The organism is Micromonospora sp. NPDC005161, from assembly GCF_053599855.1.
Map to the genome: position 1 here is coordinate 1 of NZ_JBSFYQ010000039.1, position 57,671 is coordinate 57,671.

42 protein-coding genes and 5 pseudogenes are annotated in these 57,671 nt (G+C 69.4%); 30 read left to right on the plus strand and 17 right to left on the minus strand.

From position 1 onward, the window contains the following. Positions 1–258: 258 nt before the first annotated feature. From ACWD5O_RS28955 to ACWD5O_RS28965, 3 genes and pseudogenes are all read right to left on the minus strand, one after another. Positions 259–944 (minus strand): annotated as a pseudogene (locus tag ACWD5O_RS28955) (ATP-binding protein). Between the two features lie 61 nt (positions 945–1,005). Then, positions 1,006–2,447, minus strand: a pseudogene (istA, locus tag ACWD5O_RS28960) (IS21 family transposase); the annotation flags it as partial. Between the two features lie 390 nt (positions 2,448–2,837). Then, the gene (locus ACWD5O_RS28965) at positions 2,838–3,530 is read right to left on the minus strand and encodes a FadR/GntR family transcriptional regulator (protein ID WP_450087212.1); all 693 of its coding nucleotides are present in this window, start codon (positions 3,528–3,530) and stop codon (positions 2,838–2,840) included. A gap of 172 nt (positions 3,531–3,702) precedes the next feature. Between ACWD5O_RS28965 and ACWD5O_RS28970 the strand changes: the two genes are divergently transcribed. The 10 genes and pseudogenes from ACWD5O_RS28970 to ACWD5O_RS29015 all read left to right on the plus strand — a co-directional run. Continuing rightward, complete coding sequence (locus ACWD5O_RS28970) at positions 3,703–4,890, plus strand: CaiB/BaiF CoA transferase family protein (RefSeq protein ID WP_450087213.1); 1,188 nt, start codon at positions 3,703–3,705, stop codon at positions 4,888–4,890. Beyond that, positions 4,887–5,648 carry an enoyl-CoA hydratase/isomerase family protein gene (locus tag ACWD5O_RS28975; protein ID WP_450087214.1) on the plus strand — a complete coding sequence of 254 codons (762 nt, stop codon included), beginning with the start codon at positions 4,887–4,889 and terminating at the stop codon, positions 5,646–5,648. The genes ACWD5O_RS28970 and ACWD5O_RS28975 overlap by 4 nt, the downstream gene beginning before the upstream one ends. A 157-nt stretch (positions 5,649–5,805) precedes the next feature. Next, on the plus strand, positions 5,806–6,207 hold the full coding sequence (locus ACWD5O_RS28980; protein WP_450087215.1) for a gamma carbonic anhydrase family protein: 402 nt from the start codon (positions 5,806–5,808) through the stop codon (positions 6,205–6,207). A 508-nt stretch (positions 6,208–6,715) separates the two neighbouring features. Then, the gene (locus ACWD5O_RS28985; protein WP_450087216.1) at positions 6,716–7,798 is read left to right on the plus strand and encodes a tripartite tricarboxylate transporter substrate binding protein; all 1,083 of its coding nucleotides are present in this window, start codon (positions 6,716–6,718) and stop codon (positions 7,796–7,798) included. A gap of 3 nt (positions 7,799–7,801) precedes the next feature. Next, entirely contained in the window at positions 7,802–9,235 is a 1,434-nt protein-coding gene (locus tag ACWD5O_RS28990) for an NAD(P)/FAD-dependent oxidoreductase (protein ID WP_450087217.1), read from the plus strand. Between the two features lie 20 nt (positions 9,236–9,255). Next, the gene (locus ACWD5O_RS28995; RefSeq protein WP_450087218.1) at positions 9,256–10,248 is read left to right on the plus strand and encodes an aminopeptidase; all 993 of its coding nucleotides are present in this window, start codon (positions 9,256–9,258) and stop codon (positions 10,246–10,248) included. Continuing rightward, complete coding sequence (locus tag ACWD5O_RS29000; protein ID WP_450087219.1) at positions 10,245–10,787, plus strand: tripartite tricarboxylate transporter TctB family protein; 543 nt, start codon at positions 10,245–10,247, stop codon at positions 10,785–10,787. The genes ACWD5O_RS28995 and ACWD5O_RS29000 overlap by 4 nt, the downstream gene beginning before the upstream one ends. Before the next feature lie 27 nt (positions 10,788–10,814). Further along, positions 10,815–12,332, plus strand: a complete 1,518-nt coding sequence (locus ACWD5O_RS29005) for a tripartite tricarboxylate transporter permease (protein WP_450087220.1) — start codon at positions 10,815–10,817, stop codon at positions 12,330–12,332. A 165-nt stretch (positions 12,333–12,497) separates the two neighbouring features. Then, complete coding sequence (gene nhaA / locus ACWD5O_RS29010; protein WP_450087255.1) at positions 12,498–13,883, plus strand: Na+/H+ antiporter NhaA; 1,386 nt, start codon at positions 12,498–12,500, stop codon at positions 13,881–13,883. A 135-nt stretch (positions 13,884–14,018) separates the two neighbouring features. Then, positions 14,019–14,186 (plus strand): annotated as a pseudogene (locus tag ACWD5O_RS29015) (ISL3 family transposase); the annotation flags it as partial. A 448-nt stretch (positions 14,187–14,634) separates the two neighbouring features. On the opposite strand, the gene ACWD5O_RS29020 reads toward ACWD5O_RS29015, so the two are convergent. Genes ACWD5O_RS29020 through ACWD5O_RS29030 form a run of 3 tightly spaced genes read right to left on the minus strand, consistent with a single transcriptional unit; the run spans position 14,635 to position 18,551 of the window. Beyond that, positions 14,635–15,933 carry an aspartate aminotransferase family protein gene (locus ACWD5O_RS29020; protein WP_450087221.1) on the minus strand — a complete coding sequence of 433 codons (1,299 nt, stop codon included), beginning with the start codon at positions 15,931–15,933 and terminating at the stop codon, positions 14,635–14,637. Positions 15,934–15,984: 51 nt separating this feature from the next. Continuing rightward, positions 15,985–16,968 (minus strand): aminopeptidase, encoded by a 984-nt coding sequence (locus tag ACWD5O_RS29025; RefSeq protein ID WP_450087222.1) that lies wholly within the window; start codon positions 16,966–16,968, stop codon positions 15,985–15,987. 56 nt (positions 16,969–17,024) lie between these two features. After that, positions 17,025–18,551 (minus strand): aldehyde dehydrogenase family protein, encoded by a 1,527-nt coding sequence (locus ACWD5O_RS29030; protein ID WP_450087223.1) that lies wholly within the window; start codon positions 18,549–18,551, stop codon positions 17,025–17,027. 434 nt (positions 18,552–18,985) lie between these two features. On the opposite strand from ACWD5O_RS29030, the gene ACWD5O_RS29035 reads away from it, so the two are divergent. The 5 genes from ACWD5O_RS29035 (at position 18,986) to ACWD5O_RS29055 (ending at position 25,970) form a co-directional block, all read left to right on the plus strand. Further along, positions 18,986–21,979 carry an FAD-binding and (Fe-S)-binding domain-containing protein gene (locus ACWD5O_RS29035; RefSeq protein WP_450087224.1) on the plus strand — a complete coding sequence of 998 codons (2,994 nt, stop codon included), beginning with the start codon at positions 18,986–18,988 and terminating at the stop codon, positions 21,977–21,979. Next, positions 21,960–23,195, plus strand: a complete 1,236-nt coding sequence (locus tag ACWD5O_RS29040; protein WP_450087225.1) for a CaiB/BaiF CoA transferase family protein — start codon at positions 21,960–21,962, stop codon at positions 23,193–23,195. The genes ACWD5O_RS29035 and ACWD5O_RS29040 overlap by 20 nt, the downstream gene beginning before the upstream one ends. 44 nt (positions 23,196–23,239) lie before the next feature. Further along, positions 23,240–23,992 carry a FadR/GntR family transcriptional regulator gene (locus ACWD5O_RS29045; protein WP_450087226.1) on the plus strand — a complete coding sequence of 251 codons (753 nt, stop codon included), beginning with the start codon at positions 23,240–23,242 and terminating at the stop codon, positions 23,990–23,992. Positions 23,993–24,234: 242 nt separating this feature from the next. Beyond that, entirely contained in the window at positions 24,235–24,474 is a 240-nt protein-coding gene (locus ACWD5O_RS29050; protein WP_450087227.1) for a hypothetical protein, read from the plus strand. Between the two features lie 188 nt (positions 24,475–24,662). Next, positions 24,663–25,970 (plus strand): MFS transporter, encoded by a 1,308-nt coding sequence (locus ACWD5O_RS29055; RefSeq protein WP_450087228.1) that lies wholly within the window; start codon positions 24,663–24,665, stop codon positions 25,968–25,970. 352 nt (positions 25,971–26,322) lie between these two features. On the opposite strand, the gene ACWD5O_RS29060 is transcribed toward ACWD5O_RS29055, so the two are convergent. Then, entirely contained in the window at positions 26,323–26,772 is a 450-nt protein-coding gene (locus ACWD5O_RS29060) for an ATP-dependent DNA helicase (protein WP_450087229.1), read from the minus strand. Then, entirely contained in the window at positions 26,769–27,866 is a 1,098-nt protein-coding gene (locus tag ACWD5O_RS29065; protein WP_450087230.1) for an integrase core domain-containing protein, read from the minus strand. Before ACWD5O_RS29065 ends, ACWD5O_RS29060 begins: the two co-directional genes overlap by 4 nt. A 140-nt stretch (positions 27,867–28,006) precedes the next feature. Here ACWD5O_RS29065 and ACWD5O_RS29070 point away from each other — a divergent pair, with 140 nt between their 5' ends. Further along, entirely contained in the window at positions 28,007–28,480 is a 474-nt protein-coding gene (locus ACWD5O_RS29070) for a hypothetical protein (RefSeq protein WP_450087231.1), read from the plus strand. 434 nt (positions 28,481–28,914) lie between these two features. Here the strand turns inward: ACWD5O_RS29070 and ACWD5O_RS29075 are convergent, their stop codons facing one another. From ACWD5O_RS29075 to ACWD5O_RS29085, 3 genes are all read right to left on the minus strand, one after another. Further along, positions 28,915–30,270 carry an IS4 family transposase gene (locus tag ACWD5O_RS29075; RefSeq protein ID WP_450087256.1) on the minus strand — a complete coding sequence of 452 codons (1,356 nt, stop codon included), beginning with the start codon at positions 30,268–30,270 and terminating at the stop codon, positions 28,915–28,917. Between the two features lie 496 nt (positions 30,271–30,766). After that, entirely contained in the window at positions 30,767–30,961 is a 195-nt protein-coding gene (locus ACWD5O_RS29080; protein ID WP_450087232.1) for a hypothetical protein, read from the minus strand. Beyond that, positions 30,961–31,158: a PadR family transcriptional regulator gene (locus tag ACWD5O_RS29085; RefSeq protein WP_450087233.1), complete on the minus strand. Its 198-nt coding sequence runs from the start codon at positions 31,156–31,158 to the stop codon at positions 30,961–30,963. Before ACWD5O_RS29085 ends, ACWD5O_RS29080 begins: the two co-directional genes overlap by 1 nt. A gap of 48 nt (positions 31,159–31,206) precedes the next feature. Here ACWD5O_RS29085 and ACWD5O_RS29090 point away from each other — a divergent pair. Together ACWD5O_RS29090 and ACWD5O_RS29095 are read left to right on the plus strand one after the other, a co-directional pair. Continuing rightward, a pseudogene (locus ACWD5O_RS29090) lies at positions 31,207–31,657 on the plus strand (IS701 family transposase); the annotation flags it as partial. A 147-nt stretch (positions 31,658–31,804) separates the two neighbouring features. Continuing rightward, a complete protein-coding gene (locus ACWD5O_RS29095; protein WP_450087234.1) occupies positions 31,805–32,908 on the plus strand; it encodes a winged helix DNA-binding domain-containing protein in 1,104 nt (367 codons plus the stop codon). A 559-nt stretch (positions 32,909–33,467) separates the two neighbouring features. Here ACWD5O_RS29095 and ACWD5O_RS29100 read toward each other — a convergent pair. Continuing rightward, positions 33,468–34,244, minus strand: a pseudogene (locus tag ACWD5O_RS29100) (transposase family protein). Positions 34,245–34,594: 350 nt separating this feature from the next. Between ACWD5O_RS29100 and ACWD5O_RS29105 the strand changes: the two are divergent. The 8 genes from ACWD5O_RS29105 (at position 34,595) to ACWD5O_RS29140 (ending at position 42,157) form a co-directional block, all read left to right on the plus strand. Further along, positions 34,595–35,287 carry an ABC transporter ATP-binding protein gene (locus tag ACWD5O_RS29105; protein WP_450087235.1) on the plus strand — a complete coding sequence of 231 codons (693 nt, stop codon included), beginning with the start codon at positions 34,595–34,597 and terminating at the stop codon, positions 35,285–35,287. 101 nt (positions 35,288–35,388) lie between these two features. Then, a complete protein-coding gene (locus ACWD5O_RS29110; RefSeq protein ID WP_450087236.1) occupies positions 35,389–35,598 on the plus strand; it encodes a hypothetical protein in 210 nt (69 codons plus the stop codon). Positions 35,599–35,689: 91 nt separating this feature from the next. Then, the gene (locus ACWD5O_RS29115; RefSeq protein ID WP_450087237.1) at positions 35,690–36,151 is read left to right on the plus strand and encodes a hypothetical protein; all 462 of its coding nucleotides are present in this window, start codon (positions 35,690–35,692) and stop codon (positions 36,149–36,151) included. Beyond that, positions 36,152–38,530 carry an FtsX-like permease family protein gene (locus tag ACWD5O_RS29120; protein ID WP_450087238.1) on the plus strand — a complete coding sequence of 793 codons (2,379 nt, stop codon included), beginning with the start codon at positions 36,152–36,154 and terminating at the stop codon, positions 38,528–38,530. A 55-nt stretch (positions 38,531–38,585) separates the two neighbouring features. Continuing rightward, on the plus strand, positions 38,586–39,155 hold the full coding sequence (locus ACWD5O_RS29125; protein ID WP_450087239.1) for a TlpA disulfide reductase family protein: 570 nt from the start codon (positions 38,586–38,588) through the stop codon (positions 39,153–39,155). Between the two features lie 73 nt (positions 39,156–39,228). Beyond that, the gene (locus tag ACWD5O_RS29130) at positions 39,229–41,049 is read left to right on the plus strand and encodes an ABC transporter ATP-binding protein (RefSeq protein WP_450087240.1); all 1,821 of its coding nucleotides are present in this window, start codon (positions 39,229–39,231) and stop codon (positions 41,047–41,049) included. Between the two features lie 23 nt (positions 41,050–41,072). Next, positions 41,073–41,540: a signal peptidase I gene (lepB, locus tag ACWD5O_RS29135; protein ID WP_450087241.1), complete on the plus strand. Its 468-nt coding sequence runs from the start codon at positions 41,073–41,075 to the stop codon at positions 41,538–41,540. Positions 41,541–41,551: 11 nt separating this feature from the next. After that, positions 41,552–42,157, plus strand: a complete 606-nt coding sequence (locus ACWD5O_RS29140) for a MauE/DoxX family redox-associated membrane protein (protein WP_450087242.1) — start codon at positions 41,552–41,554, stop codon at positions 42,155–42,157. Positions 42,158–42,537: 380 nt separating this feature from the next. Here ACWD5O_RS29140 and ACWD5O_RS29145 read toward each other — a convergent pair whose 3' ends face one another. After that, complete coding sequence (locus tag ACWD5O_RS29145) at positions 42,538–42,732, minus strand: imine reductase family protein (RefSeq protein WP_450087243.1); 195 nt, start codon at positions 42,730–42,732, stop codon at positions 42,538–42,540. Between the two features lie 843 nt (positions 42,733–43,575). Here ACWD5O_RS29145 and ACWD5O_RS29150 point away from each other — a divergent pair. From ACWD5O_RS29150 to ACWD5O_RS29165, 4 genes are read left to right on the plus strand one after another with little or no spacing between them, the layout of a single operon-like run. Next, the gene (locus tag ACWD5O_RS29150) at positions 43,576–45,144 is read left to right on the plus strand and encodes a TIGR02677 family protein (protein ID WP_354967741.1); all 1,569 of its coding nucleotides are present in this window, start codon (positions 43,576–43,578) and stop codon (positions 45,142–45,144) included. Next, positions 45,141–46,535, plus strand: coding sequence for a TIGR02678 family protein (locus tag ACWD5O_RS29155; RefSeq protein ID WP_354967740.1), 1,395 nt, complete (start codon positions 45,141–45,143; stop codon positions 46,533–46,535). Before ACWD5O_RS29150 ends, ACWD5O_RS29155 begins: the two co-directional genes overlap by 4 nt. Before the next feature lie 16 nt (positions 46,536–46,551). Continuing rightward, on the plus strand, positions 46,552–50,706 hold the full coding sequence (locus tag ACWD5O_RS29160; protein WP_450087244.1) for a TIGR02680 family protein: 4,155 nt from the start codon (positions 46,552–46,554) through the stop codon (positions 50,704–50,706). Next, a complete protein-coding gene (locus ACWD5O_RS29165) occupies positions 50,703–51,953 on the plus strand; it encodes a TIGR02679 family protein (protein ID WP_450087245.1) in 1,251 nt (416 codons plus the stop codon). Before ACWD5O_RS29160 ends, ACWD5O_RS29165 begins: the two co-directional genes overlap by 4 nt. 614 nt (positions 51,954–52,567) lie before the next feature. Here ACWD5O_RS29165 and ACWD5O_RS29170 read toward each other — a convergent pair. From ACWD5O_RS29170 to ACWD5O_RS29185, 4 genes are all read right to left on the minus strand, one after another. Further along, positions 52,568–53,281, minus strand: coding sequence for a hypothetical protein (locus ACWD5O_RS29170; RefSeq protein ID WP_450087246.1), 714 nt, complete (start codon positions 53,279–53,281; stop codon positions 52,568–52,570). A 7-nt stretch (positions 53,282–53,288) separates the two neighbouring features. Next, positions 53,289–53,891, minus strand: coding sequence for a hypothetical protein (locus tag ACWD5O_RS29175; protein ID WP_450087247.1), 603 nt, complete (start codon positions 53,889–53,891; stop codon positions 53,289–53,291). Positions 53,892–54,477: 586 nt separating this feature from the next. Beyond that, positions 54,478–54,747 (minus strand): hypothetical protein, encoded by a 270-nt coding sequence (locus ACWD5O_RS29180; protein ID WP_157743602.1) that lies wholly within the window; start codon positions 54,745–54,747, stop codon positions 54,478–54,480. A 17-nt stretch (positions 54,748–54,764) separates the two neighbouring features. Continuing rightward, entirely contained in the window at positions 54,765–56,573 is a 1,809-nt protein-coding gene (locus tag ACWD5O_RS29185) for an IS481 family transposase (protein WP_450087257.1), read from the minus strand. Positions 56,574–57,671 lie beyond the last annotated feature (1,098 nt).

Consider the following 57,671-nt stretch of genomic DNA (forward strand, 5'->3'; position numbering starts at 1 on the left):
ACTCCGGGCTAACTGCCGTGATCACCTGCACCCCCGGCATCCTGCCCGATCGTCCTCAACAGACAGACGCCAGGGTTACGAGACATCCCTTAGGCTGGTCCCGTGCTGACACCATAGAGACTCTTATTGCACTCCGGCCGGGCCAGTGTCAACGGCCAGTTGGATATCCCCGTAGGCGGCCAGTAGATCTCCCCGCTGGCGGCCATGGTTTCTCCCCGTCGGCGGCCAGATGATTCCCCGCCGTGGGGTGGTGCTGGGTCAGTGCAAGGCTTTGACTCCTTGTCCGGTGGTGGCTTGGTTGAGCCGGAAACTGTCACCCTGGGTGACGACGACGTGGGCGTGGTGCAGAAGCCGGTCGACGGTGGCGGTGGCGAGGGTCTTGGGCATGATCTCGTCGAAGCCGGACGGGTGCAGGTTGGAGCTGACGGCGAGGCTGCGTCGTTCGTAGGCGGCGTCGACGAGGCGGTAGAAGCCTTCGGCGGCGTCCGGGGACACGGGGAGCAGGCCGATGTCGACGATGATCAGGTCGGTGCGGATCAGTCTGGCCATCGCGCGGGCGACGGAGTCGTCGGGGCGGTGCCGACGGACCATGACGCCGAGGTCTTCGATGGTGAACCAGGCGACGGTCATGCCGGCCTCGACGGCGGCTTGACCGAGGGCTTCGCAGAAGTGACTCTTGCCGGTGCCCGACGTCCGCAGATAAACAGGTTCTCCTTGCGGTGCACCCATTCGAGGGTGCGCAGCGCGTCCTGAGTCGGGCGTGGGATCGAGGACGCGGCTTCGTCCCAGTCGCCGAAGGTCTTGCCGGCGGGAAGCGCGGCGCGTTTGCGGCGGGTGCGGAGGTTGGCTTGGTCGCGGCCGGCGGCTTCCTCGGCGAGTAGCACCCGAACGACCTCGGCCGAGTCCCATCTCTGGGCTTTCGCGGTGGGGATGAGGTCGGCCATGGCTCGGCGGATGTGTGGCAGTTTCAGGCGCCTGGTCAGCTCGATCGCTTCGGTCAAGGGGTCACCGGCCGGCCCGGTGACGGCGCGCAGTGGGGTGAGGGTCACGGCTGGTCTCCTCGAACGAGGACCAGGCGGAGGTGCCCGGTTGCAGGCTGTGGGTTTCGCTGGCGCGGATGGGTTCGCTGTCCTCGCGCTGGTGGGCGAGCAGGCGGATGACGTCGTTGTCGGCGAACCGGCCCGCGAGGGCGGCGACGCCGAGAGCGCGGTCGACGTCGGCGGCGTCGTGCAGCTTGGCCAGGGCGACCGCCTCGGCCATCTTGCGGCGGACCCGGCGCACCCCCGTGGCGCCGGCCTCGACCAGCCAGGCCGCGGCTCCGGGGCCGAGAGCGAGGAACGCGGCCTCGTCGGCGGTGTGGGCCCGCGGGGTCCGCTCAGCCGTGTCGGCTTGCCGGGCCCGCGGCGGGTAGTGCTCGTCGATGATCGACGGACTGCCGGGCTGGGCGCGTTGGTGGCGGGCGACCTCGGCCGGCCCGGTGTCGCCGACGGCGGTGACGATCAGTTCGTCGCCGTGGAACCGGGCCCAGACCCTGGTGTCGACGAGGTCGTGGGGCACCGAGTAACGGACCCCGTCGACGGAGATGGTGCAGTCCCAATTCACCCGGCGGGTCGTGCCGAAAGCGACGGTGAACGGCTGCTGCGGCAGCGGGTGCAGCCGCATCCGTTCCTCGGTCAGAGCCTCGACGGGGCGGCGGCGGGTTTCGCGGTGCGGGCGGGCATTGACCTCGTCGGTGAAGTCACGGCAGGCCGCCTCCAGCTCGGCGAAGGTGCGGTACTGCTCGAGCAGGTTCGCCGCAGTCGGCACCAGATCCGCCTTGGCGATCTTCACCGTGTTCTCCGAACCGCCCTTGGACTGCGGGTCCGCCGGCACGCAGGTGCGGATCGTCATCCCGTAATGCCGAGCCACCTGCACGATCTCCGGATTGCGGACCGCGACGTCCGCGACGTGCTCCACCGTGATCGTCTTCTCGTTGTCGGTCAGCACGTAGGCCGGCACCCCGCCGAGGCGGCGCAATGTGGCGTCCAGGCAGGCCACGATCGTCGGTAGCGTCTTGTCGAACACCGGGATCACCACCCGAACCGGGACCAGGCCAGCCAGGCGCACCACAACGACGTGCGCCGGCTGCCGATGCGAGGGCCTTCGCCCCAGTCGAACTGCATCCACAACCCGGGCTCCGGGATCCACGGGCGGAACACCCGCCGCCGGCCCGTCTGCCAGGACTGCTTCACCGCCGCGACCGCCCGCCGGGTCGTGCGCTCACCCCCGACGAAGCCCATCGCGGTGATCCGCCGATGCACCACGTCCGCGCGGACACGGCCACCCGAGCGCGCCACCAACTCCTCGATCTTGTCCATGAACTCATCGATCGGCCGGGCCCGATGCAGCCGCTCTTCCGGACTGCGGCCCTCGTTCCGCAACTTCACATACTGGGCCAGATGGCGGTGGAGATGATCACGAGCTTGCCAGCTGGGGTCCGCGGCCCGCGGTGCTGGCAGCCGACGGCGGTTACGGCGACAACGCGCATTTCCGCGCTGCTCTGGATGAGCGTCAGATCGGCTATGGCCGCTGCTTTACGAGCTCGCCCAAGCGATTTGCCCACGGACCCGACGCAGGTTCAACGCGTCCGTCGATCCGGCAAGGCAACGGCCCCGACGTCCGCACCTGCACGTCATGGTGCGCGGCTTGCTAATCCAAAGTAGTCGGTCGCCGCCGTCGACCGGACGGCGGCGACGAGGGTAGACGTCTATCGCCAGACGTTGGTGGCTCACTTCCACGATCGGGGGACTCGGCGCGTGCTCAGCCGCCGTTTCTGAACGCTTCGGCCTTCAAGGCGGTTACCGCCGGTCCCGTTCCGAAACCGTCTCGTCGCGCAGGGCCTTGGCGTAGAACTCCGCGACGTGGGCATCCATGATGCGGGCGGCGGTGTCTGCGTCACCGGAGGCCACCGCGTCGAGGATCGCCTGGTGCTCGTCGTGCAGCTGGGCCGCGAGTGTCGGCCAGTCGGACCTGCGGAACGCCTGCAACATCTGCCGCTGGATGGCCTCGCGCAGGGCGTGCATGAGGTGGGCGACGAGGGTATTTCCGCCCGCTTCTGCCAGCCCGACGTGGAACTCGGTGTCGCGCGCGTGGAACTCCTCACGGGACAGGTTCGAGTCGTTCATCGAGTCGACGATGTCCTGCAGGTGTTGACGGTGCTCGTCGGTCATGGCGGCCGTGGCGCACCTCGCCGAGGATCGCTCAAGCAGCGCGCGGAGCTCGACTACGTCGGTCATCGTGAAGTGGCCCAGGGCCACCTCGAAGCTTAAGAGTGTCGAGAGGGCCTTCCCGGGCTCGGCATTGACAACGAGGCCGGCGCCGGTCCCCGCGCCGCGCTGGACCACGATGACCTCGAGCGCCTCAAGCACGCGCAGCGCCTCGCGCACGGACGCGCGGGAGACACCTAGGGCCTCGCTAAGCTGCCGCTCACCAGGCAGACGCTCCCCGGCGACCAGTCGGCCGGCCAGGATCTCCTCCTTCAGCTGCTGCACGATCGCCTCGTGCGCCCGGACCTGCACAACTGGTGTGAGCTGGACCGAGGTCCTAGTTTCCATGCTCCTTGCGCCTCTCCTTCGAAGCCCTCGACGAGGACTGCCTCCAGATGATAGCAATAGGTTAGGCCGATCATCGGTCTGACCAACCGACCAATCTGAAGGGGGTTCCGTGGCTGCCCTGACCGGAGTGCGGATCGTCGACCTTAGCCAGGTCCTGGCGGGACCGTTTGCCACGATGCTGCTCGCCGACCTGGGTGCGGACGTGATCAAGGTTGAGACGCCGGGCCGCGGTGACATCAGTAGGGGAATGGACCCCGCCCTGGATGAGGTCACCAGCGGCGCGTTCCTCACCGTCAACCGGAACAAGCGATCGATAAGCGTCGACCTCAAGTCTCGTGAGGGACTTGAACTGGTGTTGGACCTGATCGACACCGCCGATGTGCTCGTCGAAAACTTCCGCCCCGGGGTGGCCGCGCGTCTCGGCCTCGACTTCCAGTCTCTGTCTGCGCGCAACGACAAGCTCGTCTACTGCTCGATCTCAGGCTTCGGGCAGACCGGGCCCTACGCGTCCCGGGGCGGGTTCGACCTCATCGCCCAAGGTATGGCCGGGCTCATGAGCGTCACTGGCACGCCGGGGGGCAATCCGGTGAAATGTGGAATCCCCGTCACCGACCTCGGCGCTGGACTGTTCGCCGTCTACGGGATCCTCGGCGCGCTGGCCGCGCGGGAGCGCACAGGCCGGGGCCAGCGGGTCGAGACGTCGCTGTTCGAGACCGGGCTGGGACTCTCCGTTTGGGAGGCGACCGAGTTCTTCTACACAGGTCGCACTCCCCAGCCGACCGGCTCGGCACACCGGCTATCAGCGCCATACCAGGCATTCCGCTGCCAGGACGGCTACATCACCGTGGGGGCCGACGGCGACCGGCATTGGCCGGTGTTCTGCCGGATCATTGGCCGCTCGGACCTCGCCACGGACAGCCGGTTCGCCACTAATGCCGACAGGCTGCGCAACCTTGCCGAACTCGAGGCACTGGTCGAGCAGAAGCTCCTCGCCCACGACCGGGAACACTGGCTCACCCTGTTCGAGGCCGAGGGCATCCCCGCAGGCCCGATCTACACCGTGCCAGAGGCGCTGTCGGACGAGCACGCCCTCGCCCGCGGCATGGTCGTTGAGATCGATCACCCGCGGTTCGGGACCACCCGTACCCTCGGCCCGGTTGTCAAGTTCTCCGACACCCCCGCCCAGATTCGTCACCGCGCGCCCGACCTCGGCGAGCACTCCGACGAAATCGCGGCCGAGTTGGGCCGCTCGGAGGAGCAGATCGCGAAGCTGCGCGCGTGTGGGGTGATCGCGTGACCGCCCGGCTGGAGACCTCCGACGGCGTTGCTGTCGTCACGATCGACAACCCGCCGCTGAACATCATCACCGAAGAGACCCGCCGGAGCCTGCACACCGTGCTGGGCCAGCTGCGAGCGGATCGGAGCCTGCGTTGTGTGGTCCTCACCGGCGCCGGTGAGCGAGCCTTCTGCGCGGGCGCGAACCTCCGCGAGGAGGCCGACCTCACGCCGGAGACCGTGCGGGCGTTCCTGGCCGACGACAACGGCGTGTACGACGACTTCGAGCGGCTCCCTGTCCCAGTCATCGCAGCGGTCAACGGCCACTGCATGGGGGGTGGCTTCGAACTCGCGCTCGCCTGCGACCTCCGGGTCGGGGCGGAGGACGCGAAGTTCTGCGCAGCCGGGGTGAAGGTTGGTCTGGTCGTGAGCACCACGCGGCTCGTCCGTCTCGTCGGCCTCGCCGCAGCCAAGGACATCGTGCTGACCGGCCGGACCTTCACCGGCGCCGAGGCGCACCAGCTAGGTGTCGTCACGAGGGTGGTGCCACGTGCCGACGTGCGTGCCGCGGCCATGGAAGTGGCGCGGGAGATCGCCTCCCGGGCACCCCTGGCGGTCCATCGCGCCAAGCAGGCATTGGAGGAGGCGGCAGAACTGGGTTACGTGGAGGCGATGAGCCGCGAGCTCGACCATTTCGCGGCCCTCTCGGACACCCGTGACCACAAGCACGCCATCGAGGCGTTCTTCAACAAACAGCAGCCTTCTTTCCAGGGGCGATGATGCAGGCAGGAAAGCAATGAACGAGATCCCGAGTCCGGTCGTCCTAGCCCTGACCGGGGCCACCCCGTCCATCCACCCCACGGCCTGGATCGCCCCCGGTGCCGTTGTCCTCGGGGACGCGGCGGTCGGGACCGAGAGCAGCATCTGGTACGGCTGCGTGGTCCGCGCCGACGACGAAAAGGTGCACATCGGTTCGCGCAGCAACCTGCAGGACGGCGTCCTGGTCCACGCCGACCCGGGGTTCCCCGTGCACGTCGATGACCGGGTCACGATCGGTCATGGCGCGGTCATTCACGGTGCAGTTGTGGAACTGGACTGCATCATCGGCATGCGCGCGGTCCTGCTCAACGGCGTGCGGATCGGGCGCGGCTCCATCGTCGCGGCCGGAGCGGTCGTGCGGGAGGGCAGCGTGATCCCCGCCGGATCGCTCGTGGTGGGGGTGCCCGCGCAGGTGCGCCGAGAGGTCACCGATGAGGAGCGGGACCTCATCACCGAATCCGCCACCGAGTACGTCGCGAAGGCCACTCGCCACCGACGACAGGCCCGCCCGGCCGGGTGAGTGATTCAGCGGGCGCACGGATCGACCCGTCTCACCCGGCCGGGCGCACGCTGAATCACGGGCTCGTCAGGAGCCTCGGCCTGCTCGACCTGATGCCTTTTTCGAGCAGGCTCCCGTCTCCGGTGCGCCCGTTCTGAAGGTCCTACGCGCGCCATGACGGACCCCCTACATCGGGCGCACTGACCGTCGCGGCGATGGCTCCTGGTCGGGCTGGAGGTCCTTAAACGTGAGCGTTACGCCAGAACTTGGCGTAACGCTCAGTGGCGGACCTGTCGTGAACCCCGTTCGGATCCTTTCTGTCGGCCGGTCGTCCCGTGTCCACCGCTGCCGGCCGGCTCCCCACCCGTGAACTCACGAGGCGTGGCCCCTCATGGCCGGCAAATCAGCCTCGGTTAGACCCTTGCGCGGGCGCAGGCCCTGTGAGTAAATTCCCAGGCACTTGGTCAGACCATCCAATACGCAGGCCATAGGGCCAGCCGTCTTCTGTTCCGCTGATGAGCCTCATCGGATGCTTCGCCAGCAAGAGCGACACCTAAAACAGGGAGGAACAGTGTCAAAGGCCATTGTCATTCTTTCGGCACCGGTTGGATCACGCGGATGGGCACGCGCTCGCCGCCGAGTCGCCGGGCTCGTCGCGGCGGCCTGCGCGTTCGCGCTCGTCGGGTGTGGGGGAGCGGGAGCGGGGGTAGGAGCGAAGGCCGGGCAGGCCAACTTCCCGACGCGGCCAGTGGAGCTGGTCAATCCATGGGCGGCGGGCGGTTCGCACGACGCGCACGCCCGGGCGATCGCGGCCGAAGCCAAGGATCACCTGGGCCAACCCATGACGGTGTCGATCAAGTCCGGCGGTGGCGGCGCCGTGGGTGCCGCGTACGTGGCGCGGCAGTCCAAGCCCGACGGGCACACGCTCCTGCTCGGGGACCAGACCAGCGTCATCATTCGGCCGATGACCGAGAAGCTCCCGTACAGCTGGAGTGATCTCCGCCCGGTGGCGCAGATCAACGAGAGCCCCATCCTCTTCGTGGTTCCGGCAAACCGGCCGTGGAAGACCCTCGGTGATTTCGTCGAAGCGGCGAAGCGGGAGCCGGGCAAGCTCAAGTACGGCTCGGTGACCGGTCTTGGACCCGACCAGGTCCCGGTGTCGATGTTCCTGAACAAGAGCGGCATCAACGTCGGGCACATTCCGTTCGAGGGCGGCGGCGCTACCTACCGCGGAGTTCTCGCGGGCGACATCGACATGGCGCCCCTGTTTCCCGCCACGGTCGCCAAGGACATCAAGGAGGGCCGGCTCAAGGCGTTGACCGTGACCTCAAAGGACCGTCTGGCGAGCCTCCCGGACGTGCCGACTCTGGCGGAGTCCGGCTTCGACATCCAGTGGGCCATGTTCCGCACCGTGTTCGCCCCGGCCGGCACTCCCGACGAGGTGGTTGAGGTGCTGCGTAAGGACTTCGAGGTGCTGAGCAAGGACGAGAGTTTCGTGAAGATCGTCAACGGACTGGGTGAGGAGCTCAAGTTCGTAAGCGGCCCGGAGCTCGACGAGCGGGTCAAGCGCGAGGCGGAGACGCTCCAGCAGCTTGTCAAGGAATTGGGGTAACGGGTGTATCCAACGCGGCAGATCGGCGAGCTCAGTTGGTGGCTCGACCAGGCTCAACGGCAAGAGGTGAACGAGCCGCCGGCCCCGGCGCTGGACGGCAACGAGAAAGGCGACGTCTGCATCGTAGGCGGTGGATACACCGGACTCTGGACAGCGTTGCAGATCAAGGAAGCCGACCCATCGGCCGACGTGGTCCTCATCGAGGCTAACGAGTGTGGCAGTGGCGCCAGTGGCCGCAACGGCGGGTTCGTTTTGAGCTGGTGGGCAAAGTTGGCCACCCTCGTCAAGCTCTTCGGACCGGAGCAGGGACCGCGGCTGGCCCAGGCTTCCGCTGACTCGGTGTATGCCATCGGCGAGTTCTGCCAGAAGAACGGCATCGACGCTCACTACCGCCGCGACGGGTGGTTGTGGGCCGCCACCAACGAGGCGCAGCTTGGCGCCTGGACCGGTGCCGTCGAGGCCGCCGCAGCCCACGGGTACCAGCCATTCGAAGCGTGGACACCGGAAGAGGTGGCAGCCCGGGCCGGGTCCGCCCAGCATGTCGGCGGTGTCTTCGAGGCGAGTGCGGCAACGGTTCAGCCAGCGCTGTTGGCCAGGGGGCTTCGCCGCGTCGCGATCGAGCTCGGCGTGCGGATCTACGAGCGGACACCGATGGTCTCGTTGTCGCAGCCGCGGAGCATGGTCGTGCACACCCCGCGCGGCTCGGTCACCGCGGAGAAGGTCGTGCTCGCCACGAACGCGTGGATGGCACGGCACCGCGAGATCGCCAAGGCCCTCGTCATCGTGTCGAGCGACATGGTGGTGACCAAGCCGATCCCCGAGCTGCTGAACCGCATCGGCCGTACCGACGGCCTCGCCATCTCCGACTCTCGAATGCTCGTGAACTACTACCAGGCCACCAGAGACCACCGGCTGGCGTTCGGCCACGGCGGCGGATCCTTCGGCTTCGGCCGGCGCGTGGGCAGCAAGTTCGAAGGGCCTTCCCCCCGGCGCGCCGCCGTCGTCCAGGCGATGACGTCGCTGTACCCGACCACCACGTCAGCGATGGTGGACGCGAGCTGGACGGGACCGATCGACCGGTCCATCAGCTCCCTGCCGTTCTTCGGGCGGCTGGGCGGAAATCCGCGGGTGCTGTATGGCGTCGGCTATTCCGGCAACGGCGTTGGCCCGACCCATCTCGGCGGTCAGATTCTCGCCTCGATGGCGCTGGAGCGCGACGACGAGTGGCGGCACAGCCGGCTCACACAGGGCCCCGTCGGGCACTACCCACCCGAACCGGCCAAGGTCATCGGCGGGGTCACGCTACGGGCGGTCCTAAAGCGCAAGGAAGACGCCGAGGACCGCGGCAAGGTTCCGGGACCGTTGACCAGGTCCCTTTCGCTGCTGGCGCCCCCCGGCCTCGTGCCGGTCCGCCGGCCCGTCAAAACAGGACGATGAGGAATCGGAGTGTGCAAGCCATGACAGATGAGCGGCTTTTCGAAGGTGCCCGCAGGCTCGTCGAATGCGGCGGCATCACGCCGCGGGAGGACGTACTCATCATCACCGACGCCGGCATGGACGCCGACGTGATCGCCGCCTTCCAGGAGGCGGTACGCTCCTTCGGGGCCGAGCTGGTGACGGCGACGATGGACCCGCGTAGCGGATCGGGGCAGGAGCCCCCGCGATCCATCGCCCAGGCAATGCGCGGTGCAGACCTCGCGATCGAGCTCACCACGCAGTTCGTCCACCACAGCATCGCCCGGCAGTCGGCCCAGCGAGACGGCCTGCGCTACCTCTACATCGGTGACATCGACCGGGCGATGCTCGAGGGCCCGGGAGCCGTCTACGCCGACTTCGCGGCCATCGCGCCCAGAATCGTACGCGTCTCGGAGGCGATCACCGCAGGCTCGCGGATGCGCATCACGTCGCCGGGAGGCACCGACATTTCATTTGACCTGGTCGGCCGGAAAGGGCGTGCACTCACCGGGCTCGCGCACAAGCCCGGCGAATTCGGGGCACCGCCGTGCCTTGAGGGCGGTGTCATCCCCAAGCCGGGTGGTAGCCACGGACGTGTGGTCGTTGACGCCTACTGCGTCGGGGTCGGACTAATTCAAGACCCGATCACGGTTGACGTCGTGGACGGCCGCGCGGTCCGGATCGAGGGCGGCCACGAGGCGGAGCGGCTACGCGCGCTGCTCGACGGCGCGAACAACATCAACGCGCACAACGTCTCCGAGGTGGGCATCGGCTTCAACGACAAGGCCCTTCTCATCGACAACGTGACGAGCGCCGAAGCGCTCTACGGCACGGCGCACATCGCCCTGGGCACCACGCCGGCTGATCTGGACACGGAGATGATCGCGGCCGGCATCCATCTCGACATGGTGTTCCACCGCCCGACGATCCACGTTGACGACGAGGCAATCATGGTTGACGGGAAGTTTCTGCTCGACGTGGGGCCGGCGCGGTGACCAACGTCGACGGCGCCTCGGCCCCGGAGGCCCCCGCTGCCGCGGGTGCCTCCCGGGGCCGCGCGGCTGGGCTACTCGTCGCGGAGCGGTCACTCGCGGTGCTCTGCCTGGTCGCCTCGACCTTTATCTTCGTCCGGGCGGAGGCACTGGTCTCGCACTCGAGCATCGCTCGGGACGGGGCCTTCCCCCCGCACGCCGCGCTGTGGCTCGGCTCCGCCGTACTCGGGCTCTCCTCGATCGGATGGCTGGTGCAGCTGCGGCGGGCCCAGCCGACCACGGAGGTCACCACCGAAGGCACGGTCCTCGAGGCGCTGACCGTCTTCGCAATAGCTCTCCTCGGGGCGTGGCTCGCGGGCTGGCTCGGTCTGTTGACGGCAGCGGGCGTGACGTACCTGGCGGTCCTCTTCTACTACCGCGAGGGGAACAAGCTGTTCATCTTCGGCAGCTGCGCGGCCTACCTCGTGCTGCTCCACTACAGCGTCGAAGTGCTCCTGCGGGTGCCGCTGCCGCGATCACCGTACCTGCCGCTTCCCTTCTGAGCCGCCCAACCTTCATTGGAGTCCGAGGTGCTCGAATCCCTGTCCGATGCGCTGGTCCTCATGGCCGACTGGCAGGTCTGGTTGTACGTCTGCATCGGCCTCATGCTGGGCCTTGTCGTGGGCGCGATCCCCGGCCTGACCGCGACCATGGCCGTCACGGTGCTGCTGCCGGTGGCGTTCTATCTGCCGCCGACCGTTGGAATTCCCTTCCTCATCGCCATCACGAAGGGAGCATTCTACGGAGGGTCTATACCCGCGATCCTGGTGTCGACGCCGGGGACGGCTGCGGCAGCGGCGACCGTCTTGGACGGCTACCCGTTGGCGAAGATGGGCAAGGCGCGCAAGGCCCTGGAGATCTCGCTCTGGGGCTCGGTGATCGGCGACATCCTATCCAACATCGTCGCCATCCTGTTCGCAGCTGCGGTCGCGACCGTCGCTCTCCGGTTGGGGCCGCCGGAACTCGTCCTCATCATGGCTTTCGGCTTGCTGCTCATCGCGTTCCTGAGCGGGCGGTCCTTCGTCAAAGGACTTGTCGCGGCCGGGCTCGGCCTGCTCCTCGCGGCGGTGGGCATCGACCCGGTGCACGGTGCCAGCCGGATGACCTTCGGGTCGCTGGACCTGTCCGGGGGAATCGGGTTCATCCCCATGGTCCTCGGCCTCTACGCGGTAGCCGAGATGCTTCGCCTCGGACGACCGCGTCCGATCTCCAAGGACGACCTACGTCAGGATCTCGGTGAACCGCTCACCAAGGCGGAGTTCCGTTCGACGCTGCCGGCGATGGGACGAGCCACCATTATCGGCTCCGTCGTGGGGATGCTGCCCGCACTGAACCAGATCATCGCCTCCTTCCTCGCGTGGAGCAACGAGCGCCGGCGGTCGAAGAACCCCGAGGAGTTCGGTCGCGGATCGCTGAAGGGCGTCGCCGCGGTCGAGACGGCGAACAACGCCGTCAACGGCCCTGCGATGATCCCGTTGCTCAACTTCGGGATCCCCGGCGACACCATCACCGCCGTGCTGCTAGCCGCATTGCTCGTGCATGGGGTTTCGCCAGGGCCGCGCATCTTCGCCGACCACGGCCCGGTCATCTACGCGATGTTCCTGGTCTTCATCCTCAGCAACGTGATCCTGCTCGTGATCGGTCTGCTCACCCTGAAGCACGTGGCCAAGCTCTCCAGGCTGCCCGCGTCTCGACTGCTCTCCGCTGCGGTCATCTTCTCCTTCGTGGGCGCCTACGCGGTCAACTACTCGCTCTTCGACGTGACTCTGATGATCGTCTTCGGGCTGGTGGGTTACCTGTTCATCCTGCTCGACATCCCGAGGGAACCGCTGCTCATCACGTTCCTGCTGGCACCGCAGATCGAAGCGAACCTCGGCCAGTCGCTGGGCATGGGCGGCCTCGGGATCTTCGCCGAGCGGCCGATCGCTCTCACGCTGCTCCTGATTTTCGTTCCGCTGTCAACCTTCCTGGTCTTCCGCTCTACAAAGATCCGCAAGATGAGCGAGGTAGAGCAGGACCCGACGACGCTCGTCAAGTCCGCGTCGTGACCCGCGGGGCGCTCGAGGTCCGACGCCACCGGGGCGTCGGACCTCGAGCGGTCAGCGCGCATGGGGAATGGCCAGGGGTAATGGTCTGAACGACGCGGCATCGAGATCGCGGGTGAGCGGGGATTGGAGGAATGCCACGTGGCGCACGACAGGCCGACCGCCCGGATGCTCAGTCGCGGATCGTGGTTTGAAGCCCGCCGCATCGGCGAGATCCTCCGGACGGAGCGGATCGGCGGTGCGCTGTTGCTGATCGCCACCGTACTGGCCCTGGCCTGGGCGAATTCTCCCTGGTCCGGCTCGTACGAGTCGTTGCGGCAACTGTCGCTGGGGCCGGCGTCCCTACATTTGGACCTGAGCCTGACGCAGTGGGCCGCGGATGGGTTGCTGGCCATCTTCTTCTTCGTGGCCGGCCTGGAGCTGAAGCGGGAGTTCATCGCCGGGGATCTCCGCGACCCGCGCCGGGCGGCGATACCGGTCGCAGCCGCGGTCAGCGGCATGGTGGTGCCCGCGGCGTTCTATACGGCCATGAACCTCGACGCCGGATCCGAAGCCCTGCGGGGGTGGGCTATTCCCACGGCCACCGACATCGCCTTCGCCGTGGCAGCCCTGGCGGTCATCGGCCCGTTTCTCCCTTCCGCCCTGCGGACGTTTCTGCTGACCCTGGCCGTGGTCGACGACCTACTCGCCATCACCATCATCGCGGTCTTCTACACCGGTCAGCTCGAGCTGAAATGGCTGCTGTTGGCGGTCTTGCCGCTAGCGTCGTTCACCGCGCTGGTGCAGCGGCGGGTGCGGTCGTGGTGGGTGCTGGTCCCGCTCGCGGCCGCGGTGTGGGCGCTCGTGCACGCTTCGGGAGTGCACGCGACCGTGGCCGGGGTGGTATTGGGCTTCGCCGTGCCCGTGCTGCGCCGCTCCGCACAGGACCCCGGGTTGGCAGAGCACTTCGAGCATCGGTGGCGGCCAGTATCGGCGGGTGTGGCGGTCCCCATCTTTGCGTTTCTTTCGGCCGGGGTCGCGATCGGCGGCGCGAGCGGCCTAGGTGCCGCGCTCGGCGACAGTGTGGCCCTCGGCGTCGTGGTCGGCCTCGTCGTCGGCAAGACAGTGGGTGTGTTCGGCGCAACGTTCCTGATGAGCCGGCTCACCGGCGCCGACCTGGACGATGACCTCGGGTGGCTCGATGTGCTTGGGCTGGCGATGCTGGCCGGCATCGGCTTCACAGTGTCCTTGCTGATCGGTGCGCTAGCCTTCGGCGAAGGCAGCGAGCGCGGTGAGCATGTGAAGCTCGCCGTGCTCACCGGATCGGTCGCCGCTGCTTTGCTCGCGACGGTCGTGCTGCGGCTGCGCAACCGTACCTACCGGCGTATGTGGCAGGAGGAAAGGGCCGACACCGACCGCGACGGCGTTCCCGACATCTACCAGAAGCAATCTTCGCAAGGCGCTGCCCGCGCCTCCCTTCGCGATCCGGAAGACGGCCACGGCGAGATCCCGCATGTGGAGCAGTCGTCCTCAGATTTGCGGCGGGAGACACCCGTGTTGAGGCGGGTGAGGTAACGCCGCCGCCCCTGACCTGGCCGCGCTCATCGAACTGGCCCACGAGTCAAGCAACTGCTCCGCAACCGAGGCGGCGCCCAGCTCGAGCAGCGGATCCACAACGGCCACCAACGACCGTTCTCCGAGCTACGCGGCTTCGCCAACGGCCTCTACAGCGACTTCGACGCCGTCAAAGCCGGCCTCACCCTGCACTGGAACTCCGGCCCAGTGGAGGGACACGTATACCGCGTCAAGATGATCAAAAGACAGATGTACGGCCAAGCAACCCTCGACCTACTCCGCAAACGCGTCCTACTCACGTAACCGGGGCCGATCCCGATCACGGAACGTGGGCCCGAGCCAGTTTCACGCGGCGCCGACTTCTCGCTTGCAACAAGCCTCGACGCTCGGATGCGCGCCTACGCCGTTCCCGGCACGGCATGACGTATGCGCAGACGTCGGCGTGGTTAACGGCGTGGAAGCCGACTCGACCTGCGGACACCCTCGCACAGTCCGGCGGGTAGAGGCCGTGGGCGATCAGGCGGCGGCCGCTCGGCGTCCGGCCGTGGACGTGCCCGCTGCCGGGCCGTCCACGGCCGTGATGTCAGCGCGGCCCACTGCATCCTCGCCGCCGGGCCGACGGAGAGGTATAGCCGCCTGTAGAGGGACGCTAGGACTTCACCCGTGCAGACGGTGAGGGCAGGGCAGGGTCCGGTGAAGCAGGAACCCACGGGTGACCGCGAATCCCCGCCCTTCATTGCAGCGGAGGATGTCAAGCCTTGTTTTTGCCGCAGGCAGCCATTGCCTTCCCGTAAGCCTCGGCCAGCACGGCGAGCGCCTGGTCTGCTTCCGCGTCGGTCATGGTGAGCGCCGGGATCAGCCGGATGACGTTTCTGTCAGAGCCGCAGGGCAACAGGATCACTCTCGCCTCCTCGGCGTGGCACTTGATCCCAGCCACGAGCGCCGAGTCCGGCTGGCGGTGCTCGTCGAGGAACTCGACACCGATCATCAGACCGAGTCCGCGTACGTCCACCGGCGAGGGATGGTTTTCCACGATAGTTGTCAGGCCGGCCCGGAGCCGGTCACCCAGCGCTCGAGCGCGTTGCAGGAGGTCCTCGTCGAGTTGGTCGAGGACGGCGAGTGCCGCCGCGCAGGCGACAGGGTTGCCGTTATAGGTGCCACCGTGAGCTCCAGCCGGCCAGGCGTCCATGAGTTCGGTGCGGGCGACGATAGCGCTCAGCGGCATGCCGTTCGCGATGCCCTTGGCTAGGACCAGTACGTCAGGAGCGACTCCCGAGTGTTCCCAGGCGAAGCGTCGGCCGGTACGGCCGAATCCGGTTTGGATCTCGTCGAAAACGAGGGGGATGCCGTGCCGCTGGCACCGTTCGGCGAGGCCCAGTAGGAATGCCGTGGGGGCTGGCAGGTAGCCACCCTCTCCCTGCACTGGCTCGACGATGACTGCCGCGATGTCCTCGCCCGGTGTGACCAGTGCCAGGTGCTCGTCGAAGGCGTCCAGGCACGCCGCGACCTCGTCGGCCTCCGCGCGCCCAGTTCGAAAGGAAGTCGGGAACGGGAGGTGGTGTACCGGTGGCAGGAGGCTGCCGTAGCCACGCCGGTAGGCGGCGGAGGAGGTGGATAGTCCCATAGCCGTGGTGGTGCGCCCGTGGAAGCCGCGGCGGAACGCGATCAGCGTTGACCGACCGGTGACGGACAGGCAGAGCTTGACGGCCGCTTCGACAGCCTCCGCTCCGCTGTTGGACAGGAAGGCCTTGTGATCACCAGGGAGCGTCGCGACCAGGCGTTCGGCGAGCTGAACGTAGGTCGGGTAGTAGACCACGTTGTGTCCGACATGGACGGCCTGATCCAGTTGCGCGCGCATCGCCGCGAGTACGGCCGGATGGTTGTGGCCGAGGTTCGTGACCCCCACCCCGCAGGTGAGGTCAAGGTACCGGCGGCCGCGCTCGTCCCAGACCTGGCTGCCCTGTGCGCGGACGATGCCCAATCGGGTGGCGCGCCCAGCGGCCGGTGGGAGTACGGCGTCGGCGCGTTCGGCAAGCGAGAGGTCAGACATCATGAGTCCCTCGAGAAAGGTGGCTGGCTGGGGTTAGCAGGAGAGGGGTGCTCACCGGTCGAGGTGCAGCGTCCGGTCGGCCAGAATGACGTGGCCGTCGATTTCGACGATGGCGTCCCGGAGCACCAGATCGCAGTGCCCTGGGGCGCGGATCGAACTGCCGAAGGTGATGCCGTTGCCGATACCGATGTGCATCGTGCCGAACTCTGCCTCGTCCTCAAGCGGGCCGCCCTGGCCGATGCGTGCCTTTGGGTTCATCCCCATGCCCATCTCGACCGGGCAGTACATGTTGTCGTCCTGATAGCTCTCCAGCAGTGACCGCAGTGCCGCTGCTTCCCGGCCACCCTCGATCTTGGTGATCCGGCCATCCTCGAAGGTAACGACGACGGCTTCCTCAACTGGCCCTCCGGGCACCACGGCGCCGTCGACGATCATGATCCCGTTGGTAGTGCCCTCGTCCGGGGCGATCGCCACCTCGATGCACGGGGGTGGCGAGATCGTGCCCGGCTCGTGGCAGATTCCGCTCTGCGGCACTGCTTTCTTGCTCGCGACCGTCATCCGCAGGTCGGTGCCGCGTGGCGAGCGCACCCGAACCTGCATGGCGTCGTCGAGGAGCCGGGCGATCTGGTCGATCACCACCTTGCGTTCGGCGAAATCGATGTCGAGCGACCCGTCGAGAAATACCTCGTCGCAGACGTCTGGCATGAAGATCAAACGGGCGCCGGCGGCACTGGCCGCCAGCCGGGCAGAACTGTGGTTCACCGAGAAGGTGGTGGGCGCGACGATGGCGTCGGCCGCCTTCATCGCCGCCGCCACCGTCGGTGGCGGCTCCTCACCGTGCCGCGAACGCGGGTCCATTACGGTCATCACAACCTCGGCGCCGAGTTCCCGCCCAACCAGCGCGAAAATCTCGCCATAGGCCACCGTGCGGGTGTCGGTGATGACGAGCAGGTTCTCCCCTTCGCGCAGACCGAGGCACTGCTCAAGCAGCCGCCGTGCCGGCCGGGCGACAAACGCCTTATCCAACAGACTCATGGCGAGTCTTCACCTTTCGTGGACATGCGGTGCGCCGGCTGGCGCCCGCGGCTTGTTCAGGCGAACGCCGGGCTGACCGTGACGGTCTGCTGGCGGGTGTACATCTCGCGGGCGGCCTTGCCCTGTTCGCGAGGGCCGAAACTGGAAATGCCGCTGCCGCCGAACGGTGCGTGGTAGCTGACGCCGGTCGTCGGCTCGTTGACTTTCACCATCCCAACCCGCAGTTGCGCGGCGACGGCACGGGCCCGCTCGAGGTCGGGGCCGACGATCGCCGCGGTCAGACCGTAGGGCACGTCGTTGGCGACGGCGACCGCTTCGTCGTCGTCTTGGACCGCGACAACTGAGGCGACCGGCCCGAACACCTCCTCGCGGAGGATCGGGTCGCCCACAGGGACCTCGGTGAGCAGTGTGGGGGCGACATACCATCCCCGTTCGGGGATGTCGCGACGCTTGGTGACCGCGACCGCGCCGCGGGCGATGGCTTCGTTGACCGCCTGCCGCACCCGATCCTGCGCGGGCGCGTTGATCAGTGGGCCGACCACGGTGGCCGGGTCGGCCGGGTCGCCGACAGGTAATGCGTCGAGGGCTTCGGCGAGCGCGGCGGCCAGCGGGGCAGGGTCGCCGACGACGACAATTCGTCGGGTAGCCGTACACTTCTGCCCGGAGTAGCCGGCGATTGCCCCAGCCAGTTGTGCAGCCACCCGCCGAGGGTCCGCGCCCGGAAGGACGATCGCGGGATTGTGGCCACCCATCTCGGCCTGGACGGGCACGCAGCGGCCCGCACACGCCTGCGCAACCGTTCGGCCGACTGTGGTGGAGCCGGTGAAGGAGATCGCGTCAGCGCTGTCGACGAGCGCGGCACCAGTGTCGGCTCCGCCGTGGACGAGAGTGAACAGCCCAGGTGGTAGGTGCTCTCCGAGTAGTGCAGAGATCGCCTCGGCGCAGACCACGGCATCCGGTGACGGTTTGAGGACGACCGCGTTGCCCAGGGCGAGCGCCGGCGCGGCCTTCCAGAGTGGGATGGCAACCGGGAAGTTCCACGGGGTGAGCAGCCCGACGACACCGTGTGGGAGACGGTGGCTGTGCAGCGTCCCGCCAGGGCGGTCCGCAGGCAGGACTTCGCCGACCGGGTCGAGAGCGAGCTGCGCGTTGTAGCGGAGGATGGCCACCGCGCGACTGAGTTCGCCCCGCGCTTCGCCGACCGGTTTGCCCACCTCGCGAACGATCAGATCGAGCAGGTGACGGGCGCCGGCAAGCGCGTCAGCGGCGGCGGAGAGCCGTTCGGCGCGTTCAACCGCCGGAGTGGCGGCCCACGACGCGCCTGGGGCGCGTGCCTGGTCAACGGCAGCACGTACCGCGACGGCCTCGGTAACTCGCACGCTGCCTATCACGTCCGCCGGCTCGTGCGGAGAGCGAGAGGCGATCACGTCTGCCGTGGCGGGGTCAGCCTGGTCGAGCATGCGCGTCGGGCCTTTCTCCTGAAGGGGCGTGCCCAGGTAGTCCAAACACTGCATCGGTGCGCGGCCGGTGGCCCACTGGACCCCCGAGGTTGCCGCACCTCTCGACGCGAGCTTGGCCGTCATGGTAGCAATATGGTCAGTCCTTGTCATTGGTCTGACCACCGGGAGGTTGTCATGTCCACGCTGCGGCATCCTGTCGTCGCAACTCCCACGACTCCGCCGGCCCTCGCTACACCCGGCCTTCGTCCGGACCTGCCCGCGGATGTCGCTCAGGAGGCGTCCGGCTGACGAGATCTGAGCCGGGCCAAGAACCTCGCCCTAAACGAGCGGACCAGCGGCGCTCAGCTGACCGTGAACTGCAACAGGGGTCAGCCGCGATCGAAATGAAGTCCGTCGGCGGCCTGGTCGTTGGCGACGCGTGACCCCAAGTGCGCCATGCAGGCGCTCTTTCAGACAGTGCCCCCGCCCTTCGTCGGCCGCTGAGGCCGTTGAGCCGAAGGAACATCGATGAACAGAACCCATGGGGACGCGCATGTGCGTTCGGTTGGGGAGGATTCGTGAGCAGCGCGGATTATCCTCCGGCCCCCGGCAGTCGGGTCGACCGATCCGGCGTCAGCGAGTCCGACCGCGCGGCACTGCGTCGACACCTGGCCCGCGCGCTCGGCGACCCCGCGCTGGTCGCCTTTGACGACCGGACCCGCGCCGTCTACTCCGCTGACTCCTCCAACTACCGCCAAGTGCCCCTGGGTGTCGTGTACCCCCGCGACGCGGACGACGTCGATGCCGTCCTCGCCGCCTGCCGCGAGGTCGGCGCGCCCGTGCTCGGGCGGGGAGCCGCTACCAGCCTCGCCGGACAGACCTGCAACGTGGCGGTGCTGCTGGACTTCTCCCGGCACATGAATCGCATCCTCGAGATCGACCCGGACCGGCGATTGGCCCGGGTTCAGCCGGGCGTCGTCCTCGACGACCTGCGGGCCGCGGCCGAACGGCACGGGCTGACGTTCGGGCCCGACCCGGCGACGCATGCGTGGTGCACGATCGGCGGGATGGTGGGCAACAACTCGTGTGGTACGCACGCACTGCATGCCGGCAAGACCGTCGACAACACCGAACGGCTCGTTGTCCACACCTACCGCGGGGCCCGCCTCGACGTCGGCCCGGTCACCGACGACGAATACGCGCGGATGGTCGCGGCCGGGGGGGACGCCGCTTCCATCCACGGCGGGCTACGTGAGATCGCTCGTCGCTACGGCGACCTTGTTCGTGAGCGTTATCCCGATATCCCCCGCCGGGTCTCCGGCTTCAACCTGGATGAGTTGCTGCCCGAGCGTGGCTTCCATGTGGCTCGATCGTTGGTCGGCACCGAGTCGACCTGTGTCCTGGTCTCGGAAATCACCGCACGGCTGATCCACAGCCCGCGATACCGCAGGCTGGTGGTGATCGGCTATTCGGACGTCTACGCGGCGGCCGACGCGGTTCCCGGGCTGCTGGGTCACCCGCTTCTCGGGTTGGAGGGCTTCGACTCCACGCTCGTGCGTCAGATGCGGCTTGCCCGGCTCCACGTCGGCAATCTCGACCTTCTACCCGAGGGCCAGGGGTGGCTGCTGGCCGAGGTCGGGGCCGACGATGAGGCCGAGGCCGATGCTCTCGCTCGGAATCTCGCCGGCGACCTCGACCCCGGGCTCGACCACCGCATCTACTCGGAAGCCGCGACCCAGCGTCGGATCTGGGCGATTCGTGAGTCCGGGCTCGGTGCCACCGCTCTCCCGGTCGGTGCTCGGCCCAATTTCGAGGGCTGGGAGGATGCGGCCGTTCCGCCGGCCCGGCTCGGCGAGTACCTGCGCGGCATCGCCGCGCTGTGGCGGGAGTTCGGCTACAGCGGCGCCTGGTACGGCCATTTCGGGCAAGGGTGCGTCCACACCCGCAACGATTTCGACTTCGGCACGAACGAGGGACTGGCCCGGTACCGCGCGTATGTGGAACGGGCGGCCGATCTTTGCGTGTCGCTTGGTGGCTCGCTTTCGGGCGAGCACGGTGACGGGCAGGCTCGGGGCGAGTTGCTGCAGCGAATGTTCGGCCGCGAACTCGTTGACGCCTTCGCGCAGTTCAAAGCCGTGTGGGATCCCGACGGCAAGATGAACCCCGGTAAGGTCGTCGACCCATTCCCGTTGGATACCAACCTCAAGCACGGGCCGGACCATCGAGTCTCGGCGCTCCGGCCGACCTGGCTCGCGTTCAGCCGGACCGGAGGGAGCTTCCAGGAGGCGGCCGAGCGATGTGTGGGGGTCGGGCGGTGCCGCAACACCACGACCGGCGTGATGTGCCCTTCCTACCGGGCCACCGCTGACGAGACCCACTCGACGCGGGGGCGAGCCCGGCTGCTCAGCGAAATGTTCCGTGGCGAGGTGACGCGGGAGGACTGGAGAAACAAGGACGTCCGCGCCGCACTCGACCTGTGCCTGTCGTGTAAGGGCTGCGCGGTCGACTGTCCGACCGGCGTCGACATGGCCAGCTACAAAGCCGAGTTCCTCGCCCACCACTACCGGGGTCGGCTCCGCCCGAGGGCGGCGTATGCCCTTGGTCTCATCCCGTGGGCCGCGCGAGTGGCCACCAGGCTCCCGCGGTTCGCGAACGCCGCCTTGCGGACCCCGTTGTTCGGCGGATTGCTGCGCTGGGCGGCCGGGGTGACCCGCGAGCGTCCGGCGCCGCCGTTCGCCCGCCGCTCGCTGCGCCGCTCGTTGCCGCACCGGACGGTCGCGGACCCGACGGTCGTGCTCTGGCCCGACACCTTCACCGACGTCTTCGAGCCCGAGGTCGGTGTGATGGCGCTACAAGCCTTGGAGGCGCTCGGCGAGCGGGTGGCTATACCCACAAGGTGGGGTTGCTGCGGTCGTCCACTGTACGACAGCGGGATGTTGGACCTCGCGAAGCGGACGCTGCGCCAGGTGCTGGACATTCTCGAACCGCACCTGGACGCCGGCCGGCCGGTCGTGGTGCTGGAACCGAGCTGTCTGGCAGTGTTCCGGGACGAACTGCCGGAGATCCTCGCCGACGACCCGCGTGCCGTGCGCCTGGCCGCGACGGCGCGCAGCCTCTCCGAACATGTCCTGGCCGCCGACACCCTGCCCACGATCGAGCCGGGATCCCGCGGCCGGGTGGTGGTGCAGCCGCACTGCCACGGGCGCGCCATCCGCTCGACCAACGCCGACGCCGAGGTGCTGGGCCGGCTCGGCTACGAGGTGGTGATGCTCGACGCGGGTTGTTGCGGGCTCGCCGGATCATTCGGGTTCCGGGCCGAACACGCAGCGCTGTCTCGCCGTATCGCCGAGACCGGAGTGCTCGCCGCACTTGCCGGGCACACCGACGCGACCGTCGTCGCCGACGGTTTCAGCTGCGCAACCCAGATCCGTCAGCTGGGCGAGCGCTCGACCGTCACCACCGCTGGTCTGCTCCACACGGCTCTCGCCGACCAACCAGCAGCGACCGGCACCAGTTCGTCCGCACCCCGTCCCCAACGGAGAGACAGCCGTGATGCCCCACCAGTCCGCTGAGTCCACGTCCCACACCGAATCCGGCCCCCTGGCAGGTCTGGTCGTTCTCGACCTCAGCCGGGCCCTCGCCGGCCCGCACGCCGCAATGATGCTTGGCGATCTAGGAGCCAGGATCATCAAGATCGAGGCTCCTGGCGGGGACGAATCGCGAGGCTGGGGCCCGCCGTTCGTGGGCCCCGAGCACGATCCCCAGTCGACCTACTTCCTCTCCTGCAACCGCAACAAGGAATCGATCGTCCTCGACCTCAAGACCGAGGGCGGGCGGGAAGCCCTGAGCCGGCTGGTCGCCCGTGCGGACGTGCTCATCGAGAATTTCCGGCCAGGCGTACTGGATCGGCTGGGCTTCCCGACGACGCGGCTGCACGCACTCAACCGGCGCCTGGTGATCTTGTCCATCTCGGGTTTCGGCCACGACGGCCCGGAGCGCGACCGTCCCGGCTACGACCAGATCGTGCAGGGCGAGGCCGGACTGATGAGCCTGACGGGGGACACCCCCACCCGCATCGGCGTGCCGATCAGCGATGTCCTCGCCGGAATGTACGGGGCCTACGGGGTGTTGGCGGCACTGCACCTGCGTGGTCTGACCGGAACCGGCACGGTGGTGCGGACCTCGCTGCTCGCGGCGGTGGTTGGCGCCCACGCCTTTCAGGGGACCCGATACACCGTGGCCGGGGAGGTGTCACGCGGAACCGGTAACCACCACCCCACTCTCTGCCCGTACGGACTGTTCCGCTGTGCAGATGGTGAAGTGCAGATCGCCGTGGGCAACGACCGGATGTGGCAGCGTTTCGCGCATGCTTTCGGACTGCCGGTCGACACACCGGGATTCGCCACGAACGCCGAGCGGCTGAGGAACCAGGCCGCCGTGCGTGAGGCGATCGTGTCAGCGCTATCCACGTATACCCGGGAGAAGGCCCTCGCGGTCCTGGCCGATCTGGGCATCCCCGCCGGCGCCGTCCGTAACCTCCACGAGGTGTACTCCTCGCCGCAGACCCGCTCTCAAGGACTCCTGCTGCAGGTCGACCACCCGAGCCTCGGCATCATCGAACTGCCCGGCCCGCCGCTGCGATTCGAGGACGGACAACGTTCAGCGCACCAGGCTCCGCCGACCCTCGGGCAACACACGCAGAGCGTTCTGGCGTGGCTGGACGCCTCCGCAAATTGCGCCGATCACCCCCCGACTGACTCGGCGTCACGTATTGCATCCGTAGGATAAGGTCAGACCATACGTGTCAAGAGATCTGTGAAGGGCGGCCATCGATGGATCCGTTGCTTGCGCCGCTCGAGCGAGCGAAGACGTACGAGCTCGTCGTCCAGCGGGTACACGACGAGATAGTCGCCGGACGCATCAAGCCGGGTGACCGGCTTCCAGGTGAACGTCAGCTCAGCGAGACGTTGCAGGTCAGCCGGGCATCGGTGCGCGAGGCAGTGCGGGTGCTGCAGGCGCAGCAGATCGTTCGCACCCGACCGGGCACCGGTCCCGAGTCCGGGCTGATCGTCGCCGTCAATCCTCGACGCGCCCTTTCCGAACTGCTGCGCCTGCACGTCGCGTTGAGCGCGTACCAGGTCGCCGACGTGTTGGGGGTCCGGCTGGCGCTCGAGGAGCAGGCGGTTCGCCGGCTCGCCGCGCGCGCTGCTCAAACGGACTTTGGCCCGGTGGAAGCCGTGCTCGAACAGATGTCCGCGCCGGGCATCGACCCGTACACCTTCCATGCTCTGGACACGGACTTCCACCTGGAACTGGCCAGGGCTGCCGAAAACCACTTGCTCGAAGACCTGATGCAGGCGCTGCGCGACGCCGTCCGCCGTTCGATGCTCGACGCCTTCGAGCAGAAGGAAGACTGGCCGGCGTTCCGCTGCGACCTTGTCGCCGAACACCGGCTCATCCTGACGGCGGCGCGCTCCGGTGATCCCGAGAAGGCCGCGGAGCTGATGCGCCAGCACGTCGACGGCTTTTACGACGTGCTCCACGCGGAAAGGCCGACGGGCGCCAGCGGCGCCGGCGAGAGCTGAGGAACCGCGCCGGCGTTCTACCGGGTCGCCTCTCACGTCATCGCCGTTTCTCCCCATTGCAGGGCGCCCGCCTAGGTGCCCGGGCGGGATCTCCGGCTCGGTCGGCCTATGGCGAGGCGGACTCACGCTGCACCGTTGACGGGACAGACGAGTCTTTCGGAAACCGTTGACCCGTCGTGGCCTACCGGTTAGCTTGGTCAGACCAAACTTAGGGCTGACCAAACGGCTCCGGAGGAAAGTACGTGAACGCCGACCCAGAGATGGCCGAGGATCGTCGCCTCGCGACCGGCGACTGTACTCGCTACCAGGAGGAGGACCTCCTCCCCGCCGACGACGTCGATTCCGCGGTGCTGGAGAACCCAGTCGACGCCGCAGCCCGCAGGACCCATCTCGGCCCGGCACGCTTCTACGCCCCCACCATCACCCTCGGCAGCCACACGGTCTTCCGCAACCGCCGCGCCCTTTCCCTCGACGCCGCGTGATCCACCTGCGACGACATCGCCTCTCCGAATATCGAAGCCCGCCGCATCGCCGCTGACAAGCCTACTGCCAGAAGGACGTCCGGAGGCGGGGCCAACCCCCATACAGGTATCCCACCCCGAGGAGCAGCATGCGAGGAGCAGTAGCAGACCAGTCGGCAGGCCAGCGCGCCCCGTCACGCCGTACCGTCGTGCTCGCCAGCGCCATCGGCACCACTATCGAGTGGTACGACTTCTTCATCTACGGCCTCGCCGCGAGCCTGGTCTTCAACACCCAGTTCTTCACCAAGTCCGACCCTGCGACGGGCACCATCATCGCCTTCGCGACGTTCGCGGTCGGGTACCTCGGACGCCCGGTCGGGGCGCTGATCTTCGGGCACTTCGGCGACCGGGTCGGCCGCAAAACCGCGCTGGTCACGACAATGATGATGATGGGCATCGGTACCTTCGCGATTGGCTGCCTGCCCACCTATGCGCAAATCGGCGTGGCCGCGCCCATCCTGCTTACAGTGCTCCGGATAATCCAGGGAATCGGTATTGCCGGAGAGTGGGGCGGCGCCGTGCTGCTCGCCGTCGAGCACGCGCCGCCGAACCGAAGGGGCCTGTACGGCAGCTGGCCACAGATCGGCGTTCCCGTCGGGCTACTCCTCGCGACCGGCGCCTTCACGCTGCTCACCAGCGTGATGAGCGACGCGGCATTCCAGGCCTGGGGTTGGCGGATCGCCTTTCTGCTCTCGGCCGTTCTCGTTGTCGCGGGTCTGATCATCAGGCTCCGGATCCTTGAGAGCCCGGCCTTCCAGCAGCTCAAAGATGGCGGGTCGGTATCGCGGACGCCGATCCTCGAGGTCGTGAGGCATGCGAAAAAGCCGGCGCTGCTTGGTATGGGGACGAAGTGGGCGGAGGGAGTCGCGTTCAACACCTGGGCCGTGTTCTCCATCGCGTACCTCTCCGGCACACTCGGCCTGCCCAAGAGCGTCGGCCTCATCGGAGTCATGATCGCCGCCGCGGTCGCCGTGTTGTTCATCCCGATCTGGGGCTACGTCTCCGACCGCACGAGTCGCCTCCGCGTCTACGGTGCCGGCGCGCTCGTCCTCGGGCTCAGCGCGTTCCCGGCGTTCGCCATGTTCGGAACCGGTTCGCCTGTCGTCATCACCGTGACGCTCATCGTGGTGCTCGGCGTTGCATATCCATTGATGTTCGCACCGCAGGCGGCGCTCTACTCCGAACTCTTTCCGGCTCACATGCGATACAGCGGCATCTCTATTGTGTTCCAGTTCGCCAGCATCGTCTCTAGTGGCTTCACGCCGCTGATCCTGGCTTCGCTGCTGGCACGCGGCAACGGTTCGTACACACTCGTGGCCGGATACATCGCCGCGGTGGCGGCGGTGTCCACCCTCTGCCTGGTGGCGTTGCGGCGGGTACGCCGGTACACCGATGAACCGGCCGACACCACGGCCAATTCGGGTTCGGCCGCGGTACCGGAGTTGGCCAAGCGCTGAACCACTGTGGAGGCCGGCCGCGTCCCTCGGCAGGCCGCGCCAGCCTCGCTAGCACCCGGCGTCAACTAGCGCGGACGGCCGGAGTTGGCCGGTCACGACCGGACACCGCCGGACTCACGAAAGAGGCTCCTGACCCCGTATCGGGGGTCAGGGGCCTCTTTGTGGTGGTGTTCCAGGTGACGGTGCAGGTGGGACGGGTGGCCACAGCTCGGGGCGGCGAGGCCGGCGAGCGGCGGCCACGGGCAGCACCGTGCGGCCCGCCAGGGCGATCACGAGCGTCGGGCTGGGGCGGCCGTGGTCGGGTCCGGTAGCCCGGGCTACAGGCTGGTGAAGCGAGCGACAATCGGGAGTGTCAGGTAAGGCGGTGGTCGAGGGCGGTGTGGCGGCGGCCGGCGCCGACGGTGCGGACGGCGGCGGCGAGGGCGCGGCGGGAGCCGACGAGGACGACGAGTTTCTTGGCGCGGGTGACGGCGGTGTAGAGCAGGTTGCGTTGCAGCATCATCCACGCGCTGGTGGTCAGGGGGATGACGACGGCGGGGTACTCGGAGCCCTGCGAGCGGTGGATGGTCATCGCGTAGGCGTGGGCGAGTTCGTCGAGTTCGTCGAAGTCGTAGTCGATGCTCTCGTCCTCGTCGGTTCGCACAGTCAGGGTTTGTTCCTCGGGGGACAGGGCGGTGACGACACCGACGGTGCCGTTGAACACGCCCGCTTGGCCCTTGTCATAGTTGTTGCGGACCTGGGTGACCTTGTCGCCGATCCGGAAGACCCTGCGCTTGCCGAAAACCTCGTCCACGCAGGTCACGCAGCATGCTGGTACTCGTGGAGGATGCCGCCGAGGCGATCGCGTCTTCGTATGTCGAGGCGGGCGATCTTGTTCGGGTCGGGGACCTGCGCGGGCAACGGGTACAACGGGCGGGCGTTGGCGATGCCTTGGTGAGGCCGGTGGGAGTTGTAGAAGTCCTCGAACTCCCTCAGGGCGTGGAGGAGATGCCGCTGGTTCCAGATCAGGGTGCGGTCCAACAGTTCACGCCGGCAGGTCTGCACCCAGCGTTCCATGATCGAGTTCATGCGGGGCATCCGGACGCCGCTGAGCACGACGTCGATGCCCGCGTCTTTGAGAACGGCGTCGAACGTGGTCGGGAACTTTCCATCGCGGTCCCGGATCATGAACCGCGCCCGGGAGCCGGCGTCCTCGAGGTCCATGACGAGGTTCTTCGCCGCTTGCGCCACCCATGTGGCGGTCGGGTGCGCGGTCACGCCCAGGACCCGGACGCGTCGGTTGGCGTGCTCGATCACCGCGAGCACGTACAACCGCGCTCCGGTCAGGGTGACGGTCTCGACGAAGTCGCAGGCGAGCAGGGCGTCGGCTTGGCAGCGGAGGAAGTCGGCCCAGGTGGTGGAGGTGCGCTCCGGCGCCGGGTCGATCCCAGCCTCGTTGAGGATCTCCCACACGGTGGAGGCGGCGACCTCGATCCCCAGGACGAGCAGTTCGCCGTGGATGCGGCGGTAACCCCAGCTGGGGTTCTCCCGAGCCAGGCGCAGCACCAGGGCGCGGACGGAGCGGACGGTGCGTGGCCGGCCCGGCCGTTTTGGCCGGGAATTGGCGGCGTGGCGACGCGCGAGGAGGTCGCGGTGCCAGCGCAGCACCGTGTCCGGGCGCACCAGCAGCCTGAGCCGATGGAGCACGCCCAGCGGAAGCCGGTGCAGCAGCGCGGCCAGGAACGCTCGGTCGCTGGGGGAGAACCGCGGCCGGGTCTTGCCCAGCTGTCGCTCCAGGACCGTGATCTGGTGGCGCAGCGCCAGGATCTCCACGTCCTTGTCCCGGTCGCTCATCGGAAGCAGCCGCAGTAACGCGAACGCGTTCGTCACACCGAGATAGGCCAGTCGAAGCAGCACAGCCGATCATCATGCCGCGGGTGGGAGAGACAGTCGGGAGAGGAACCGGCTCCTGCGCCCGCCGTCAGGATCCGCTTACAGCTGGTCCCACCTGGGCGGATGAGGTTTTCGGCAAGGGCACCGCCAGCAGGGCGCCCGACATGTGGAGCGAGGGGGTGAGGCCCCAACTCATCAACGATGAGGGGATCGCGGCGGGGATCATCTCGGGGCTGACCCTGCTGGCTCGTCATGCCCGAGATCGAACGGCGGCCGGGGGCACGGCGCTGATCCGCGCGCAGCTGTACCCGGTCTCGGCGATGCGACCGACCACCATCGGACACGCCCGCCAATTCGGTTTCGGCGAATCGCGGACGGGAGATCAGTACCAGACAGCGGCCGAGCCGGCCGAGGCCGCCGCGCCCCTCGACGACCTAGCCCAGCCGGGTCCCCGGCTCATCGAAGCCTCGGCTCTGCTGCTCAACGAACTCGGCCATGCGTTCGGCGTACCGGTGATGGGCCAGTTGTCGCGCGACGGCCGGGTGCGGCGACGCTACTGGAGCGCCCGCGGCTGGCAGGCAATGATCGTGGCCTGGGCCGAGAAGAACGGCATCACAGTGACCGACGAAACCATGTGATCGCTCGACGGCGAGCTGGGCTTACCTCCGGATCTCCCGCCGGGCGTGCATCGCCGCGCCCGTGCCGATCAGATCGGTCCGACTATCGAGCAGTATCAGCACCTCGGCCGACTCGCGCAGTGCGAGGCCTACACCACCCGCTGACGCCGCCGAGCCAGAGCACGTCGCCGGGCTCGCCAGCCCGACACCCACCACCACCGCAGTTTGACCCGAGCCCACAAGCCTGCGCGCCGGTAGGGCTCGACGTCGTACCCGTACCAACCATCCATGCTGCTCACCCTACGGCCGGTACCCCAGCAGCGACCGCCTGGTGGCCGAGCGCGATGCTCCTGCTGTGCGCTCGCATCCGATACGTGCTGTCCACCACCCCTCGCTGACATGCCCGCCCGGAAGACTAGACGCAACGCCGTTCAGTTAGGGGTGTGGCTGGTTGGTCAAGGGTCGCCGGTGATGACGTCGATGCTGGTGGTGGCCTTGTAGGTGCGGCGGTCGATGTTCGGTCCGCGGGCCTGGTACTTGGAGTTCGAGCGTTTGATCATGCGGGTTTTCGTTCGGACGCGGCGGTCGGGTAGCAGGTTCGCCAGGACGCGTTCGCCGATGACGCCGACGAGGTCGATGACGGTGTCGGCGATGACGCCGGCGGCCTGCGTGATCTGGTCGCGGGCGGTGTTGAGGGCGGTGGTGAAGCTGGCCCGGTCCGGGTCGAGGCCGGGTCGGCTGTCGGTGGCGTCGACCATGGCGGTGCGCAGTAGTTGGTAGACGATCAGCAGGGCGTGGATCTCCTGATCGATACCGTCGGGGGTGCGGGCGCGTAGGACCCGGCCGCCGAGGATGGTGGACTTGAGTTCCAGGTAGGCGGTCTCGATTTCCCACCGCTGGTGGTAGAGGCGGACGAGGTCGGCGGCCGGGTAGTGGTGCGGGTCGAGCAGGGTGGTGATCAGCCGGTAGTCGCCGCTGTGGTGGCCGGCCGTGGTGGTGATGCTGATCCGGGCCTCGATCACGCGGATGTGCTGGCTGCCGATGACCGATAGCCAGGATCCGTCGTGACAGCGGCGGATCAGCGGGAGTTTCCGGCCGCTCTTGCAGCGGATCAGCAGGTCGGCTCCGGTCGCGGTGAACGCGGTGATCAGGTCGGCGGCGGCGTAGTTGCGGTCGGCCAGCAGCAGCATCCCGGCGCGGAGGCTGCGGGCCAGCTGTTGGGCTTGGGTGATCTCGCCGGTGGTGATCGGGTCGAACACCGCGTCGAGCACCGAGCGGGTGCCACAGGCCAGCAGGGCACTCAACCGCAGTGTCGGGTAGCCGGAACCGCCGTGGTTACCGCGTTGTTTGGCATAGCGGCGCAGGTTAGCCGGCGAGTCCGCGACGGCCAGTACGGTGCCGTCGATAGCGACCGGCAGCAGGCCACGCCAGCGGACGTGCCCGACGGCCGTGGTCGCGGCCGGGCCGCGCAGCAGGTCGAACAATGCCCGCAGCGGGGACGGGCCGAGTCGTTGCCGGGCCTGCCGCAGAGCACTCACGCTGGGATCGGGCACCGGCAGCCCGCGCAGGCCAGCGACGAGTTTCGCCCACACCTGCCGATAGCCGAGACCGGGGAACAGACAACCGGCCAGCAGCAGATAGACCACGACCCGGGCCGGCAGTGACCGGATCCGTCGCTGTCTGCGCCGGGTCGCGGCCAAGACGTCATCGATCATCTCGAACGGGATGAGCTGGGTCAGCTCACCGAGATGACCGGGCGCGAACGGTCCGGCGGCTACCGTGACCGTACGTGTTGTGGCAATCTGATCCACCAAGCGGGGTTCCTGGTTCGGGTTGTCTTGGAGTGACAAACCTTGATACCGGAGCCCCGCCTCTCACTCCCTGATCAACACACCCCTTGACCAGCCACGCCCACGCCTAATTGAACGGCGTTGAGACTAGACGACCTTGCACAGCACTAACACATACGACGCAGCGCGCATGCCCTGCGCCACAGCTGACACCTTCCGTGATCGCCGGCCCGCCGGCGGGTGCGGTGGACGCCAGAGCGGCGCCCGCCTGGTCGGCCCCACCGATGCAGGTGACGTCGCATCTGCGCCAACTGCGGGGTGATCTGCGTACCGCAGGGCGCCACCTGGGTCCACCCCGAGCCGTGGGCCACCCTCCCCCTCCTCGTGCCCCTCGCACCACTTCTTGTGCTGCTCCTGCTCGCCGGACATGCCGGCTCCCTCTCTCCGCCACCGTGGCGGCCACCGCGCAGGCTCGGCGTACCGAGCCCCACGGAAGCTGTCAGGCGTCCGCTCGTTGCTACCTCCTGGGGTTGATCATGAAGACAAGGAGCAGGGCCAGCAGGGCGATGGTCACTATCGACCAGCCGGCGAACTTCAGCACCGCGATCGCGCCGTCCCGGGTGCCGGGGATGATCAGGCAAAGGGCGAGGCTGATCAGCGCCGTCCGGAGGGGCCTGAACTTCGGCTTCGGATTCTGCTCTGGTTCAGTCATCAAGTTTCCTTCTCCGCAGCGGCCAGCGGCTCCTGCGTGGAGTGTCGGCCCTCGTCGGTCAGTCGGAAGTACCGGCGCCGAGGCCGGCTCGTCACGGTGTCGGCTTCCTCCCACCGGTCACTGAGCCAGCCGCCGTCGAGCAGCCGGTCCAGGATGGGGGAGATGGTGCCGGTGGGCAGCCCGGTGCTCCGCCGCACGCCCGCTGATGTTGACGCTGGGTTCGTGGGTCAGTAACCGTGGTGCGGCGCAGCCTGCTGATCAGGCGCAACATCTCCACCGGAGAGCTGGCCTTCTACCGCTGCTGGACCCCGCAGCCGTCCACCCTCGCTCGGCTCGTCCGGGTCGCCGGCATCCGCTGGACCGTCGAAGAAGCGTTCCAGGCCGCCAAAGGTCAGGTCGGCCTCGACCAGCACCAGGTCCGACGCTGGGACTCTGGCACCGCTTCACCACCCTCGCCCTGGCCGCCCTCGCCGTCCTGGCGATCTACGCCGCCGACGCCGCCGACGACCCCCTCCGGAGAGCGGATTGATCAAGCTGACCGTCAACGAAGTCCGCCGTCTGATCAACACCCTGATAATCGAGCCGATCCGTGACCTCACCCACCGTCTGCGCTGGTCACAGTGGCGCCGCCACCATCAAGCCCGAGCCCGACGAGACCACTACAAACGACGTCTCAACCTCGAGCTTCAGCCATGATCCCGAACGGCGGAGGCCGTACTAACTGGTGCTGAGCGTGACGGCCACGTCGTCGCCGCCGCAGGTGACCGCGCCAATGATCCGGTCGACGGGGAAGGCGCCACCGTGGTGAGACACCAGGCGACGCCCCCGTGAAATGATCCACGTATGCTGACCCGCCGCGATCTCAATCGTGCCCTGCTCGCGCGGCAGCTGCTGCTGGAGCGCTCGCCGCTGGGCCCGCTGGAGGCGATCGAGCATCTCATGGGCCTGCCCGCCCAGGCGCCGAACCCGCCCTACCTCGGGCTGTGGACGCGGCTGCGGCGGTTCCAGATCGAGGACCTGTCGGCACTGCTCACCTCCCGCGCGGCTGTCCGCACCGCGCTGATGCGGGCCACGCCGCACCTGGTCAGCGCCCGCGACGCCACGGACATCCGGCCGCTCCTGCAGGCCGTGCAGGACCGCCACTTGGGCCCGTCGGGGCGCGAGCGGCTGCGCGGAGCCGACCCCGGCCGGGTCGCCGCCGCGGGACGGGCCCTCGTCGAGGAGCGGCCGCGCACCATCAAGGAGCTCGGCGCGGAGCTCAGCGCACGGTGGCCCGACGCCGAGCCCGCTGCGCTCGGCGCGGCGGTGCGCGCGGGCGTGCCGCTGGTGCAGGTGCCGCCGCACGGGCTGTGGGGCGCGGTCGGGCAGCCCGCGTACACCAGCGCCGAGCATTGGCTGGGCGCCGGCGGCGGCCCGGGGACGACGCTGGACGACCTGGTGCTGCGGTATCTGGCGGCGTTCGGCCCCGCGACGGTGCAGGACGTGCAGGCCTGGTCGGGGCTCAGCGGGCTGCGCGAGGTGACCGACCGGCTCGGCGACCGGCTGGTCGCCTACCGCGACGAGGACGGCGCCGAGTTGCTCGACCTGCCCGACGCCCCGCTGCCGCACCCGGACACCCCGGCGCCGGTGCGCTACGTCGCCGACTTCGACGCGATCGTGGTCTCCCACGACGACACCAGACGGATCATGGACGACCGGGACCGCCGCGACGTGTTCGGCGTGCCCGGCGTCATCCCCGGGACGGTGTTGGTCGATGGGTTCGTCCGGGCCATCTGGAAGATCACCCGGCGGAAGGGCGCGGCGACGCTGGTCGTGCGGCCGCTGTTCCAGATCCCCACCCGCGACGTGCACGACCTGACCGAGGAGGGCGAGCGGCTGCTCGCGGTCGCCGCGCCCGACGCCGTACACCGCGACGTGCGGTTCAATTCCCGCTGGCCGCTGAGGTGAGGAGCGACCCGTCCTTCGATGCGCCGTGAATGCGCAGTGTGGGGGTGCGATGAGTCGTGAACGGGTCCCGACGGTGCCCCCGTTTACCCCCCGAAAACCCCGTCCTGACGCTCACAACCAGTGACAAGAAGAGATCAACGCCTGGCTGCGTCTGTGCAGGTAAATGACCACTTGCGGCAAGCGATGACAATCTCGGAGTGGCTACGGTCGGTAACAAGGGGTCGTCGGTTCGAATCCGGCCGTCCCGACCGGTTGACCTGGGGAGATGAAGATCTTCTCCGGTAACGGCGGTAACATCCGGTAACGGATGATCTTTGTTGGCGGTAACCGCGTGGACGGTTGGCCGCCGGCCTGCTCGGCTTGGAACGCTCTGACCTGCCGCTTCATCTGCGTTTTCGGATGAGGCGGCATTTTGGTCTCTTGATTCCGCGTTAAGCGGTGAGCATGAGCACCCGCCTGGTTCACGGGATGCTGCGTTGAAAGGGCGCGTCCCCTTTGGACCAATCAGATTCCGTGTCGCCCAGGTGGATTTCCCCGGCATCGATCCCTTGAGCCCTTTTTATCCTGAGTAGCGGCTGGTCTCGACGCGGTGCAGAACGAGGATGGCCTGCACGATCGCGGTCGCGCGGCGGGGACAACAGCGCAGCTTGGCCAGGATTTTCCAGCACTTGAGGGTGGCGATAGCGTGCTCGCCGCGGGCGCGGATACGGGCGTGCGGTTGACGGCCTTCTGCCGGCGGGACAGCTCTGGCCGGTACCGGTGGCGCTTGAACGGCGTGCGCACGCTCCCGCCGGCTCCTTGGTAGCCCTTGTCGGCGAACGTCATCACGTCGGCGCCGCTCAGCGCGTCGATGATGCCCTGAACGCGGGCGGCGCTGAGGTCATGGGTGACGCCGGGCAGCGCGACCGACGCCCAGACCAGGCGACCTGCGGCATCCGCGATGACCTGCACGTTCACGCCGTGCCGCTTGTGTTTGCCGGAGTAGTAGGGCTTCTGGTCAGCGACCCGGTCGATCGGATCAGCGTGCCGTCGAGGATCGCGTATGCCAGCTTGCGGATGCGGTCCATCGCTGTGGCCAGGTCGTCGGAGGCTCCGGCGAGCAGGTCGACAGCTTCGTGGACGTAGCGCCAGGCGGTGGCGACGCCGATGCCGAACCCGGCTGCGAGGCGGTGTAGGTGTCGCCGTTGCGCAGGTGAGCGAGGGTGAGCAGAGCCTGCCGGCCGGGGTCCAGGCGCCGCCACCGGGATCGACGTTGCCGGCGATGGTTACGGACAAGATCGGCGAGGTGGTTCAGGGTTCGGCTGGACAGCGGGATCGTGGCGGGGTAAGACAGCACGGCGAGGCTCCCGGTCGGGGCATCGGATCTTGGTCGACTGCTGTCTTACCTGGAGCCTCGCCCTCATCGATCCCCGGGATGCTCGCCCCCACCGTAACCAGCATGATCACGATAAAAGGGCCCAGTGGTCTTCCGCGAGGTGCTGTAATCCGTACGATGCTCATGAACCAGACGCACGTTAACGGTTGATCGATCGACGGTCGCTCATGTAGTTTCACTTGTCATGCCGAGCAATACGGGGGCTGGGCGATGACAGAGTTGCTCTTGCATTTTGGATTCCTGCGCGCATCCATCGCTCGCACCGGAGGTGGACCGGCCACCGCCGTCGCGCTGGCATCGCCCGGTGCCCGATGAACGCCAGCGTCGAGACCACCGGTCGGGGAGCGGCCATCCGGGTGGCCGACCTGGTCAAGCGGTTCCGCTCGGGCGACGAAACGATCGTCGGCGTGGACCGGATCACCCTTGACGTGCCGGCGGGCGCCACCGTCGCGGTGACCGGCCCGAGCGGTTCTGGCAAATCCACCCTGCTGCATCTGATCGGCGCGATCGAACGCGCCGACGCGGGCCGCATCGAGGTCGACGAGGTGGCGGTGACCGGCCTGTCCGGCAGGCGGCTCGCCGACTACCGCAGAGGGACCGGTTTCGTCTTCGAACGATTCCACCTGCTGCCCGCGCTGTCCGCGCTGGACAACGTTCTCGCGCCGCTGCTGCCGTTCCGGGCCGGGCCCGACGAGGTCGACAGGGCCCGGAACCTGCTGTCCGAAGTGGGGCTGGCCGGCCGGGAGCGCGCCATGCCCGGACAGCTTTCCGGCGGTCAGCAGCAGCGGGTTGCCATCGCGCGGGCCCTGGTCGGACGGCCCCGGCTGCTGCTGGCCGATGAACCGACCGGCAACCTGGACTCGGCCACCGGCGCCGGAATCATCGATTTGCTCTGGCGGCTACGCGACGAGCACGGCATGACCCTGCTCATGGCGACCCACGAGGCGTCGCTCGCGGACCGCTGCGACCGGACCGTCGAGATTCACGACGGACGGATTGTCTAGCGCCGACGCATCGGCGCGGAAACGGGGGTGAGGCGATCGGGAACCGACAGCGTCATGAATTCCTACAACGCTCATCGACAGCTCGATCAGAAGGAGTGGAAATGGTACGAATGCTCGAAGCGACAGCGGACCGGGTGCTCAGCATGTTCGTTCCGAAGCTGACGGCACAGGCGGCCAGCACCGCCTGCAGCTGCTGGACGGAGTACTGCAGCTGCACCAGCGGTTACGTCCGGGTCCGGGACTGCTGCAAGGGCTGCGATAGCACCGGTACGACCTGCGGCTACTGCCGCACCACCACCACGCGCTGCTGACCCGACGCACGATCGCGATCACGACGCCGTCCCGGCCGGCCGTAGGTCGGCCGGGACGGCCCGTACTGCCTGAGCGGAGAAGCTCCCACCCATGTTGCGGATGGTCTGGTCACAGCTACGGCACACCCGCGGCCGGAGCCTGGCGGTGTTCGCCGCCGTGCTGGTCGCGACCACCGGGTTTACCGTGCTCACCGGTGTCGCAGCCACCTCGCGGCTGGTCGCCCGCGGCTCCATCGACGGCCAGTTCCGGCCGTCGTACGACATCCTGGTCCACCCGTCGGGGCCCGCCGGCGGTCTGCTGCACCAGGACCGGCCCACCGCAGCCTACGGCGGCATCACCCTGGACCAGTGGCGGCGGATCGAGCGCATCCCCGGGGTCGAAGTGGCCGCCCCGTTGGCGGTCCTCGGGCTCGCCGACATCCGACCCGACCTGCGGGTCGACGTGACCGACCAGGTCGACCGGACAGCCGAGCGGCAGGTCATCGAGGTCGCCCCACGGATCAGCGCAGATCGTGGGCTGAGCACGCTCGGCGCCGCCCCCACCTACGTGTAGGTGTCCCGCCGACCCCTGCTGCCACTGTCCCAGATCAGCGGCGACCAGCGCGTGTTCGTCTACACCGACGGCACCCGCATCGACCAGACCACCTCCGCCGCCGAGTGCCCCGGCACCGGTGGGGGAGGCGCCCTGGAGGTGCAGCCCGACGGGCGGCGCCTGCAGGTGTGCGCGACCGCCGTGGGCAGCTTCGAACCGGGCACCCGACGGACCAAGATCAGCGCGCTGCAGGCCTACCAGTTGCTCCCCGACGGCACCTTCCGGTTGGCGTCGGTGATCACACTCGGCCGCCCCGCCGCCGCCATACCCGCCACCGCCCGACTGGAGCTCCGGCTACCCGCGGTCGTACCGATGCTCGTGGCCGGGATCGACCCCGCGGCCGAGGCACGTCTGGCCGGCCTGAACCGGGCGGTACGCCAGGGCCGCTACCTGACCGGCTCCGACACCATCGGCCCCGCAACCAGGAGCCCATCGACGTCCCCGTTCACACCGGTTGGCCCGGCAGGCCGGGCACTTCCGGTACTCGCCGCCACGGACCTCGCGGTGGACGAGCAGATGAACCTCGCCGTGTCCCGACTCGCGGGCCAGACCGCCCGGCGGGTACCCGGCTCCACCACAGAAGCGCTGTGGCCGCTGCTGCACGACTCGACCAAGACACCCCCACAGGCGGCCGCATACGACCTGGGACAGCTCTACCGTGCCCGACTCGACACCGCCCTGGCCGGCAACACCCCCCTGTCCGGCGTACAGACCCTGCTGCGGCCCGCACCACCGGCCTACACACCACAACCCGACGGCACCGGCCGGATACTGCCCCGGGCCGGTGAACCCGGCTCCACCGACCAGGCCATCGACGACCTGTGGCGGGACGCCTGGTTCAGCACCGGCGGCGTCGGCACCGGAGAGCCGATCATCCTGAACGGGCAGAGCGAGGAGTGGTCGGTCACCCCCGTGGGCAGCTTCGCACCTGACGCCCTCCCCACCGCCGGCGGCGCCGCGCAGCAGGCCCTCGACCTGTATCGGCCGGCCGCACCGGTGGGCGGCGACCCCCGTACCCGGCAACTGCTCGCCGACCGTCCACTACTACCCGGCGACGATCCGCTGGGCTACCCGCCCCGCCCACCCCACCTGCTGACCACCCTGACCGCCACCCACGATCTGTACAAGAGCGTCAGGTCACCGGCGGCGGACACACCGCTGAGCTCCGTCCGGGTCCGGGTAGCGGGCATCGACCGGTTCGACGAGGTGGCCCGGGAACGCGTCCGGCTCGTGGCCGACGAGATCGTCCACCAGACCGGACTGACCGTCGAGATCGTGCTCGGCGGCTCCACCGTACGCAGCCCCGTGCTGCTGCCCGCCAACCATCTCGGCCGTCCCGACCTGACGGTGGCCGAGGCCCGCACCCGCAAGGGCGTGGCCGCCGAGATCGTCACGGCCGTCGACCGCAAGAACATCATGCTGCTCGGACTGCTACTGGTGGTCTGCGCCCTGCTGGTCGGCAACGCGGTGTCCACCGCCGTCCGCGCCCGCCGCCGCGAACTGGCCATACTGGCCTGCGTCGGCTGGCCCGGCTGGCGACTGAGCCAGCTGGTCCTCACCGAAACCACCACCCTCGGCCTCGCCGCGGGCCTGCTCGGCGCCGGCCTGTCCGGGCCACTCGGCCACCTGGCCGGCGTCCAGGTCTCCGGCACCGTCGTCCTACTGTGCATACCGATCGCGGTGCTGCTCACCGCGGTGGCTGGCGCGCTACCGGCGATCCAGGCCGCCCGGACCCGATCAGCCGAGGCACTCCAGGCAGCCCCCGCGCCGGCCCGACGGTCCGCCCCACGGCGGACCTTCGCCGGACTCGCCGTGGCCAATCTGGTACGGGCACCCGCCCGCACCCTCGCCGGAGCGGTCAGCCTTGCCGCCGGTGTCGGCGCGGTCACCTTGATCGCCGCCTCGCTCTGGGCGTTCCACGATGGCATGGTGGGCTCCCTGCTCGGCCAGGCCGTCTCCGTGCAGGTACGCGGAGTGGACCTGGTCGCGGTCGGTGGGGTGCTGCTGTTCGGGCTGCTCAGCGTGGCCGACGTGCTCTACCTCAACGTGCGGGAGCGGTCAGCCGAGTTCGCCACCCTCCGGGCCGTCGGATGGCCGAACTCCGCACTCAACCGGCTGCTCGTCTACGAAGCCCTCGGCGTCGGGGTGCTCGGTTGCGTCCTCGGGACCGTGGCGGGCCTCGGATCGGTGGCCCTGCTGGTCGGCCACCTCGACGGCCGGCTGGCGGTCCTGGCGCTGGCCGTGACCGCCGGAGCGCTGCTGCTGACCGTGCTCGCCGCCCTGGTCCCGGCGATCCTCATTCGCCGGCTCCCGACCGCCGCCCTGCTCACCGAACAATGACAACCATCGAACCGGACGACCAGCCGGCGGCCGGATCGACCCACGGGGAGGAACCATGACGTACCTGGTGACCGCACTGGTCGTAGTCGCGCTGTTGTGCCTGTTCAACCTGCTGCTCTCCTTCGGCATGATCCGACGGCTGCGCCAGCACACCGAACTGCTCAACCGGCCGCTGCACGAGCCGGCAGAACGGGACCTGGTCCGCCCCGTCGGGTCCACCGTGGGGGAGTTCGCCACCACCACCGTTGACGGCGAGCCCGTGTCCCGGGATTCGGTCGGGGCCGCAGCCCTGATCGGTTTCTTCTCCGTGACCTGCCCGGCCTGCCGGGAACGCAAGCCGGACTTCCTGGCCGGTGCCCCCCGGTACGCCGCCGCCGGCTGGACCGTCCTCGCCGTCGTGGTCGGTGACCCGGCCGCCTCGGCCGAACTGGTCAGCGAGCTACGACCCGCCGGGACGGTGCTGGCCGAGGATGTCGGCGGACCCGTGGGGGAGGCGTTCACCCTGACCGGCTACCCGGCCTTCGTCCTGGTCCGGGACAACCAGATCGTCGCCAGCTCGTTCGACTTCCACCAGCTGCCACCCGCCGAGGCACCGGTCGCGTCGGCGACCGGGCTGGCCTCCTGACCGTGACCCGACCGACCCTCCGCCGCCGCTCCTGCCGGCGCGCCGACTCCGGCAGGACGGCGGCGGGAACACTGTGGCGCGCCGCGATCGGCGCCACCTAGCCGCCCGTTCCTCCCCGCCGGTGCTGGCGGCGGTGCTGGTGCTCACCCTGCTCTCCGGCGCACTGCCGATCGCCGCCGCCTGGCTGACCAAACTCGTCCTCGACCGGATCGTCGACCACCAGCCGGGAACGGCCGACCTCATCGGTCTGGCGCTGGGACTGGCCGGCGCCAGCCTGATCGTCGGAGTGATGCCCCACCCACTCCGGTATCTGCACGCCGAACTGGGACGGCGGATCGCCCGCACCGCCCAGGACCAGCTGTACCGCGCGGTGAACGGCTTCACCGGGCTGGCCCGGTTCGAGGACCCCCGGTTCCTCGACCGGCTCCAACTGGCCCAGCAGGCCGGCGCCGGTACCCCGGAACAACTCGTCGCCGGCTCAGCCAACCTCCTACGCGGTGTCGCCGTGGTGAGCGGCTTCCTCGGCTCCCTCGTGACGATCAGCCCCACCATGGCGGTGGCCGTCTCGCTGGGGGCGGTTCCGGTACTGCTGGCCGAACTGTGGCTGTCCCGCCGCCGCGCCGAAACCGCACTGCAGGTCAGCCCCTACGACCGGCGCGAATTCTTCTACCGCAACCTGCTGTCCAGCCTCCAAGCGGCGAAGGAGATCCGCCTCTTCGGCATCGGTGACTTCCTCCGGGACCGGATGCTCACCGAGCGAACCCGTTCCGACCAGGCCCGCCGCAGCATGGACCAGCGGGAAGCGCTCATCCAGACCCTGCTGGGACTACTGGGCGCCGGCATCGCCGGGGCAGGGCTGGTCTGGGTGGTCCAGGCCGCCGGCACCGGCCGACTCACCATCGGTGACGTGCCCATGTTCGTCGCGGCGCTGGCAGCCGTTCAGGGCGGCCTGGCCGGCATGGTCACCGACGTCACCACCACCCACCACAACCTGCTGCTGTTCACCCACTACCAGGCCGTGGTAAACGCCGGCCCGGACCTGCCCGCCCCGGACCGACCGGCCGTCCTACCACCGCTGCGCACCGGCATCGAGCTCGACGACGTCTGGTTCCGGTACGACGATGACCAGCCATGGGTGCTGCGCGGGGTCACCCTGACCGTCCGGCACGGCGAGGCACTCGCCCTGGTCGGCGCCAACGGCGCCGGCAAGAGCACCCTGGTCAAGCTGCTCTGCCGCTTCTACGACCCGACCCGAGGCACCATCCGCTGGAACGGCGTGGACCTACGGGACATACCGGCCGCCGAGCTGCGCCGACGGATCGGCGTGACCTTCCAGGACTACATGCACTACGACCTGACCGGAGCGGAGAACATCGGCCTCGGCGACCTGAACAGCCTGCCCGACCGGGCGCGGATCGAGAACGCCGCCCTTCTGGCCGGAATACACGACACCCTCCGTACCCTCCCGCACGGCTACGACACCCTCCTGAGCCGAACCTTCATGAGCGGCGCGGAGAACAACACCGTACGAGTGGGCGTGACCCTCTCCGGCGGACAGTGGCAACGACCCGCCCTCGCCCGCGCATTCCTGCGGAACCGCTGCGACCTGCTGATCCTCGACGAACCGAGCGCCGGCCTCGACCCCGACGCCGAAGCGGAGATCCACCACGCCATGCGCGAGCACCGGGCCGGCCGGACCACTCTCCTGATCACCCACCGGCTCGGTGCGGTCCGCGACGCCGACCTGATCGTCGTACTACGGGACGGTCGGGTGGCCGAAACCGGCCGACACGACGACCTGCTGGCCGCCGACGCCCAGTACGCCCGCATGTTCGTCCGGCAGGCCAGCGGCTACCGCGAACCCGACCCGGCACTGCCGCAGGCGGCGGAGTGATCCCGCTCTACTGGGGTACGGCAGTGACACTGCTGGCCGGCGCACTGGTCGGCTGGTGGCTGCGGCGACGATTCCTGCTGGTCACCGTCGAAGGGCGCAGCATGGAACCCGGCCACCGGCACGGGGACCGGGTCCTGGTCGACCGGCGCCGCACGGGCAGCGTCCACGTCGGCGACGTCGTGGTGATCGATCGGGACCACGCATCGGACCGACCGGGCCAACCGATGATCAAACGCGTCGCGGCGCTGCCCGGTGACCGGGTACCGCCCGAGGTGTGCGCCTTCCAGCACTGGCCGCTGCAGAGCCGAGTGCCTCCCGGCCAGCTGGTCCTGCTCGGCGACAACCCGGCCGGCAGCCTCGACTCCCGCCAGCGCGGATTCTTCCCCACCAGGCAGCTCCTGGGGGTGGTCGTCCGCCACCTGCACCGGAACCAGCAGTTCCACACCGACCAGGATGGCGCGCGGAAATTCTCCAGCGCGGCGGAGAAATGACGGAGGCTGTCATGTCGTACGTGTCGCTCGGACTGCTGGCAGCACTGTGGTGGGTGTTCACCAGCTCCAGCTGGAGCAAGATACGCAGCCCTGCGGACCAACGCGCGTTCGCCGACTCACTACGCCCGCTGCCGCTACTGTCCGCACGCCTGGTGAGCCCGGTAGCCCTTCTCGTCACGACCACCGAACTCGGACTCGTACTCGGCACCGGCTGGTCGATGGTTGCCCTGACGGCCGGCTGGCCCGCCGCGCGACCGGTCGGGGCGCTCGTGCTCGCCGCCACGTTCCTGCTACTGACGGGCCTCACCACCGGCGTGATACTGGCGGTGCACCACGACACGGGAGCACGCTGCGCCTGCTTCGGCGCCACGCCACAGCCGCTCGGGTGGCGACACGTCACACGGAACACCATCCTGCTCGCGACGACCATCGCTGCCGGGGTGACGGTCGCGGTCACCCGACCCCATCCGCTAGCGCTGGCGGGAGCGCTGATCAGCGTCGCGGCCGGATGGACCAGCGCGCTGATTCTGGTCCGGCTCGACGATCTGGTGGACCTGTTCCTACCCACGCCCGCCACCGGCCAGGCCCGTCCACCCGCCACCGACCCTGACGACTGACCCCTCGAGTCCGGTGGCGGCAGATGCTGAGGGATCACTCCACAGAAATCTCGGGGGCGATCGCCAGGTCGCCCGGAACCATGTCGGCCGGGACGTCCGGAGAGGCCGCTCGTCGTTAGCGGCCTATCCGGACCCTGGCCCGACTTGAGCGGGTCCGCGACGGCGGGGTTCAGCAGCGTTCCGGTGTCCCTGGCTGCTGGTGCTCCTGGACCCGGCGGACGCGTTCGTCGGGAGCCATGGCATCGAGCTGCGACGGCTCTGGTGCGGCCAGCTCGGCCGAGGCGTTCGGGTGGTCGGCTACGGCGAGAAGCTGGGCGAGCCGGGCGTAGCTGTCGCCACCGTAGCCTGCCTCGACGGCTCGGTCGATGATCGTGTACGGCCTACAGTGGGCTGGTGTCGATGCCGCGAGCGGCGGCGGCGTCGCTGACGTGGGCCACGGCGGAGCCTGCGGACGCGACGCTGGAGACGTCGGCGGGAAAGCGGCCGGCAGCAAGCTGATCGGCAAACCGGTCGGCCATGTGGCCACTGCTGAGGTTGACGAGCGTGCCCCTGGGCCAGTCGGCGAGGTCGGCCACGCTGGCGCGGACAGCAGCATAGTTGATCTAGAGGGGCCGGCCAGGCGACCCGTCGACAAACTCGAGAGAGCCGTTTCCTAGGATGGTTACAGGGAGTGCGGTCCTCCATGGAACTACCTGGACTCGATGTCAGGGCGGGTTCTTGACCGGGCGCCGTAACGAATCCGGTAACGAGTCGAGGCCGTCGACCCAGGAGTGGTTGGCATGAGGCAGCAGTGGATGCCACGAAGGGACGCCGTTCTGTCCGCATCTGCGGACGTATCAATCGGTTCTGACATGCCGTGACAGAATCGTTGCGAAACTGGGGGTCAAGGGGTCGTCGGTTCGAATCCGGCCGTCCCGACAGCGAGAGGGTTTCCGCAGGTCAGAGCCTGTGGAAACCCTCGTTTTCGTGATTGAGTTGGTCAAGGCGTCTGTGTGCCGGGTGCTCGTGGAGCCCTTGACTCGGCGGATCCCTCGACCCTGCGGGTCCTAAAGCCCGCACTGCGGACGGCCGGCCTGGCATCTTTCGTTCGGCCCTCGGCCGTTGCGCTGGTCAGCTGCTGGTCGTGCACGTTCTGGGACCGGATGCCGTACTCCGACGCGCCGAGGTTCAGGTCCGTCTTGCAGCAGCCTCCGGCTTTGCAGCCGACGATGCCTTCGGATGACGCGTCACGGACCGCAAACGTGCAGGAATGCACGAGGACCCCCCGCTGGCCAGCGGCGCGCCGGTGTGCGCGGACCATGGAAGCGGGCAACGAGTTCACTGTGCGAGTTGGGCAGGCCGCCGAGCGGTCGAGTCGCGAGAACGCCTCCCGCCACCGATGGATAGGGTTGCTGGTCGACGCACCGGGAAGGGGACGGATGGCTGCAGCAGCATCAGGGCCCACGTTCGGGCTGGACGAGTTTGGTCTTGACGACCGGATGCGGCTGTTCGGCTACGTCACGGCCGATAATCGGTTCGCCTACCTGTGGCTGCTGCGCGCCTTCGACGCGGCGCGATCCAGCTACCAGGTCGTTCTTCACACCGCCGAGGTGGCCGCCGCGCTCGACGCGCTCCACCGGTCGAACCCCGACTGCCCCGACCCGGCACAGCTGGAGCTGCCGCGGCTGCTCGACGCCCTGGTGGAATGGGGCGTGCTCGACCGCAGCCAGGATGGGACGCGCGCGACAACGCTGGCCGAGTACCGCAACCGGCACTCGGTCTACCAGTTTACGGAGGCCGGCTACCGGGCCCACCGGGCGGTGGAGGCCGTGCTCTCGGCGACCATGGACGACGCGACGCTGTCCCGGTTGGTCTTCGCCGACCTGTTGGCTGACCTGAAGGCGCTCGCGGTGGCCAACGACGCCGGCGACGCCGAGGAGGTCTACCGCAAGTTCAACCGGCTCGACCGGGCGTTGGCCGACATCGCCGAGCGGGCCGCCCGCTTCTACCACATGCTCGGTGACCTGGGCCGCACCAACGACGTACGGCCGGAGGCGTTTCTCGCCCACAAGGACGCTCTGCTGGCCCACCTGCGCGACTTCCACGACGAGCTGCAGCGCTACACCCCCCGGCTTCGCGAGGCGGTGCACGAGGTGGAGGCGACTGGCTTGGAGCGGCTGGTCGAGGCGGCGGCCGAGGCAGACGAGCGGCTGTTCCACACCCCGGTTGAGCGGCTGGAGGACTGGCGGCGCCGGTGGCGTGGGTTGCGATCGTGGCTGGCACCATCCTCGCCGGAGCAGAGTAGCGAGGCCGACCGGCTGGGCGACGCCACCATCGCGGCGATCGGCGACGTGCTGGCGCTGCTGCGTCGGGTGACCGAGGCCCGCCGCGGCGGGGTGAGCCGGGAGTCGCAGCTGCGCCACGTGGCAGCGTGGTTCACCCAGGTTGCCACGCAGGAGGCGGCGCACGCGCTCTTCGATGTGGTCTTCGGGCTCGGCGCACCCCGACACGTCGGCGTGGCACATCCGGATCCGGAGGCGATCGCCAGCCGGCTGTCGTGGTGGGAGGCGCCGGCGGTCGAGCTGTCCCGCACGCTGGTGGCGACTGGCCGTGCGCCGGGGCAGGGCAGGGGTCGGCCGGCCCGCCTGGACCGTGGCGACGACCGCCGGCACCGGCTGCGCGGCGACCAACTGGCCCGGGAGCGGCGGCTGACCGACGCCGCCGCCGTGCTGGCCGCTGACGGGGTGACGACCGGACACCGGCTGGACGAGCCGCAGGCGCAGGTCCTGCTGCGGCTGCTCGACATCGCGCTCGCCGCCCGGGTTGGTGGCGCCGCCGCGGTGCCGTTGGCCGCGGCCGCCCACGGCGTCCGGCTCACCCTCACCCCGACGCCGGGACGGTTCAGCACGGTGTCCACCGCCGCCGGGCAGCTGCACCTCGATGGGTACGAGCTGAGGGTCACCGCCGCGCAGCACACCGCCGTCCGCCGCGAGTTGGTGCCGGCATGAGCGCGGCCAGCGAGCGGACGCGGTCGACAATCGGTCACCGGTTCGCCGGCGACATCTCCGAGCTGGAATTGGCGGACTACCAGCGCGCCGTCCGGCTGGTCCTGCGCCACCCGTTGATCACGGCGACCTGGCCGGACGAGCGGGCGCTGCCCCGGGTACGCCGCTTCGCCGCCGCCCTGCGTCGGGATCTCGCCGAGGCCTTCGGCTATCGGCTGGAACTGCACGGCGCGACGGCCCGGCTGGTCCGGGTGTCCGACGGGCTCGACGCGACCCAGCCGGCGATGTCCCGGACCGGGCGTCCGTTCGACCGGCAGCGCTACGCGTACCTGTCGTTGTGCCTGGCCGTGCTGGGCCGCGCCGGCATCCAGATCACCCTCAGTGAGCTGGCCGACTCGGTCGGCGGCGACGCGAACCGGATCACCGGCCTGGGGTTGGACCCGGACCACGGGCCGGACCGGCGGGCGTTCGTCGACGCGGTGGGCTGGCTGGAGGAGCGCGGTGTGATCCGGCTTGCCGACGGTTCCAGCGTCGCCTGGGCCAGCGACCCCGGCTCCGGCGAGGCACTGTACGACGTCGCGCGGGACGTGGTGTTCGCGCTGTTCCGGCCGACCCGCGTGCTGCAACACGTCGAGTCGGTGGCGGCGCTGCTCGACCGGACGATGGCCAGCAGCGGCAACGCCGAACGCCGGGCCGCCGCGCAGGCCGCCCGGCGGGCGGTGGTGGAGTCGCCGGTGGTCTATCACGCCGACGTCGAGCCGACGGTCGCCAATCACCTGCGCGGGGCGGCGCTCGCCACCGACCTGGCCCGGCTGACCGGGCTTCGGGTGGAGCGACGCGCCGAGGGGGTGCTGTTGGTGGACACCGCCGGGTTCACCGGGGAGCGGTTCCCGGGCACCGGTTCGGTGGCGCAGGCGGCTGTGCTGCTGTTGGTGGAGATGGCCGACCGGATCGCCGACCCGGACGGCCGCCGGGTCAAGCGGCTCGCCCCGCCCGACCCGCTGAGCCGGCAGCAGGCGATGGTTGACCGGGTCGACGCCGGTCTGCCCACCGCCACCCTGGTGGTGCTGGACGACGCCGCCGCGGACCATCCGTACCCGGTGGACGGCGGCGGCAACCCGGACGAGACCGATGGCGGCGGCCGGCTGCCGTTCATCACCGACAGTTTTCTCCGCGAGGCGGTCGGTGAGATTCTGCGCCGGTACGGTTCCGCGTTCGGGGCGCAGTGGCACGCCGACCCGGAACGGCTGCGCACCGAGGCGGTGGCGCTGCTGGAGCGCTTCGGCGCGACCACCACCGTGCCGGGCGGGGTGCTGGTCCTGCCGTTGGCGGGCCGGTACCGCCACACCGTCGCCGCGGTCAGGCAACGCGCCTCCGCCGAAACCCTCTTCTGACCTCGGGAGGTAGATCGTGATCGAGCAGCGCACCGTCCGCCGGTTCGCCCCCACCCGGGCTGGGATCATCAACCTGTGGGACTACTGCGACGAGGAGTTCCTCTTCGTCGACGGGTGGTTGGTGCTGCGTGGGCCGAACGGCTCCGGCAAGACCAAGGCCTTGGAGGTCCTCTTTCCCTTCGTCCTCGATGGGCGGATCGAGCCGCGCCGGCTCAACCCGTTCGCCAGCGAGGACCGGACCATGAAGTCGAACCTGCTGTACCGGGGGCAGGAGGTCACCCACGCGTACGTGTGGATGGAGTTCTGCGACGGCGAGTCATACGTGACGGTCGGCATCGGCCTGCGGGCGCACCGGCACGTCGACCGGGTGACCCGCTGGCACTTCGTTGTCGACGGCCGGGTCGGGGTGGACTTCTCCCTGCTGGATGCCGACGACCGGCCGCTGAACCGCCGCGACCTGATCACCCACCTGGGCGCCGACGCGGTACGGGACTCGGCGGAGGATTACCGGCACCTCGTCGACGCCCGGCTGTTCGGACTCGGTCCGGCCCGTTACGAACAGTTGCTCGACCTGGTGCTCACCCTCCGTAAGCCACAACTGGCCAAGGACCTCAACCCGGTCGAGTTGTCCCGCACGCTGCAGCGCGGCCTGCGTCCGGTCGAGGACCACCTTCTCGTGGAGGCGGCCCGCTCATTCGACGACATGGAGGCGGTCGCCCGTACCCTGGAGGGGTTGGTGGCGGCCGACGGTGCCACCGCGGCCTTCCTGACGGTCTACTCGACCTACCTGCGCACCCACGCCCGCGCGGCGGCCGACATCCTGACGGCCCGCCGTGAGGCGGTCGCCGCGCATTCGACCGGGCTGGTCGACGCCCGCCGCGTCGCGGGGGAAGCCGTTGAGGCCGAGTCGGCGGCCACCGCGCGGCTGCGCGCGGTCGAGGGCGAGCCGGGTCGCCTCCGGGCCCACCTGGACAGCTTGAAGAGTTCGGCGGCATACCAGTCCCACGAGCAGCTCGCCGACCTTGAACGGCACGTGCACGACCTGGCCGAGGCCGCGGACCGGGCCGGCCTGGCCGTCACCGTCGAGCAGGACGCGGTGTCGCGGCGGCGCGGCGAGTGGGAGCGCGCCGCGGTGGCGACGCGCGACGCGCGGGCCGCCGCCGACCGGCTCGCCGCTGACCTGATACTGGACGCCGAGACCGCCGGGATCACCTGGAGTGCCGCCGACACCGACGCCAGTGACCTGGCGGCCCGGCTCACCGCCCGCACCGGTGCCCGCCGCGACGACGTACGCGCCGTCCGAGAGCAGTCGGCCCGGCACGGCCAGGCCGAGCGGGACCACGACCGGGCGGCGGCCGACGCGGCGGGCTCGGCGGAGGCTGTCGTCGACGCCGAGCAGGCCGAACAGCGCGCAGAGGCTGCGGTCACCGACGCCCGCGCGCAGGTGCACGCCCAGGTCGGGAAGTGGGCGGACGACAACTCGCGGCTGCTCTCCGACCTCGGGCCGCCCGACGGTACCGCCGCTGGGCGTGGCCTGGCGGCCCGGCTGGGCGAGGCCGTCGATGCCGCCGGTGAGCCCGGCACGCACACGCTGCGGGAGGTGTACGCCGCAGCCACCGCCGCCGGCGTGACGCAGCGCCGGGATCGGCTCGCGGTGTTGGCAGCCCGCCGCACGGCGCTGGATGACCGGCGAGGTGAGGTCGTCGCCGAACGTGACCGGATCGCGGACGAGCACGACGACGCGCCACCCACCCCGGCGACCCGTCCGGCGTCGCGCGCCGGCAGGTCCGGGGCACCGCTGTGGCGACTGGTCCGCTTCACCGACGCGGTCACCGGAGCGGACGCCGCAGCCATCGAGGCGGCCCTGCACGCCGCCGGCCTGCTGGACGCCTGGCTGCACCCGGAGCCGGACAACCTGACGGCCGGGCTGGCCGGTGCCGACCTGGACGGCTACCTGCTGCCACTGCCAACGGGTCGTCGCCCGACCGGCCCCACCCTCGCCGACGTGCTGACCGCCGAGGACCAAAACGATGTACCCGTCGCCCGGATCACCGACGTGCTCGCCTCGGTAGCGTTGGCCGACGCGGTCACGCCGGAGGCCACCGCGCCGGTCGTGGTGGGCGTGGACGGCCGGTACGCCCAGGGCGTCGGCGTCGGCCGGTTCGCCAAGATGGAGTGCGAGTACATCGGCGCGACTGCCCGGGCGGCCCGCCGCGCCGCACGGGTCGCCGAGTGCGACCGGATCCTGGCGGTCGTCGACGCCGATCTCGGCGCGCTGGACCGCGACCTCGCCGCCGACGAGCAACTGCTGGCCGCCGTGGACGCCGCCGGAGCGCAGCTCCCGCCGATCGCGCCGATCCAGACGGCGCTGCGCGAACTCGATCGGGCGGCCGCGACGCTGCGCGCCCGCCAGGAGGCCGCCAACGCCGCCTCTGCCCGCCTCGACCAGGCCTTGGCCGAGCGGGCCGCCGCAGCCGCCGCGCTGCGCCGGGCCACGGCGGAGCGGTCCCTGCCGGTGGAGCAGCTCGACCAGACCGCCGACGCGGTGGATCGCTTCGAGAAGCGGGGCGTCCGGCTGGAGAGCGCCCGGCCGGCCGCGGCGCGCGCCGCCGAACAGGAAGACCAGGCCCAGCTGCGGCACGACGAGGCGGTGGACCGGCTCACGGTCGCGCAGGACGCCGCGCGTGCCGCCACCGCCCGGCACGAAGAGAAGGCGGAGGCGTACGGGACGCTGCGGTCCAGCGTCGGCGCCGAGGCGGAACGGGTGCTGGCCGACGTGGCCCGGACCGCCGACGAGGTCATCGCCGTCGAGCGGGCCGTCGAGAGTGCCCGGGGCGACGTCGGCGCCGCCCGGGAACGGCGGGCCGCCGCGGCGACCCGGGTCGAGCTGGGCGAGCAGGCCCTCGCCGCCGCGGTCGCCGAGGCGCACCACGACGCGCTGCGGCTGCGCCCGTACGCTCAGCCGGACCTGCTCGGTCTGCTGCGCTGCCCGACCGGGCTGCGCTGGCCGGTCCGGACTGAGTCCGCCGGTGAGGAGGGCTCGCAGCTGGACCCGCAGGTGGCCGCGCTGCACGAGGCGATCCTGGCCGCCACCCGGGAACTGAGCCCGACCGAGACGTCGCTCAAGCAGAGCGCGACCCGGCTGACCACCGCCCTGACCGAGTTGCAGGCGCAGCTGCCCGCAGCCGGGCTCGATCACCGGCCCGAGTGGGACACCGACGACGGTGTCATCGTGGTCCGGGTCGCCGACGAGCAGGGGCTGACCCCGGTGGCCCACTTCGCGGACCGGATCGCCCGCGAGCGCCGCGATCAGGAGCAGCTGCTCACCGACGCCGAACAGCGGGTGCTGGAGGACGCGCTGCTGGGCCAGCTGGCCCGGCAGATCCACCACCGCACCATCGAGGCCCGCGATCTGGTGGAGGCGATGGACGGCCAGATGCGGGCGCGGCGGATGTCCTCCGGGCTCACCGTCGGTGTCGGCTGGCGGCTGGCCGACGACCTCGACGCCGAGCAGCGCGAGGTCTGCAAGCTGCTGGAGCGCGACCCGGCCCGGCTCGGGCCGGGTCAGCTCACCACGATGCGCCGGCACTTCGCCGCCCGGATCAAGGCGGCCCGGGCGACGGCGCCTGAGCGGCCGTACCGGGAGCTGTTGGGGGAGGTGCTCGACTACCGGCAGTGGCGGACCTTCGCCTTCACCCTGCACCGTCCCGGCGGCGGCGCGGAAGCCCTGACCCGGGCGCGGCACAGCCAGCTCTCCGGCGGCGAGCAGTCGATCTCGCTGCACCTGCCGCTCTTCGCCGCCGCCAACGCCCTGTTCGGCTCGGCGCGGCCGGACGCGCCCCGTCTGCTCGGCCTGGACGAGGCATTCGCCGGGGTGGACGACACTGGCCGCGGCGAGCTGATGGCCCTGGCGAAACAGTTCGACCTGGACCTGTTCATGACCGGGTACGACCTCTGGGCCACCCACCCGGCGGTCAGCGGCGCGGCGCACTACGACCTGTCGCACTCCACCCTGGAACACGCCGTGTCCACCGTGCTGCTGGTCTGGGACGGCTCGGTCAACGTGGCCGACTTCGACGGGACGCTGACGCGGGCGCTCGGCTCGCCGGAAACCCGCCGGGCGTCGGGCCGTGACACCGCGCTCGTCGAGTTCGGCCTCGGCGACGAATGAGTGGCGGTGAGCAGCAGCGCCCGACCGGCCGGGTCGGGTGGGCGCAGCTTCCCGACGCACCCGGTTGGCGGCGGCTGCTGTCCGTCGCCCGGCGCAGCCTGGAACGCACGGGCGGCCGGCTCGACACCGCCGTCTCCCTGAGCGCGCCCACGGACGACGAACGGCTCCTGGTCATCGGGCTGACCGGCACCCACCGCTCCGCCGGCGCCGGCCGGTTCACCGTACGGCTGTCGGACGTGGATGCGCATCTGCGCGGCGTGTACGGAGTCGGCCTGCCGGAGGTGCTCGCCGCGGCGGCTCCGCTGCGGAACCGGCCGGCGGACGCGAAGCGCGAGGCGCTGGCGCGGGACGCCATCCTCACCGTGGCCCACGAAGGCCGGCACGCCGGCACCGACTGGTACGCAGGCTGGCTCGAAGGACTTCGTCGGGACGGTACCCTCACCCGGGCCGTCCGAGCCGGGCTGCCGTTCGAGGACGTGGTCCGCGTGCTGGACGCCTTGCCTGCCGCGGACGAGCCGATGCCGGTCTTCGCCGACCGGGTGCTCAACGACACGAAGGCCCTCGCGGACGGGGCGCTACGAGGGCTGGTTCTGCGCGCGGTCGCAGCCTGGCAGCGGGCGCCCATGCCGGCCAGCGGCGAACAGGAAAGGGCGCTGTGGGAGTCCGTCGGCCTGGTCCCCGACGACCTGGCCAGCCAGGTGCTGGTGCTCAATGTGCCCGCCAGCGGTGGCCTGCTCGGGCGGTGGTTGACCGATGCCGCCGGTTCCGGCGTGCCGATGCGGGTCACCCTGCACCAACTCCGCCTGGCACCCCTCGCCCTGGCCTGTGCAGAGGTCTTCGTCTGCGAGAACCCGGCTGTACTGCGCGCGGCGGCCACCGCCCTGGGGCCGCGAGCGCCGGCGCTGGTCTGCACCGAAGGCGTGCCCTCGGCCGCAGTGCACACGCTGCTGCGCGCCGCGACGGGCGTAGTGATCCGCTGGCGCAACGACTTCGATTGGACCGGCGTTCGCCTGACGGCAGCGGCCCTCGACCGGTATCCCAATGCGGTTCCGTGGCGGATGACGGCAGCCGACTACGTGCCAGGAGCCGGCAGCGGTCCCGACCTGATCGGAGCGCCGGCCGTAACGTCCTGGGATCCGCCACTGCAGGAGGAGATGCGAAAGGCGGGTCGAGCGGTCATGGAGGAACGTTTGCTCGATGCACTCCTCGCCGACCTATGCAAGGCCGGCGGTGACGCCAGCAGGTGAGGATCCCCAATGGCCTGCAGACCCGACGGTGGCGATGATGTCCATGCACCGACGTGGTGAGCTCCTCGCGGCGGCGCCGGGTCGTGACGACGGCTAGTGAACGGGACCAGGAGTAATGGGCGGTCCAGTCGGCGTCGAGTGTGTAAGCGGGCAGCCCGACCCCTTTACTCGGCCGGGTATGCTGATTGGCGACCTGGGAGAACGTGCTTGAGTACGCCGCGGTTTCCTTCAACTACTGGGGGTCAAGGGGTCGTCGGTTCGAATCCGGCCGTCCCGACAGCACGTAGAGAGGCCGCTAGCCGGAGCATATGCCCTGGTGAGCGGCCTCTGTTGGTTCGTGAACTAGAACTGGTGGCGAGCTAGACAGCGCGGAGCTGGGGACCACCTGGGGACCGGCGAGCCTTCAGGTGAGCGCTCAGCGCCGTTCCCGCGTCCGTGATCGACTGGTGATCGGGGCGTGGCGGTTCGAGACGCGGCGATACGCGGGCGGCTGGCGGGTGTGGGCAGCCGAACTGCCGTCGTGGTGCGGTGTGCATGTCCGGGCGGACACCTGCCGCTGAACGCACCTGGACTGGCTAGGGCTTGCCCTGTCGATCTTGCGCTAGCTCATCCGTTCAATGCCGGCGGGTGAACGCGCGCCCGGCGACGGCGAACAAGGACAGGCTGATCGTCGCGACGAATACGCGCACCGTCGGGTCGAAGTTCAGCGCCGAGCCGAGAGCGCGGGAGACATGCGTGCCGATGAAGGTCGGCACTGCGCTCCATACCGTATCTGCGAGCAGAAGCAACGCGGTGATCGCGATGAAGCCGGCGAGCAAGCATTGGCGCACGTACCGACCGGATTGCTTGCCGCGTACCCACAGTCGGGCAAGCGCCGAGGTGGGCGGCCTGCGCCAGCTGCCATGTCGGACCCAGGCGTCCTCCTGCTCGTCGATCGAGTCGCGGTTGACGATCGCCAGTATGAGCCCGTAGGTCTGCATGAGCAGGGCGAACGTCGACGGGGTGCCGAACGCGCACCAGCGCTGTAGCTCCCGCGTCTCCGCGCGGATCCGGCCGGCCCATCCGCGCAGTTGCCGATCGGTGACGTCGACACCGGTCTGATTTGCGCGATGCCACTCGAGCTCGAACCTGGTGGCGGCGCGGTCAAGCGCCGCCACGGCCTGGCGCCGGTCCTGTGGCGCAAACTCGACACTGTCGCTGAACTCGAGGAGAGCGGCGACCATCGCCACGTCGGGGCGCGTCCAGTGGATCCGCTCGGCGCGCCACGCCAGCGCGATCAGCCGCATCGCGGCGACAAACACGCCAGCAGCCGCGAACGCCAGCCCCACCAGGACGTCATACCACCGTGTCACGTGGATCCCCGGGAACGGCCGGCACGATGACGCACGCCACGGCTGCGGAAACGATGGCCGTTGAACGGGACGAAATGGCGAATCTCGAAACCATCATCGCGAACCAGAACCCGAAGATCAGACAGGCGGCGGAGGCCACCAGCCTGTCGGCCGCAGACCCATGGACGATCCCGAGCGCCACAGCGGCGGCAACAACCACGTTGACCTGAAGCCTTATTGGGTGTGGCGAGTTCAATCGCTGCAGCGCGTCGTTCCGCCGGTCCAGTGCGATGGTGGCGTCCCGCACCGTGGGCAACACCGACAACGGGTCAACGTCAATGTAACCCCAGAACGTGTCGTAGATCGGAAAAAAGCCGCGTCGTCTGTCGCTCTCGCGCTTCCTGATGCGGTTGGACAGTGCGATCCCTTCAATTCTTTCGCCATGGAGGATCCACCATGGCGCTCGATCATGCAGGTCATCGGGCTCATCGGCGGTCAGCGGCTCGCTAACGTCCGATCCATCGGCGTCGTCCTGCGTGCCGATGGGTTCGTCATCTCTGAACGGCACGGCGTCGTCGACGTCATCATCTTCGCCCGTGATGTCCATCGGAACTGCTTCCGGTTCGGGCGCGGCGGCCGCCCACCATCGCGGCTGAGGTCGGGGTCGAGGTCGGGCGTCATCGTCCACGCGATCACCACCAGGTCGCGGATGTGCTTCCACCGAGTACCACACCAAGGCAAGTCGGGCGTGCTCGCCGCTGGCGCTCCGAGACTCGCGAGCCCCGCTAGTGGGTCTGCCGGCGGATTGCTTCCTGCCGGACCGCCTCCGTGAGATCTCGCCAGGTGTCGGCCGTGGTCTTCCTCATCCGGTCGACCATCGAGCGGGCGGTTGCTTCATTTGGGAAGTCGTGCGTGATCTCACGCCCTCCGTCGCCACCGAGGCGGCCACGGACCCGCCAGAGCCGGCCGTCGGAAACCAGCCAGACTCGCGCCGGGCCATGCGACCCCAAGACCCGTTCCACCACCGACCGCGCACCTCCACCAGCGGAATTCTACTCGAACACACGTACGAGCCGGCCGGCTGCCGGCGATGTCGAGTCTCAGGACCTGCGTGACAGATCAGTCTCGGGACGTGGGTGACACGTCCGGCTAGACGATCTTGTAGTTAGTTATGGGCTCTCGCCAGGGGTCGGTCAAGTGGTGTGCTCGTCGCACTCGGCTTCGAACTCTGCGTGGCGTCGTTCCAGGTATCCCGGCCAGTCGGCTCGCGCGGCGATGACGTCGTCGACGGTGAGTTTGATGACGGCGCAGAAGCCTATGGAGCAGGCTCGGGGAGAGCTGGCGTCGATGAGGGAGACGCCGTGGATCTGGTCGCCGTCGTTATAGAGGCAGAGGACGGGGTGGAAGTGGCAGTCCTCGTAGATCTCGCCGGGCTTGATGTCGGCGGCCTGATCCTGGGTCACGGGGGTCATTGTGCAGGTCATGGCTGTGGTGGGTGATCCGAGGACTTGCGGTTGCGCGGGGGCTCGGGTTTGCGGGCCTTGAACCTGGCGATGTCCTTGGCGGTGGTGCGAGTGACTTCGGTGACGAGTTGGTCGCCGTCGTGGACGCGGAAGGTGGTGTCGGCGGCTTCGACGGTGAGGGTTGCTCCGGCGTGGCGGATGCCGACGTGGATGCGCTGACCGGCGATGACGAGGGATCCGCGGCTGCTGACACGTCGTTCAACCCGCATCGGTTCGGGTGCCAGGGTCGGTAGGGGTCCGGCGGGGCGGGCGTCTCGAATGGTGGCGATCTCGGCGGCGCTCAGAGGGTTGGGCAGGCTGCGCAGCAGGACGCCGCCGGCGGTGATCTGCATGAGGCCGCGGTCGAGTCGGAGGGTGACCCGTTGTCCGGCGAAGTGGTAGCCGACGCGGTGCTGCCGTCCGGCGAGGCCGATCAGGCCGGTGGCGTTGACGAGCCGCTCGACCTCGATCGGGGCGTCGGGCTCGGCGGGTCCGGTGGCGATCGGTGGCGGCCCGGCGGGAACGCCGTCGTCGGCGAGGAGCTGGCGCAGGTGAGCGGGAGTGAGCCGGGACGGCACGGTCTTGAGCCGGACGCTGTCGATGAGCAGGTGGACGACGGTGGTGTCGGCCCAGAGAGTGACCGGCAGCCCGGCTCGGAGAGGGCTGAGCCAGAACTGTTGCCCGCAGACGGTGAGGTTGCCCGAGGCGGGAACGAGGCGGGTGACCTCCACGGCCAGGCCGACATCCCCGCCGGTGGCCACAGGCGCTGATATGACGGCGGCCGGTGGAGGCGTCGGCGGGGGTGTCGACAGCGGCCGGCGGGGCGCGGGGATCGTGGTCGCCAGCGTCGGCGGAAGCCGCAGCGGCAACTGCTCCTCGGCAGGGCAAGCGGTGAACCGGTCGGCCGGGAACGCCATCCCGAGGGACTGGTGAGGCCGTTCGGCGTTGTATTCGTGGCGGAAGACGTCGATCGCTGCTTGGGCTTCCTGCGGGTCGGCCCAGACCTCGACGTCGTCGAGCAGTTCGCGTTGCAGGGTCTGGTGGAACCGCTCGACCTTGCCGGTGGTGGTGGGTGAGCGGGGCTTGGTCAGCCGGTGGGTGATGCCGTTCTCCCGGCAGATCCGGTCGAACATCACCTCCCCGCCACCGCGGCCGAACCGGGCGGTGAACTGCTTGCCGTTGTCCGTCAGGACCTCCTCGGGCACCCCGAACCGTTGCAGCGCCTCGACAAAGGCGAGGCAGACGGCGCGGCCGGTGGCCCGGCGGACCACGGCGGCAATGACGCAGAAGCGGGAGTGGTCGTCGACGCCGGTGACAACCTTGGCCTCACCGCCGTCGGCGAGCTGGATGCCGCCGACGATGTCCAGCTGACACAGTTCCATCGGCCGGCCACGTTCCCACCGCCGGTAGTCCTCTCGACGACGCCGGCGGGGTATCGGGTCAATCAGGCCGTGGCGGATCAGGACCCGATGCACGGTGATCCGCGACGGGATCGGGCCGGGGCAGTCACGGCGGCCGAGCTCATAGACCAGGCGACGGGCGCCCCAGCGAGGGTGGTTTCTGCGCAGCTCACAGATCAGCGCCTCCACCTCCGGCGGGGTCTGCCCGGGGGAGGACCGCGGCCGGCTGGACCGGTCGGCCAGCCCTTCTAGGCCCTCGTCCTGATACCAGGCCAGCCAGCGATGCACGGCCTGGCGGGAGACTCGAAACCGTTCGGCCACGTCCGTGACCGTCGATCCGGCAAGCACGTCCTGGACGGCTCGATACCGCTGCTCCATCACGCTCATCTCCACCAACACTCAGCGGAGTGTCACGCAGGTCCTGATACCGATGTGTCACGCAGGTCCCGAGACCGGACACCGGCTGCCGGCGAAGCTGTTCAAAGTTTCTGTACGTCTTCAAGGCGGCACTTGACGGGCCGCACGCGCCGCCGCCTGGGCGCGCGTCCGACGCTCCGCTGGCGCTCCGACTCCGGCCACGCAACACGCCCGGCGGCTGGCGCGGAGAGCGGGTAGCCCGGGGCCGCCGCAGACGGGAGAGCGGGGGAGAGTGGTGGAGGTTCGTCGCCGGCAGCCGGCCGCACCGCGCGCGCCTGAGCAGCGCGGCGCAGGGAAGGGCCTGCCGGGTCCGCGCGGCAAGCCCCAAGCATGGGGGCGGTGGCCGCGCGAAGGCATGTCGGTCGTCCAGGAGCCGGCTCTACAACCGCGCATGGTCAGGTCAACCGCTCACCTGGGAGGGGGAGGGGTGGCCGCCGGTGGCCAGCTCCGACCCCGGGAGCCGGGTCCGTGCCGGGCGAGGTTGGGTCAACTGCGCCACTGTGGCGGTGTCCGCCGGGGTGCGGTCCGTGACACGAGAGCCGACTCAGTCTGTTTCGGCAGCGTCCGTACGGGCGTCAAGGTCCGCTTGACGTGTACCTCGACATCGTGGTGGTCCTCGGCCCAGTCGTCTCCCACGAACAGCACACCAGCCTCCCAAGTCCACAGCGGACCTCAGGCAGCCTTCGGGAGACCTCCGCAAGCTAATGAACAAGTGCTCACGCCGGCGAGCGGCGGGCACGACATCCCATCAGCGGTCTTGTCTCCCGACCACCGGCAGGGGCACGATCTGTCACTAGGGCTGCCAGAGCGCCCTGCAACCGGGAGTGCTCACCCGCCAGCGGCTACCGGACCCGAGTCTGCAGCAACCGACCCGGTAACTCTCATTAGCAACCGGCGCGGACGAAGCCACCCAGGGAGGACCGAATCCGGACGGTGGCCCGAGGCCAGTGACGCCGACAGACTGCGCCGGACGAGATGCACAGAGCTTGTAAGCGAGACGTCTTCCCAAACAACCAGGCAACTGCCTCAGTTTGTTGGCAGCGGAACGTTGCGTCATCCGTCCACCAT

Excerpts from the sequence above, each read along its gene's own strand:
- ACWD5O_RS28985 (WP_450087216.1), top strand. The coding sequence starts at position 6,716 with ATGCTTCGCCAGCAAGAGCGACACCTAAAACAGGGAGGAACAGTGTCA.
- ACWD5O_RS28995 (WP_450087218.1), top strand. The coding sequence starts at position 9,256 with ATGACAGATGAGCGGCTTTTCGAAGGTGCCCGCAGGCTCGTCGAATGC.
- nhaA (WP_450087255.1), top strand. The coding sequence starts at position 12,498 with ATGCTCAGTCGCGGATCGTGGTTTGAAGCCCGCCGCATCGGCGAGATC.
- ACWD5O_RS29020 (WP_450087221.1), bottom strand. The coding sequence starts at position 15,933 with ATGTCTGACCTCTCGCTTGCCGAACGCGCCGACGCCGTACTCCCACCG.
- ACWD5O_RS29025 (WP_450087222.1), bottom strand. The coding sequence starts at position 16,968 with ATGAGTCTGTTGGATAAGGCGTTTGTCGCCCGGCCGGCACGGCGGCTG.
- ACWD5O_RS29030 (WP_450087223.1), bottom strand. The coding sequence starts at position 18,551 with ATGACGGCCAAGCTCGCGTCGAGAGGTGCGGCAACCTCGGGGGTCCAG.
- ACWD5O_RS29040 (WP_450087225.1), top strand. The coding sequence starts at position 21,960 with ATGCCCCACCAGTCCGCTGAGTCCACGTCCCACACCGAATCCGGCCCC.
- ACWD5O_RS29045 (WP_450087226.1), top strand. The coding sequence starts at position 23,240 with ATGGATCCGTTGCTTGCGCCGCTCGAGCGAGCGAAGACGTACGAGCTC.
- ACWD5O_RS29070 (WP_450087231.1), top strand. The coding sequence starts at position 28,007 with ATGTGGAGCGAGGGGGTGAGGCCCCAACTCATCAACGATGAGGGGATC.
- ACWD5O_RS29080 (WP_450087232.1), bottom strand. The coding sequence starts at position 30,961 with ATGACTGAACCAGAGCAGAATCCGAAGCCGAAGTTCAGGCCCCTCCGG.
- ACWD5O_RS29095 (WP_450087234.1), top strand. The coding sequence starts at position 31,805 with ATGCTGACCCGCCGCGATCTCAATCGTGCCCTGCTCGCGCGGCAGCTG.
- ACWD5O_RS29105 (WP_450087235.1), top strand. The coding sequence starts at position 34,595 with ATGAACGCCAGCGTCGAGACCACCGGTCGGGGAGCGGCCATCCGGGTG.
- ACWD5O_RS29110 (WP_450087236.1), top strand. The coding sequence starts at position 35,389 with ATGGTACGAATGCTCGAAGCGACAGCGGACCGGGTGCTCAGCATGTTC.
- ACWD5O_RS29115 (WP_450087237.1), top strand. The coding sequence starts at position 35,690 with ATGTTGCGGATGGTCTGGTCACAGCTACGGCACACCCGCGGCCGGAGC.
- ACWD5O_RS29125 (WP_450087239.1), top strand. The coding sequence starts at position 38,586 with ATGACGTACCTGGTGACCGCACTGGTCGTAGTCGCGCTGTTGTGCCTG.
- ACWD5O_RS29140 (WP_450087242.1), top strand. The coding sequence starts at position 41,552 with ATGTCGTACGTGTCGCTCGGACTGCTGGCAGCACTGTGGTGGGTGTTC.
- ACWD5O_RS29150 (WP_354967741.1), top strand. The coding sequence starts at position 43,576 with ATGGCTGCAGCAGCATCAGGGCCCACGTTCGGGCTGGACGAGTTTGGT.
- ACWD5O_RS29155 (WP_354967740.1), top strand. The coding sequence starts at position 45,141 with ATGAGCGCGGCCAGCGAGCGGACGCGGTCGACAATCGGTCACCGGTTC.
- ACWD5O_RS29165 (WP_450087245.1), top strand. The coding sequence starts at position 50,703 with ATGAGTGGCGGTGAGCAGCAGCGCCCGACCGGCCGGGTCGGGTGGGCG.
- ACWD5O_RS29175 (WP_450087247.1), bottom strand. The coding sequence starts at position 53,891 with ATGGACATCACGGGCGAAGATGATGACGTCGACGACGCCGTGCCGTTC.
- ACWD5O_RS29185 (WP_450087257.1), bottom strand. The coding sequence starts at position 56,573 with ATGAGCGTGATGGAGCAGCGGTATCGAGCCGTCCAGGACGTGCTTGCC.